This is a genomic window from Maribacter sp. Asnod2-G09 (genome assembly GCF_045063795.1).
GTDB lineage: Bacteria > Bacteroidota > Bacteroidia > Flavobacteriales > Flavobacteriaceae > Maribacter.
On record NZ_JBEFOA010000004.1, the window covers coordinates 346,029 to 403,699 of the forward strand.

Annotated in this window: 36 protein-coding genes and 1 tRNA gene (2 of these 37 cut by a window edge); 25 read left to right on the plus strand and 12 right to left on the minus strand. The window is 34.4% G+C overall.

The annotated features are described in order from the left end of the window. Both ACJJVT_RS08660 and ACJJVT_RS08665 read right to left on the minus strand, forming a co-directional pair. A protein-coding gene (locus ACJJVT_RS08660) for a polysaccharide biosynthesis protein (protein ID WP_405397961.1) crosses the window boundary here: on the minus strand, nt 1-1,391 show its 5' portion. The gene continues 547 nt to the left of window position 1, outside the view; the window shows 1,391 of its 1,938 coding nt (coding positions 1-1,391); its start codon is at nt 1,389-1,391; its stop codon lies beyond the left edge, outside the window. Beyond that, nucleotides 1,388-2,476 (minus strand): DegT/DnrJ/EryC1/StrS family aminotransferase, encoded by a 1,089-nt coding sequence (locus tag ACJJVT_RS08665; protein ID WP_405398952.1) that lies wholly within the window; start codon nt 2,474-2,476, stop codon nt 1,388-1,390. Before ACJJVT_RS08665 ends, ACJJVT_RS08660 begins: the two co-directional genes overlap by 4 nt. A 288-nt stretch (nt 2,477-2,764) precedes the next feature. On the opposite strand from ACJJVT_RS08665, the gene ACJJVT_RS08670 reads away from it, so the two are divergent. The 21 genes from ACJJVT_RS08670 (at nt 2,765) to ACJJVT_RS08770 (ending at nt 29,081) form a co-directional block, all read left to right on the plus strand. Continuing rightward, entirely contained in the window at nt 2,765-4,162 is a 1,398-nt protein-coding gene (locus ACJJVT_RS08670; RefSeq protein WP_405397963.1) for a nucleotide sugar dehydrogenase, read from the plus strand. After that, the gene (locus ACJJVT_RS08675) at nt 4,159-5,178 is read left to right on the plus strand and encodes an NAD-dependent epimerase/dehydratase family protein (protein WP_405397965.1); all 1,020 of its coding nucleotides are present in this window, start codon (nt 4,159-4,161) and stop codon (nt 5,176-5,178) included. Before ACJJVT_RS08670 ends, ACJJVT_RS08675 begins: the two co-directional genes overlap by 4 nt. 77 nt (nt 5,179-5,255) lie before the next feature. Next, entirely contained in the window at nt 5,256-6,530 is a 1,275-nt protein-coding gene (locus ACJJVT_RS08680) for a nucleotide sugar dehydrogenase (RefSeq protein ID WP_405397967.1), read from the plus strand. A gap of 1,111 nt (nt 6,531-7,641) precedes the next feature. Further along, entirely contained in the window at nt 7,642-9,612 is a 1,971-nt protein-coding gene (locus tag ACJJVT_RS08685; protein WP_405397969.1) for a hypothetical protein, read from the plus strand. Nucleotides 9,613-9,951: 339 nt separating this feature from the next. Then, nucleotides 9,952-11,274, plus strand: coding sequence for a flippase (locus ACJJVT_RS08690; protein ID WP_405397970.1), 1,323 nt, complete (start codon nt 9,952-9,954; stop codon nt 11,272-11,274). Nucleotides 11,275-11,294: 20 nt separating this feature from the next. After that, nucleotides 11,295-12,662 (plus strand): hypothetical protein, encoded by a 1,368-nt coding sequence (locus tag ACJJVT_RS08695; RefSeq protein ID WP_405397972.1) that lies wholly within the window; start codon nt 11,295-11,297, stop codon nt 12,660-12,662. 118 nt (nt 12,663-12,780) lie between these two features. Then, entirely contained in the window at nt 12,781-13,827 is a 1,047-nt protein-coding gene (locus ACJJVT_RS08700) for a glycosyltransferase (RefSeq protein WP_405397974.1), read from the plus strand. Between the two features lie 3 nt (nt 13,828-13,830). Continuing rightward, the gene (locus ACJJVT_RS08705) at nt 13,831-15,099 is read left to right on the plus strand and encodes a glycosyltransferase family 4 protein (RefSeq protein WP_405397976.1); all 1,269 of its coding nucleotides are present in this window, start codon (nt 13,831-13,833) and stop codon (nt 15,097-15,099) included. Nucleotides 15,100-15,138: 39 nt separating this feature from the next. Continuing rightward, complete coding sequence (locus ACJJVT_RS08710) at nt 15,139-15,813, plus strand: acyltransferase (RefSeq protein ID WP_405397977.1); 675 nt, start codon at nt 15,139-15,141, stop codon at nt 15,811-15,813. Nucleotides 15,814-15,846: 33 nt separating this feature from the next. Continuing rightward, entirely contained in the window at nt 15,847-17,049 is a 1,203-nt protein-coding gene (locus ACJJVT_RS08715; RefSeq protein WP_405397978.1) for an O-antigen ligase family protein, read from the plus strand. A gap of 166 nt (nt 17,050-17,215) precedes the next feature. Further along, nucleotides 17,216-18,331 carry a GDP-mannose 4,6-dehydratase gene (gene gmd, locus ACJJVT_RS08720; protein ID WP_405397979.1) on the plus strand — a complete coding sequence of 372 codons (1,116 nt, stop codon included), beginning with the start codon at nt 17,216-17,218 and terminating at the stop codon, nt 18,329-18,331. A gap of 498 nt (nt 18,332-18,829) precedes the next feature. Continuing rightward, the gene (locus ACJJVT_RS08725; protein ID WP_405397980.1) at nt 18,830-19,702 is read left to right on the plus strand and encodes a glycosyltransferase family 2 protein; all 873 of its coding nucleotides are present in this window, start codon (nt 18,830-18,832) and stop codon (nt 19,700-19,702) included. A 176-nt stretch (nt 19,703-19,878) separates the two neighbouring features. Then, nucleotides 19,879-20,949, plus strand: a complete 1,071-nt coding sequence (locus ACJJVT_RS08730) for a hypothetical protein (protein WP_405397981.1) — start codon at nt 19,879-19,881, stop codon at nt 20,947-20,949. 3 nt (nt 20,950-20,952) lie between these two features. Beyond that, nucleotides 20,953-21,957, plus strand: coding sequence for a polysaccharide biosynthesis protein (locus tag ACJJVT_RS08735; protein ID WP_405397984.1), 1,005 nt, complete (start codon nt 20,953-20,955; stop codon nt 21,955-21,957). After that, nucleotides 21,958-22,389: a hypothetical protein gene (locus ACJJVT_RS08740; RefSeq protein WP_405397985.1), complete on the plus strand. Its 432-nt coding sequence runs from the start codon at nt 21,958-21,960 to the stop codon at nt 22,387-22,389. Between the two features lie 32 nt (nt 22,390-22,421). Next, a complete protein-coding gene (locus tag ACJJVT_RS08745; protein ID WP_405397986.1) occupies nt 22,422-23,558 on the plus strand; it encodes an NAD-dependent epimerase/dehydratase family protein in 1,137 nt (378 codons plus the stop codon). A gap of 27 nt (nt 23,559-23,585) precedes the next feature. Beyond that, a complete protein-coding gene (wecB, locus tag ACJJVT_RS08750) occupies nt 23,586-24,719 on the plus strand; it encodes a non-hydrolyzing UDP-N-acetylglucosamine 2-epimerase (protein ID WP_405397987.1) in 1,134 nt (377 codons plus the stop codon). 11 nt (nt 24,720-24,730) lie between these two features. Continuing rightward, the gene (locus ACJJVT_RS08755) at nt 24,731-25,933 is read left to right on the plus strand and encodes a glycosyltransferase family 4 protein (RefSeq protein ID WP_405397990.1); all 1,203 of its coding nucleotides are present in this window, start codon (nt 24,731-24,733) and stop codon (nt 25,931-25,933) included. A gap of 103 nt (nt 25,934-26,036) precedes the next feature. After that, nucleotides 26,037-27,173, plus strand: coding sequence for a glycosyltransferase family 4 protein (locus ACJJVT_RS08760; protein ID WP_405397992.1), 1,137 nt, complete (start codon nt 26,037-26,039; stop codon nt 27,171-27,173). 135 nt (nt 27,174-27,308) lie between these two features. Continuing rightward, nucleotides 27,309-28,382, plus strand: a complete 1,074-nt coding sequence (locus ACJJVT_RS08765; RefSeq protein WP_405397993.1) for a hypothetical protein — start codon at nt 27,309-27,311, stop codon at nt 28,380-28,382. A 48-nt stretch (nt 28,383-28,430) separates the two neighbouring features. Beyond that, nucleotides 28,431-29,081 carry a sugar transferase gene (locus ACJJVT_RS08770; protein WP_341777686.1) on the plus strand — a complete coding sequence of 217 codons (651 nt, stop codon included), beginning with the start codon at nt 28,431-28,433 and terminating at the stop codon, nt 29,079-29,081. A gap of 185 nt (nt 29,082-29,266) precedes the next feature. On the opposite strand, the gene ACJJVT_RS08775 is transcribed toward ACJJVT_RS08770, so the two are convergent. The 3 genes from ACJJVT_RS08775 to ACJJVT_RS08785 all read right to left on the minus strand — a co-directional run bounded on the left by ACJJVT_RS08775 (nt 29,267) and on the right by ACJJVT_RS08785 (nt 42,915). Next, complete coding sequence (locus ACJJVT_RS08775) at nt 29,267-30,370, minus strand: GNAT family N-acetyltransferase (RefSeq protein WP_405397994.1); 1,104 nt, start codon at nt 30,368-30,370, stop codon at nt 29,267-29,269. A gap of 178 nt (nt 30,371-30,548) precedes the next feature. Beyond that, nucleotides 30,549-35,300 (minus strand): PQQ-dependent sugar dehydrogenase, encoded by a 4,752-nt coding sequence (locus ACJJVT_RS08780; RefSeq protein ID WP_405397996.1) that lies wholly within the window; start codon nt 35,298-35,300, stop codon nt 30,549-30,551. Between the two features lie 664 nt (nt 35,301-35,964). Continuing rightward, complete coding sequence (locus ACJJVT_RS08785; protein WP_405397998.1) at nt 35,965-42,915, minus strand: PKD domain-containing protein; 6,951 nt, start codon at nt 42,913-42,915, stop codon at nt 35,965-35,967. Nucleotides 42,916-43,130: 215 nt separating this feature from the next. Between ACJJVT_RS08785 and ACJJVT_RS08790 the strand changes: the two genes are divergently transcribed. From ACJJVT_RS08790 to ACJJVT_RS08805, 4 genes are all read left to right on the plus strand, one after another. Continuing rightward, a tRNA-OTHER gene (locus tag ACJJVT_RS08790) sits at nt 43,131-43,220 on the plus strand. A 167-nt stretch (nt 43,221-43,387) separates the two neighbouring features. Beyond that, nucleotides 43,388-44,926: an FAD/NAD(P)-binding protein gene (locus ACJJVT_RS08795; protein WP_405398000.1), complete on the plus strand. Its 1,539-nt coding sequence runs from the start codon at nt 43,388-43,390 to the stop codon at nt 44,924-44,926. 124 nt (nt 44,927-45,050) lie between these two features. Beyond that, the gene (locus ACJJVT_RS08800; protein WP_405398002.1) at nt 45,051-48,539 is read left to right on the plus strand and encodes a PQQ-dependent sugar dehydrogenase; all 3,489 of its coding nucleotides are present in this window, start codon (nt 45,051-45,053) and stop codon (nt 48,537-48,539) included. Continuing rightward, nucleotides 48,536-49,213 (plus strand): hypothetical protein, encoded by a 678-nt coding sequence (locus tag ACJJVT_RS08805; protein ID WP_405398004.1) that lies wholly within the window; start codon nt 48,536-48,538, stop codon nt 49,211-49,213. Before ACJJVT_RS08800 ends, ACJJVT_RS08805 begins: the two co-directional genes overlap by 4 nt. 93 nt (nt 49,214-49,306) lie before the next feature. On the opposite strand, the gene ACJJVT_RS08810 is transcribed toward ACJJVT_RS08805, so the two are convergent. From ACJJVT_RS08810 to ACJJVT_RS08840, 7 genes are all read right to left on the minus strand, one after another. Next, nucleotides 49,307-50,488 carry an OmpA family protein gene (locus tag ACJJVT_RS08810; RefSeq protein WP_405398006.1) on the minus strand — a complete coding sequence of 394 codons (1,182 nt, stop codon included), beginning with the start codon at nt 50,486-50,488 and terminating at the stop codon, nt 49,307-49,309. Between the two features lie 120 nt (nt 50,489-50,608). Next, a complete protein-coding gene (locus ACJJVT_RS08815) occupies nt 50,609-50,953 on the minus strand; it encodes a hypothetical protein (RefSeq protein ID WP_405398008.1) in 345 nt (114 codons plus the stop codon). Between the two features lie 94 nt (nt 50,954-51,047). Then, complete coding sequence (gene bshA / locus ACJJVT_RS08820; RefSeq protein WP_405398010.1) at nt 51,048-52,187, minus strand: N-acetyl-alpha-D-glucosaminyl L-malate synthase BshA; 1,140 nt, start codon at nt 52,185-52,187, stop codon at nt 51,048-51,050. Between the two features lie 19 nt (nt 52,188-52,206). Then, nucleotides 52,207-55,116, minus strand: a complete 2,910-nt coding sequence (locus ACJJVT_RS08825) for a glycoside hydrolase family 3 N-terminal domain-containing protein (protein WP_405398012.1) — start codon at nt 55,114-55,116, stop codon at nt 52,207-52,209. Nucleotides 55,117-55,210: 94 nt separating this feature from the next. Next, entirely contained in the window at nt 55,211-55,693 is a 483-nt protein-coding gene (locus tag ACJJVT_RS08830; protein ID WP_405398013.1) for an ABC transporter ATPase, read from the minus strand. Between the two features lie 18 nt (nt 55,694-55,711). After that, nucleotides 55,712-56,503: a (Fe-S)-binding protein gene (locus ACJJVT_RS08835; RefSeq protein WP_303599642.1), complete on the minus strand. Its 792-nt coding sequence runs from the start codon at nt 56,501-56,503 to the stop codon at nt 55,712-55,714. 8 nt (nt 56,504-56,511) lie between these two features. Next, nucleotides 56,512-57,671, minus strand: partial view of a 4Fe-4S dicluster domain-containing protein gene (locus tag ACJJVT_RS08840; RefSeq protein WP_405398016.1) — the 3' portion only. Its footprint extends 166 nt past the window's final position; only the last 1,160 of its 1,326 coding nucleotides appear in the window; the start codon falls outside the window, past its right edge; the stop codon is at nt 56,512-56,514.

Below are 57,671 nucleotides of genomic sequence, written 5' to 3' on the forward strand. Positions count from 1 at the left end.
ACCGAACCATTCGACCCAAGTACATTACCGAATCTGGTGGTTATAAACTTAGTTTTGTTTTCTTTTTGCATACAACTAATATATAGTTCTGCTATACGCTTAGTTGCCCCCATGACATTGGTTGGGTTTACCGCTTTATCGGTAGATACGAAAACAAATTTTTCAACACCATGTATAATAGATAAATCTGCTACATTCTTAGTACCGCCAATATTAATTTTGATAGCTTCGTAAGAGTTGTACTCCATTAGGGGCACATGCTTATATGCTGCAGCATGAAAAACAACATTTGGTCTGTGTTCTCCAAATAACGCATTCATTCTATTTTTATCTCTAATATCTGTTACAATCGGAATAAAGTTATGAAATCCGTTTTGCTTTAATTCTTGTTGCAGATCATACAAGGCAGATTCTGCCGAATCAATAACTATTAAAGATTTATACCCGTAATTACATATTTGTCGAACAATCTCGCTACCAATAGAACCAGCTCCACCAGTAACCATAACGGTCTTGTTCATTAACTCCATCGAAATTTTACTATTCTTAATAGTTATCGGTGCACGATCTAATAAATCTTCTATTTGCACCTGTTTTATTTGCGAAACTTTTAGTTCTCCATTGATCCAATCTTCAATGGGCGGTACAATTTTCACAACTATCGGCAAATCAACAAGCCCCTCTACCGTTTTTCTCAACTTAAGTGAATCAATATTTTGTATTGAAAAAATAATTTCAGAAATATTATTTTTTACAATGAAAGCCTCTGTTAAAGTTTTTCTCGCAAATACTGGCACACCATTAATATTCTTTCCTATTTTTTTAACATCTCTATCAATATATCCTATTACCTTATACCTACTTTTACTATTATTACCAATAGCGCCATGAGTCAAAACTCCCGAATCTCCGGCACCGTAAATCAAAATATTTTTAGTAACTTTTATACTGCTGTTCATTTTGTTATAAAAAGATTTAAAAACAAAACGAGAGGCAACTAAACCTACAAAGGTGATTAAACTATTGATTATAATAATAGATAATGGTATGGTGAATTGACTCAACACATCTAATTGTCTATTCACCAAAACAACAAAAATAACCAGTATACTAAAGAAGCATACGGCATTAAAAATGTTATACACATCTCTAACTCCTGTATGTCGTACTACACCTTTATAAGAACCTACAATCATAAAGGCTAACAAAGCAGCTACTGCTACTAAAGGTATTTGAACCAAAAAGTTATGGACATCGAAATTTAAGGTTAAATTAAATCGAATAAGATAAGATAGTACAAACGAGAAAACTACCGTTAGTAGGTCAATGCCCAACACAAGCCACTTAGAGGCATAGCGCTGTGCACTGTAATTCAGGTATTTCTGTATCATGATAAAACGTTTTTGATGGTTATTACAACACGCTCTAATTCTTCATTAGATAAGTTAGACCCACTTGGTAAACAAAGACCTCTATCAAATAATGATTCTGAGGTTCCATCTACAAAATGCTTAGTATCACTAAATATCGGTTGTAAGTGTAAGGGTTTCCATAAGGGTCTAGACTCAATATTCTGATCTAGAAGTGCCAACCGAAGCTTTTCTCTTATCTCAAAAGATGGCGTTAAGATACAACTTAACCATCTATTGGAAAAATATCCGTTAGGCTCCTTTAAAAATTCAATTTCTTCAAATTGATCTAATGACTCTTTGTAGTATTGATGATTAGCTCTACGTGCGTTAACTCGGTCTTTTAAAACTTCCATTTGACCACGCCCAATACCTGCCAAAACATTACTCATTCTGTAATTGTATCCAATATTAGAATGTTGATAATGAGGCGCATCATCTCTTGCTTGTGTTGCTAAAAACACCGCTCTTTCAGCATAGGCTTTATTTTTAGAAACTAAAGCACCACCGCCTGAGGTCGTAATAATTTTATTTCCATTAAATGACAAAATCCCTATATCGCCAAAAGTTCCACATGGTATTTGATTATAAGAACTACCCAATGCTTCTGCACTATCTTCTAAAACGGGAATTTGAAATTCATCGGCTATAGCTCTTATTTCGGAAATCTTATAAGGCATACCGTATAAATGTACTACAATAATTGCCTTAGGTTTCTTACCCTCTTCGATTCCACTTTCTATTGCCTTTCTTAATAAACCAGGCGACATATTCCATGTATCTAACTCACTATCTACAAAAACAGGGTGAGCACCTAAATAAGCAATAGGATTGGCAGACGCAGAAAAAGTAAAACTTTGACACAGTACATCATCACCTTTTCCTACACCTAGTAACTCCAAACCTAAATGAATGGCAGCTGAACCAGAACTTAAGGCAGCCACATGCACGGAATTACCTAGTTCAACTTTAATAGCCTGCTCAAAAGCATTTACGTTAGGCCCCAGCGGAGCGATCCAATTTGTATCAAAGGCTTCGTTAACATAGTTTTGCTCTGTGCCTCCCATATGCGGAGACGAAAGCCAAATTTTAGTAGGTGTTGAAACGGTTTTCAATAGTTGTCAATTTAGGGTTACAAATATAAGATTCAAAATTAACTATACATTTAACCAATACACTGAATTAATATTATAATTCGTTTAATACGTGGAAATTATCGGTTAAAGGAAATGGTATATACCATTTATCGTATGTAAAAGCTTTTGAACCCTGTAAATAACGACTTCACCTAAAATATATTTCCTAATCGAGCTTTATTTTTTAATCTTTGCCTTTTTAATCCCAATATTCCATTAATGAAAAAGATTACAAAAATATGTTGTATCGGCGCTGGCTATGTTGGCGGACCTACAATGTCAGTTATAGCGAAGCAATGTCCAGAAATACAAGTAACGGTTGTAGATATCAATCAAGACCGTATTGATCAGTGGAACACTATTGATTTAGATCAACTACCTATCTATGAACCAGGATTAAAAGAAATTGTAGGAGAGAGACGTGGGAAAAATCTTTTTTTCTCTACAGAAGTTGATAAAGCTATCGACGAAGCTCAAATGATATTTATCTCTGTAAACACCCCTACCAAAACCTATGGCAAAGGTAAAGGGCAAGCGGCAGATTTAAAATTCATAGAACTTTGTGCACGTAATATTGCAAAAGTTGCCAAAGACGACAAGATTGTTGTTGAAAAATCAACACTTCCTGTAAGAACCGCTCAAGCAATTCAAAACATTTTAGATAATACGGGTAATTCTGTAAAATTTGAAATTTTATCGAATCCCGAGTTTTTAGCCGAGGGTACCGCTATTGAAGATTTAATACATGCAGATCGTGTTTTAATTGGCGGTAACGACACACCAAGCGGTCAAGCTGCAAAAGATGCCCTTAGTGCAGTATATGAGCATTGGCTCCCGAAAGAACGCATATTGCAAACGAACGTATGGTCTTCAGAGTTATCAAAACTAGTTGCCAATGCCTTTTTGGCGCAACGTGTTTCGTCCATCAATACAATATCGGCGCTGTGCGAAAAAACAGATGCCAATATTCAAGAAATTTCTAGAGCCATTGGCTTTGATAGTAGAATAGGTTCAAAATTCTTAAATGCATCCGTTGGTTTTGGAGGATCTTGCTTTCAGAAAGACATCTTAAATTTAGTATATATCGCAAGGTCTTATGGTTTAAATGAAGTTGCCGATTATTGGGAACAGGTTATTATTGCCAACGATTATCAAAAAAGTCGCTTTGCCGAAAACATTATAGCTAACCTTTACAATACCATTTCAGGTAAAAAAATTATCATATATGGCTGGGCTTTTAAGAAAGATACAAATGACACGCGCGAATCTGCCGCAATTGCAGTTGCAGATGCTTTGTTAGAAGAACGTGCCGAAATCATCGTATATGATCCAAAGGTTTCTGAAGAACGTATTTATGCTGATTTAGATTATCTAAATACGAGATCACCAGAAGAGAATAGAAGATTATTAAAGGTGACCAACAACCCTATAGAAGTGGCGAAAGACGCACACGCCATTGCTATTTTGACGGAATGGGACGAATTTAAAACTTATGATTGGCAAACAATTTACAAGCAAATGCTTAAACCTGCTTTTGTGTTTGACGGTAGACGTTTATTAGATACTGACACTATGAAAGGTATTGGCTTTAACTATTACAAAATAGGGCAATCATGAAAATTTTAGTAACCGGCGCAGCTGGTTTTATTGGTTTTTTTGTTTCAAAAAGTTTAATAGAGAAAGGTCATGAGGTTGTCGGTTTAGATAATATCAACGATTACTATGATGTTAATCTTAAATATGCCAGACTACACGAACTAGGTATACAACGAGATGATGCTGAACAATTTAATGTTTTATCAGAAAGCACTACAAAATCTACTTTTTCATTTGTAAGACTTGCACTAGAAGACCGCGAAAACCTTCCAAAGTTATTTAAAGCTCAACATTTTGATGTGGTTTGTAATTTAGCCGCTCAAGCAGGTGTTCGGTATAGCCTAGAAAATCCAGAAGCGTACGTTGATAGTAATTTAGTCGGTTTTTTAAATATTTTAGAATGCTGCCGTAATTATAAGATAAAACACTTGGTGTATGCTAGTAGCTCTAGTGTATATGGATTAAATGACAAGGTACCTTTTAAAACAACCGACCCAGTAGACCACCCAGTTAGTCTCTATGCCGCTACTAAAAAAAGTAATGAATTAATGGCACACACCTACAGCCATCTTTATAAATTTCAATGCACTGGCTTACGCTTTTTTACGGTATATGGCCCGTGGGGTCGACCAGATATGGCCTATTTTTCATTTACAGAAAATATTTTAGCGAACAAGCCTATTAATGTTTACAACAATGGAGAATTGGCAAGAGACTTTACATATATAGAGGACATAGTTGATGGTATTACTTTGATTTTGGAAAAAGGATTCATAGCCAATTCAAACTCGAAGAGCAATGCGGCTATATATAATATTGGCAGAGGAAAATCAGTAAAACTGATGGATTTCATAAAAACTATAGAAACAAATTTAAAAAAAGATGCCGAATTGATAATGATGCCAATGCAAGCTGGCGACGTTTTTAAAACATGGGCAGACACCGTAGAACTTAAAGAAAATTACGGTTACTCCCCCACAATAGATTTAGAAATTGGTGTGAAAAATTTTATTACGTGGTATCAATCTTATAAATAATATTCTATAATTTTTCAAAAGCTTTTTGCTCAAAAAAATTGCAATTTTAACGTTAAAGAAATTAAATAATTAAATAAATGAAAATAGGAATTATAGGTTTAGGATATGTAGGGCTACCCCTAGCAGCACTATTTGCTAAAAAATATCATGTTATTGGTTTCGATATTAACCAAAAAAGGGTCGATGAAATTAATACTGGAAAAGATACAACATTAGAATTGAGCGACCTGGACCTAGAAAGTGTCCTTACTATCAAAAATGAAACTAAGGAGAATGGACTGGTTTGCACAACAAACATTAATGACCTAAAAGATTGCAACTGTTATATTATCACGGTACCTACCCCTGTAGATGATACCAAAAGACCAATTTTCACACCTCTTATCAAAGCCAGTGAAACTGTTGGCAAGGTGTTAAAGAAAGAAGATATCGTCATATATGAATCAACCGTATATCCCGGTGCTACAGAAGAAATATGCATTCCTGAGCTTGAGAAATCTAGTGGTTTAATTTTTAATACTGACTTTTATGTAGGATACTCCCCTGAGCGTATTAACCCAGGAGACAAAATGCATACGGTAGAAAAAATATTAAAAGTCACTTCAGGTTCTACCCCAGAAGCAGCAAAAACAGTAGACAACTTATATGCTTCGGTTATTACGGCTGGCACACACTTAGCCCCAACTATAAAAGTTGCTGAAGCTTCAAAAGTCATAGAGAATACACAGCGTGATATTAATATTGCCTTCATGAATGAATTGGCTAAAATATTTCATTTGCTGGGCATAGACACTAAAGATGTACTCGAAGCAGCAGGCACTAAATGGAACTTCTTACCATTTAGGCCCGGTTTAGTAGGCGGACATTGCATTGGCGTTGACCCTTATTATTTAGCGCAAAAAGCGCAAGAAAATGGCTATAATCCAGATTTAATATTAGCAGCAAGGCGTATAAATGATGGAATGGGCGAATATATCAGCCTGCAAATTATAAAGTTGATGTTAAAACATGACTTAGTTGTAAAAGGCGCAAAAGTTTTGATTATGGGCATTACCTTTAAAGAAGATTGTCCAGATATACGCAATACTAAAGTTGTAGATATGGTTAAGAATCTTAACGAATATAGAGTCGAAACTACGGTTTATGACCCATGGGCCAATCCAGAAGAAGTGTTTCATGAATATGGTATAGTTACCACAAACACAAAACCTAATGAGCAGTTTGATATTTTAATTATGGCTGTAGCCCATAAAGAATTTATTGATGCAGACCTTAGTCAGTTTAAACATGAAAAAACTTTAGTTTACGATGTCAAAGGGAAGCTTAAAGATGGCTATACCGCAAGATTGTAATATATAAGTTGCCATGTTTTATTCTAAATAGAATATAAAAAAACAATCCCCGAGGTAAAACTTAAGGGGATTGTTTTTTTTAAATAATTACCATATAAAGCTTCACACTCCTCCTCCACTTTTCACGTATTCAGCAATCATATTTTAATTAAATTGTCAATTGCCTTAGTGGAAATAAAATCTACCTTCAAAAAAATATTCTAATACTACTCTTTGGTTTTAGCAGCGCTATAAAATATCTTACGGGCTATAAGATTCTCACCCCTGTCCCTTAAATTTCTGTCGACCTATTTATAGAATATTAACTATAATGAATAAGATTTTTGCTGTAAATATTACCAAAAAAAATTCATTCCTGTTCTGAATACCCTAACAGGTCACACACAAAATATTTTTAAATTCATAGGTTAACCGAAATCAGAAATACTTGTTTAAACGAATAATGTAATATTATAATTATGATACGTTGTGTATCTTATGTATATAGATGCGTTAAACTTTAAACATTCTTAATGTATTTTAGAGAGAGTTACTCCTATATTTATTCCTATTAATTAATAATTCAGAAGCTTTATAACTAAAAAGCTAAAATTAAATAGTTTTAAGAAAACTATTTTCCATAAATAATATAGACAACCAACTTATTTCAAAAAATTAATTTATGGTTGAAATAGTAAGTTTATAAAACAATCAAAAAGAATTATAAGCACTATACATTTGTTTCTAAATGTAAATAAGAGTACTCCATTTTAATAACATTTTTAAAATATAATTATCAACTATATCAACTAACAAACTGTACCTCTAAAACTAAAATATTTAGCTCAATTGTTAATTAAATATGTAGTTCATCGAATTATTGCAAAAAATTGTGCATTTCATCGAATTAAAACATCCAATGAACGATTTATCTCCGTAAGCATGATGTTATTATATCAACCATAGTCAATATAAAGCTATTTAAATATAAATCTATTGATATTGTTTCGAAAATAATTTTTAAAAATCTACGTTGAAGTACATCCTTCCCCATATCAAAATCATGTATTTCATCGAAAAAACAAGTTATTTCATCGAGCAACTAAATTATTAAAGTATAATTGTAACCCAAATGACAAAGTTTTTAAATCTAAAAGAAAATCACCTACTTATGCAAAATGTCCAGAATCAATTCATAAAATTGACCTTATCAATTTTTGCCACTTTTTTACTTTTTTCCTGCAGTAAAGATGCCGATTTATTATCTGAGTATGTAATTAGCACAGATGACGCTCAATTAGAAAAATCATTATTGATTAATGATAGTTTTTTTATAGAAGCTGGTCAATCAACTATAGTAATGGATGTATTAAACAATGATAATTTTAACGCCGACGCCGAAATACGTATAATACAAACATCAGAACCATTTAACGGTATAGTTACCATAAATGATGATAACACGTTAACTTATAAAGTTAATACAGAAAGTACCTCAGAAACAAATACATCTGAGGAAACAACTCCTGAGGAAACAACTCCTGAGGAAACAACTCCTGAGGAAACAACTCCTGAGGAAACAACTCCTGAGGAAACAACTCCTGAGGAAACAACTCCTGAGGAAACAACTCCTGAAGAGACAACTCAAGAAGAGACAACTCAAGAAGAACCTGTAACCGATTCTTTTACATATACCACAGAAGAAACAGATGAAGCGGGTAATGTAAATACACAAGAAGCTACTGTAACGGTAAATATTGCACAAAATAATATCGCTACTTCAGGCGCTAATGTTTATTATGTAACCACTTCAGGAAATGGAGGAAATAACGGTAAAAGCGAATCGGCCCCATGGAGCTTAGCTCACGCATTCAGCTCAGCTAAAGCCGGAGATATTATTCATATAAAAGCAGGTAACTATGGTTCTGCTGAATTTGTCATATCAAATTCCGGTATTAACGGAAATCCAATTAAATTTTTAGGTTATAAAAGCATACCAGGTGATGTAGTTGCAACTAATGGATCTACATTTAATTATGGTGAAAATTTAGATGCTACAAAAATGCCTTTAATTAAGGGAAATAGTACACTTACTGGTATTGGACTTACGATACAAGGCAAACACGTTCAAATTAATAATATACAAATTTCCGATTATGTTCATGGTGTCATTTCTACGGGTGATTTTGCTGTCCTAAATAATATTATTATTAATAGGAATGGAGAACAAAACAATAATACATCGCAGACTGGAAGGGGCTTCCATATTTATGGTGACAATACAATTTTAGAAAATTGCTTTAGCCTTAATGCAAATGCTGAAGCGATAAACCTGAAAGGAGCTAATAACTGTATAGTTCGAAATACTAAGGTCTATTCCGACAACCTTCCTAATCCAGGTGGTTATTACATAGGTATTACCGGAGGAGGGAGCGGAAATACTATTGATAATTGCTTAATATACAGGGATAAAAATGCAGATTTACATCAGGGACATGGATATGTTTTAAAAGACAAAGCAACCAATAATATAATCAAAAACTCCAAAGCAATTAACACTGGTATTGAAGCTAATTTCTCTGGTGTTCATAATAATACGTTTGAAAATATAGAATTAATTGGAGTTTATTCTCAAGACAATAGTGAATACTCCACTGGAATAAGACTTATCAATGGAGCACATGATAATTTGTTTAAGAATATTTATATCGAAGACAGTAATATAGCTATCCACTTTAGAGATTTTAATGATGGGTTCGCAAACACCGATGGTGATAGAGATGAAGCTCAAGGGGGTAACAATAATGTTTTTGAAAATATCGTATCAAATAAAAGTAAAATCATAATAGCATTAACAACTGCTGACACCCCTTTGGGCCAAAGTACAAGTAGTGGAAATAAATTTTACAATTGCAACTTCTCTAATGTAACTTCTGTGCCTGTTAGTTCATACCATAAAGTAACTGGATTCGAGTTCTACAATTGTAAATTTGAAAATATAAGTGGATATACAATGGCAGAAACAAATGGAGGAATAGGTACTTGGAACGCAAAATACGATTCTTGTCAATTTATTAATGTAAGTTTTCCTGTGCCACAATAAAAATATTTCATCATTAATCATGTAAATAGTTTAGTAGCTCATCAAAACTATTGAAATCATATTTGATTAATATATTTACACTGTAACAATTTAAATTTTTATTTTTTGATGTAATTAAACCCAATAATTCGAGATTTTAAAGGCCCTATAAAAAATATTTATAGGGCCTTTGAATTGAAAATAGAATTATTAGAAACAATTATTTTCCTTTTTTAAATTAATAAAATTCATTTCCAAGGAATAATAACTAACGTAATTCAATATAATCTAAAGTTTAGATAGCATCCCACACGATTTTATAAATTTCTACGTTTATAACTTGATATTTCAAAATCAATAATGCTACAAAAAATTAAAAACTTAACAAAGGATTCAGGTTTCCTACGATATTTTGCAAATACCTCATGGGTCTTTGGTGGTAAAGTGCTTCAAATGGTTTCTGCACTTTTTATTGGAGTATGGGTAGCTAGATATTTAGGACCCGAAAAACTAGGGATTTTAAGTTATGCCCAAAGTTTTACTGCTTTATTTCTAGCGCTTTCAACTTTAGGTCTAAATGGTATTCTAGTACGTGAGTTAGTTAAAAACCCAAAAGACACTAATACTCTGCTGGGTACTTCATTTATTCTTCAATCAATTGGGTCCGCAATATTAATGCTTATCCTAATCTTAATCACATATTATACCGAACAAGATGACTTAACTAGTAAAATCATCCTTATACTTGGATCAGTAACATTTTTGGATAGCTTTGCTATAATTGGCATTTATTTTCAAAGTATTGTCCGTAGTAAATTTGTTGTATTCATTGGGATTTTTGTTTTGTTAATTTCTTCGATTGCCAAAATAACATTTATACTTATTGATTTTCCGTTAATAGCATTTGTTTACTTAATATTAGCAGAATCCGTTTTAACAACCTGCGGTTTAATATACTTTTATATTAAAAATAATGGTTCACTCTTAGGGTGGAATTTTTCCATAACCATGGGAAAACAATTACTTAAAGATTGTTGGCCGCTAATTCTAAGTGGTATCATCGTATCCATTTATATGAAAATAGATCAAGTGATGATAAAAGAAATGAAAGATGCCGCTGCCGTTGGTCAATATTCTGCTGCTGTACGCTTAAGCGAAGCTTGGTATTTTATTCCAACTGTTATAAGTGGTTCACTATTTCCTGCTATTATAAATGCTAAACAACGCAATGAAGCTCTTTATTATGAACGTCTTCAAAAACTTTATGATTTAATGGTAATATTATCTATAACAATAGCATTACCAATGACTTTTTTAAGTGATTGGTTAATTCTAATTTTATATGGGAAAGAATACTATATGTCTGGAGGAGTACTTAGTCTTCATATTTGGGCAGGAGTATTTGTATTTTTAGGAGTGTCAAGGGAAGGATGGATTTTAAGTGAAAATTTACAGCGCTATACAATACTATATTTAGGTTTAGGAATGGCGTTCAACATCATTTTAAATTTTTTACTCATTCCTAACTACGGTATTTTTGGTGCTGCCGTAGCCACCTTAGTAGCACAAGCTATTTCAGTTCTATTTGCACCATTAATATTTAAAGAAACTAGAATATCTTTTAACATGATGATTAAAGCATTGACATTTTACTCTATTATTAATCGCTTTTTGAAAAGATAAATCAATTTATATTGAATTTTATGGCAATAAATAAATTAAAGCTATTTTTTAGAGAAGTAAAAATTTTTAAGAAATTTTATAATTATCTAAATTCATTAAGGACAAAGTTGATTAATCAAAAGGTATTGAATCAGCTGCGTGATCTTGAAAATAAATCTGAAGTAAATCTCTTTAACAAGCAACAAGCACTTCTAAATAATATGCTATCTTATGCTTATAAAAATACTGAATATTACAAACAACTTTTTAACTCCAATAATGTTAAAATAGAGAATGGCTATGATTTAAAAAAAATACCTTTTTTAACTAAGGAAATTATCAGGTCAAACACAAAAGAATTAATCAGTAATGAATATGGCATCCAGTCCTTAGGCAAACGCAACACTGGAGGAAGTACTGGCGAACCTTTGGAGTTCTACTGTAGTACAATGGCAGGGCTGTCTGATTTTGGGCATCATAATTATCTATACTCTTTGATGGGCTATAAAAGTAGTGATATCATTTTGAGTTGCGGTGGTATTGAAATTGATAAAGAACTTAGAGCCAAGAATATCTTTTGGACAAAAGGTAATAAAGGCGATTTATTTGGTGATTATAGATTTTCTGTACTTTATCTCACCGATCATAACATTCATATTTATGTTAATAAATTGATATTAATTAAACCGGCTATTCTAAGAGGTTATCCATCTTTTTTTTATAGCCTTGCTAGATATATCTTAGAACATAATATTATAATAGGCTTCAAAATTAAAGGTATAAATCTTACTGCCGAAATGTGCTCTCCGGAACAGAGAATAATTATAGAAAAAGCATTTTCATCAATGGTTTTTTTTGAATATGGACACAGTGAAGTAAGTCTATATTGCTATACGAAAGACAAGACATATATTTATGAATCTTCTCCTATTTACGGCTATATTGAAGTACTAAATGAGGATGGAACAGAAACTAAAATTGGTGAAGTAGGCAACATTATTACAACTGGATTTATAAATTATGGTATGCCATTTATTCGCTATAAAACTGGAGATTTAGGAAAATTAGTTTATAGAAATGGAGGTATTGTTCATTTTAGTGAAATTTATGGTAGAACTCAAGATTATATCATTTCCAAAGAAAATCAAAAAGTTTATCTAACAGCCTTAATCTTTGGTCAGCATCTAAAAGCATTTGCAAAAATTAAAAAATGGCAAATTCGCCAAAATACTATTGGTGAAATAAATTTTCATATAGTCAAGGACATAAATTATAGCAAAAGTGATGAACTGGATATACTTGAAAAGATTAATAGTGTAACTAATGTTGAAATCAGTTTCAAATATGTAGATTCAATTCAAACAACTAAGTCAGGTAAACATTTGTTCCTTTTGCAAGAAATTAAATAAATTTTATATTTCGGTATTTAAAAAAACAGATTTAAAAATAATGATTAATAATAATAATAATAATATATGTTGCATTTTTAATTTAGCGCCACATTACAGAGCCCCAATTTTTAAGTTGATGGATAGTCAACTAAAGTGCGATTTTTATTTTGGTGATTTTGTTGGAACACCCATTAAAAAAATAGATTATAATGAACTAACAGGCTTCAAAAAAGAATTAAAAAATATATATATTCCGCATACTGGTTTTGAGTGGCAAAAAGGTGCTTGGCAACTAATATTTAAACCATACAAACATTATATTATTACAGGAACACCAGGATCATTATCTAATTGGGTATTACTTTTATTTGCTAAACTTTTGAATAAAAAAATTTATGCTTGGAGCCATGGAATGAAAGGTAATAACACACCTGCTGGAAGAATAATAGAAGTCAACTTTTATCGACTTTGTTATAAAGTACTATTATACGGAGATTATGCTAAAAATATAATGGAGAATGCCGGTTTCTCCGAAAATAAATTAATACCTATCTACAACTCTTTAGATTATAATAATCAAGTATCGATACGTAAAAATCTAAAACCAAATAATATTTATTTAAATCATTTTGGTAATTCAAATCCTGTTTTAATATATATCGGAAGAATTCAAAAAAGAAAAAAGTTAGAACTTTTAATTAGTGCAGTCAATGATCTGAATAAAGAAAAAAAACCATGCAATTTAGTAATCGTAGGACCAGACGAAGAAAATAATGATATACCAAAACTAATAGAAAATTTAAATTTAAATGATAAAGTTTGGATGTATGGCCCATGTTATGATGAAACCAAGAGTGCAGAACTTCTATTTAACGCACATGCTTGCGTTACCCCTGGTCCAGTAGGTCTTACAGCACTTCACGCGCTAACTTATGGTTGCCCGGTAATTTCGAACAATGATTTTGATACCCAAATGCCAGAATATGAATCTGTAACCCCAAAAGAAACAGGAAGTTTTTTTGAATTAGACAACTTAGAAAGTTTAAAGGAGCATATAAATTATTGGATTTCAAAAGATTTGTCACAAAGAATTGACGTGCGTAAATACGCTTATAAAATAATAGATGAGAAATACAATCCACATTATCAAATTAATATTTTAAAAAACTTAATGCAAAAGTAGATTATGAAAATTCTTTGGATTTCTTACATGATATTTCCAGACCTTGCCAAAAAGCTAGGCGAAACTGTACCTATAGGTGGTGGATGGATGTATGGCCTTGCGAAAGATTTAACCAATAGTGGAATTGAATTAACCGTAGCAACCGTACGCCCTAAAATGAAAGAATTTATAGGCACCATTAATGGTATTGAATATTGCCTTTTAGAAGGTAAAGAGTCTATACTACACTATGATTCTAGTTTGGAAGAAAAATGGAAGAAGGTAATAGAAACAACTAAACCAGATGTAGTACATATTCATGGAACAGAATATGCTCCAGGCCTATCTCTAGTAAAAGCTTGCCCTAATACAAAGTTTGTTGTTTCGATACAGGGTATAATTGGTGTAATAGCTAGATATTATAATGGTCAGATACCATTAACAGAGATTATAAAAAATATTACTTTTCGCGATATTGTTCGACTTAATTCTATTTGGCATGCCAAAAGAAAATTTAAAAAACGCGGAAATAAAATAGAACATAAATTTCTTACTTTATGCAATAATTTTATTGGACGTACACAATGGGATCATGATCATGTAATCACTGTAAATCCAAAGGCTCAGTACCATTTTTGCAATGAATCATTAAGAGATTATTTTTATATAGCTCCAAAATGGAACTTGAACCAAGCAAAAAAACAAACAATTTTTATAAGCCAAGCACTATACCCAATAAAAGGCTTACACAAGGTTTTAGAGGCCTTAGATATAGTAAAGCGTGAATATCCTAATATTAAACTTAGAGTGGCTGGAATGGACATCACCAAAACGAGTACTTTTAAGGAAAAAATAAGATTGGATGGTTATGGTAAATATATAAAGTCGTTGCTTAAAAAGTTAAACTTACAGAAGCAAGTAATTTTTACAGGTCCTTTAAATGAAGAAGGTATGGCAAAAGAATACTTGAATGCTCGTATGTTTATATCACCTTCTAGTATAGAAAACAGCCCTAATTCTCTGGGGGAAGCACAATTATTAGGCGTACCATGCATTGCTTCTTACGTTGGCGGTGTTCCAGATATGGTAAATAATAAAAAAACAGGATTATTATATCGATTTGAGGAAGTAGAGATGTTAGCACAAAATATTATTAGCTTACTCCGCAATGATTCTTTAGCTAATTCGCTTTCTAATGGCGGTATGCATGTTGCAACTGAAAGGCATGACAGAAATAATAATTGTAAAAAAACTATAGAAATTTATAAGAACATTATCAGTAGCAAGTCTTAATTTAAATTTTTTTAAAAATATTGTATAAAATTTATAATAATGAATAATGAAATCAAAATATTTATTAAAAATAACAAAATTTTACATTCAATATCAAGAAGATTATTAAGACTTAAAAATAAATATAGAAAAAGTATAACAGGCAAAAAAAATGTAATCAAAAATAAAGGTGTCTGTTTAAATGTTAAATATGACATTATTGGGAATAATAATACGGTTGAAATTTTAAATGGAACCATATTGGCAGATTTAACTATATATATGAGGGGAGATAATCATAAGTTAAAAATTGGAGAATTTTGTAATTTCAAAGGTGGAGAATTTTGGTTTGAGGATAATAACTGTACAATATCTATTGGAAACTCCACTACTATTGAATCGTCTCACTTAGCTGTGACCGAACCGTTTAGTTCAATATTCATTGAAGATGACTGTATGTTTGCTAATTATATTGAAGTAAGAACAGGTGATTCACACAGTATTATTGATCTAAGTACCCAAAAAAGAATTAATAAAGCAAAAAACGTGATAATTGGAAACCATGTTTGGGTAGGTGCGCATTCAAAAATTTTAAAAGGTGTTAGTATTGGCGATAATAGCATTATCGGGACTAATTCAATTGTTACCAATAATATTCCAAATAATACCATTGCAGCTGGCATTCCTGCTAAAGTAATTAAGCAAAATATAGATTGGCTACGAGAGCGAATATAATATATTTAGTATCGTTTATAAAAATAGTTATCCATGAAACTAATTCATCTGAATTTTAATCTTTATTCAATAACAATTATCTTTCTCCTATCGATTTATTTAATAAATCCTTTAAATTTCGGATACTTAGCAGGTTATTTAATTGCAGCATTAATTCTTGTTAATGGCAGTTTCGTACTAAAAAATTTAGATATGGATTTGTTGTTATTGTTACTATATTCAACAATATATGCTCTTTTCTATTCCTTTGATTTTGAGAGCCAAGGTAAACAGTTTATCGCCATATACGCAATAACGCCACCTGTGTTCTATTTAGCTGGTAAATTCTTAGTAAAAGACAAGCCTAGTTCCAATATTATATATTATATACTTTTTGGCATATCCATTCTATATTCTATTAGCGCTTTAATTTCTGTCTTCTTAAATTTTTATGAGGGTGGCTTCGTACAATTGCAACGGAGTATCCCTTTTTTCTGGGGTGGTCAGCCGGTTTCAGCAACGGTGATGGGTTCGTTTTTTACATTAAATATGTGTATACCTGCCCTACTTATTCTTAGTAAGGGAAAAAAAGGGCTGATTTTTAATGTAATAGCAATAGTCACCTTTGTGATTTCTTTAATTTGTGTTTTAAGACTGGGTAGTCGTACACAATTAGGTATATTCTTAATCATGACCATTTTTGCATTTTTATATATGTTGCCCAAACAATCTATAAAACAAAATGTAATACTAATCGGTTTAGTATGCCTAGTTATATATTATATCTCTACCAAGGTATCCTTTAATATGAATGCGGATTGGTTAACCACATTTTCAGACCGTATGGATAGTAGCGGTGGAAATATAGCAAGTGGAGGTGGTAGAACTGAACGTTGGGTAAAGTCTTTTGAATACCTATTCAAATACCCTTTAGGTTGGGATTTGAAAGAATTTGGTTATTCTCACAACCTGTGGTTAGATGTTTTAAGAGCTGTAGGAATAATTCCCTTTTTTATCCTTATCATTTACAGCATTCGATCTGTTAAGCAAATTTACAAAACAACCAAGCTAAATAGAAAGGCCACTGACTTTAACGGACAGGTAATGGTTTATTTTTTAGCATTTTTTGCTTTATTTATGGTAGAGCCGATTATGGAAGGTATATTTGGTTCTTTTGCTCTTTTTTGCCTGTTCAAAGGTGTTATTAATAAATATTATACCAACGAATTAGAAATTAGCACCATAAAAAAGCAATAGTTATCATTCATTTTCTTCTTCTTCCCTTGTCATTACAATAAACGTATTTTTTTGAAGTTTACACAATAGGATTGTCTTAATTGAATTTAAGTATAGGTTCTAATGAAATACTTAAAAGAAGGCAACTTTACAACCGAACAAACTAAAAAATTAAGAGTACAACATTATGAGTAAAATAGCATTGATTACTGGTGTTACTGGACAAGACGGCGCTTATCTAAGCGAATTTTTATTAAAAAAAGGCTACATAGTACACGGATTAAAAAGACGTTCTTCTTTGTTTAACACTGACCGTATAGATCACTTATATCAAGATCCGCATATAGAGCAACGTAATTTTATATTGCATTACGGGGACATGACAGACAGCACTAACCTTATTCGGCTTATTCAAGAAATTCAACCCGATGAAATTTACAACTTGGCAGCAATGAGTCATGTACAAGTATCTTTTGAGGTACCAGAATATACCGGCAACGCAGATGGTCTAGGTACGCTAAGAATACTTGATGCGGTACGTCTTTTAGGACTATCAAATAAGACACGTATTTACCAAGCTTCAACTTCTGAACTCTATGGAAAAGTACAGGAAGTACCACAGTCAGAAACCACACCTTTTTATCCAAGAAGCCCATATGCAGTAGCTAAAATGTATGCCTATTGGATAACAGTAAATTACAGAGAAGCGTATGGCATGTACGCCTGTAACGGGATTTTATTTAATCATGAATCTCCAATTCGTGGCGAAACTTTTGTTACCCGTAAGATTACAAGGGCAACAGCACGTATCGCACTTGGAATGCAAGACAAATTCTATTTAGGTAATTTAGATGCGCAACGAGATTGGGGCCATGCAAAGGACTATGTACGAATGATGTGGATGATTTTACAAGCCGACAAAGCAGAAGATTGGGTAATTGCCACTGGAAAAACAACTCATGTTCGCGATTTTGTAAAGTTTGCCTTTGCAGAAGTAGGTATAACATTAGAATTTAAAGGTGAAGGTGTTAATGAAAAAGCATTTGTAAAATCGTGCAGTAAACCCGAGTTTGCAGTAGAAATTGGAAAAGAAGTTTTAGCGGTAGACCCTAAATATTTTAGACCTACAGAGGTAGATTTATTGATAGGTGATCCTACGAAAGCCAACACAAAATTAGGTTGGACGCCTGAACATGATTTACAAAGTCTTATCAAAGATATGATGCAAAGTGACGTGAAATTAATGCAAAAAGAACGTTATCTAAAAGACGGCGGCTACCGTACAATGAATTATTTTGAATAAGTAATGTTGCCCTACATTCTTAAAGAACCATATTTAATAGAAAAAATAATTCTAAATAAAATAGTCTATCTAAGAATAAAAAGTGCACAGATAAAAATGCAATAAAATATCTTACTCGTTACAGAGTACTAGTAGATACTACAATTAAGCCGTTGACTATATATTAATTATGGAAAAACTTAATATTACGTTTCAGATAACCAATGTTCACATTGGTTATCTGAAATACAAAATACGCTTATAAGTAGAGACCAATAAAATTATAAAACATCTGATCATATAGATTTAGTAAAAAATAGGCATTTAAAATAAATTATTATACGATAGCGCAATAGCTGGTGATTCATTGAAAAAACTTACAAATGTGGGCAGGCTATATAACCTCATATGGCAGCACAATGTTGAGCAAAAAAACGTGATTGATATGTGTACAATTAGTACAATTCAATTTTGAATTAGAATGAATTTATAAAATGCCTAGAAATAAAAAATTGAGTAATGTATAAAATAGCAGTATTGTTAACATGCTTTAATAGAAAGCAAAAAACATTAGATTCTTTAAAGCACCTTTACCTTTCCCTAGAAGTAGTAAAGGATGATATTAGTCTCGACATCTATTTAACTGATGATGGTTCTACAGATGGCACAGCTGTAGCTGTTGCTGAAAATTATCCAAATATTAACATATTACAAGGAACTGGAAGTCTTTATTGGGCAGGTGGAATGCGTAATTCTTGGAATGAAGCAATTAAAACAGAGTATGATGCATTTCTGTTATTAAACGATGATACCAACGTTTACGACACCATGTTTACAGAACTTATTGAAACTCACGCATACTCGCAAAAAAAATATGGTAAGGGTGGTATTTATTGTGGTCCTACTATGGATAAGGACAGTAAGGAATACACATATGGCGGTCATAACTTCACTAACAAATTTCTTGCTCATTTTACAAAAGTTCTGCCAAATGGAAAAAGTCCACAACCTTGTGAACTCGGTAATGCTAATATTATGTGGGTAAGTAAAAATGTGGTTGATGAGATAGGTATTCTATCTAAAAATTATATTCATGGACTAGCCGATTACGATTACACATTAATGGCAGTAAAAAAAGAATTACCCGTACTAGTTACGTCAAATTATTTAGGAAATTGTTCAGACGACCATACGAATCCATACAAAACTTTTGCAAAACTATCGTTTAAGAAAAGAGTAGAACTCTTAAATAATCCATTGGGATTAGATTTCAAATCTAACCTGGAATACAATAAAAGGAATTTTCCTATTCGTCTACCAATAGTTTACATAATGGGCTGGGCAAAAGTGTTTTTCCCTAATCTCTATGTAAAAAGACATCAAAACATTTAGTCAGTTAAATATTACTTAGGCATCATAGGTTACTTAGAGCTTCAAACAATAAATTAATAAATGGCAAAGTATTACACCTTTCATATATTAATAAATATTTTGAATTTTGAATTCAAAATAGCAATTAGCCTAATTTTCAACGGACTCGAAGTAACCAACAATTATCCAGTACTAAAATGAAATTAGCTCTTCTTTTACCGAATACTGAATCATCAGCACCCTATCTCAGCTATTATTTAGATATTATTGAGAAAAACAATCTAGAATACGAATTATTTACTTGGGACAGAGAACCAAAAACCAAAGTTAACTCCAATAGTTATAAATCTAAAAACAAGGGTACTAACCCTTTAACTACTACCATTGAATATTATCGCTTTGGTAGGTTTTTAAAAGAAAAAATAAAAAAAGGTAAATTTGATAGGTTAATTGTATTCACTCCTCAACTTGGTATTTTTTTAGGAACTTTTCTAACGAAAGAATACTCAGGTAAATATATTTTAGACATTAGAGACTACAGTCCAGTTATCGATTATTTTAAAAAAAGATTTTCGATGTTAATACAGCATTCAAAAATAACCTCTATCTCATCTAAAGGCTTTTTGAATTGGTTACCTAAAAACAGAAGCTATATAATTTCACATAATATAAGTACACTACTTATTCAAGAACACTTACAAGGCAATTTTAAAAAAACTTTATTTTTTTCCAATGATAAAATAAGAGTAGATACTATAGGCGCAATTAGAGATTTTGAAGCAAACTCATCTTTATTAAATAGTTTAATGAATAAAGATAATTTTGAAATGTCATTTATAGGTAGAGGGCCCGCTATCCCCTTATTAGAATCGATGGCTAAAAAAAATAAAATAAAAAATGTAAAGTTTTTAGGCTCTTACGATAAAAACCAAGAAACCAAACTTCTAAAACTAACTGATTTTATCAATATCATACTAGATGATAACATGGCTAGCTCTTACATTACAACAAATCGATTGTACTTATCAGCCTTATTAAAAATACCTTGCATCACTCGAAATGACACTGAACAAAGCAAAATTATTACAAAATACAATCTGGGTCTCAGTATCAATAATTTTTCTGAAGTTTCGAATGAAATAGTGAGCTATAAAGAGAACTTTAACAAAGAACAATTTATTGACAACTGTACCGTTTTCTTACAAGACGTGAAGAAAGACCAAGACCAATTTGAAATGGTGGTACAAACATTCATAACCGAAATCTAAATTATGTTTAAAAACAAAACACTACTTATTACAGGAGGTACAGGATCCTTTGGAAACGCCGTACTAAATCGCTTTCTGGAAACCGATATTAAAGAAATCCGTATTTTTTCTAGAGACGAGAAAAAACAAGATGACATGCGTAACCACCTAAAAAATGAAAAAGTAAAATTCTACATTGGTGATGTACGTGATTATAATAGCATTGATAAAGCAATGAGAGGGGTTGATTATGTATTTCATGCTGCAGCCTTAAAACAAGTGCCTTCTTGTGAATTTTTTCCTATAGAAGCTGCTAAAACTAATGTTTTTGGAACTCAAAATACTATAGATGCTGCTGTTGCCAACGGTGTAAAACGCGTTATTTGCTTAAGTACAGATAAGGCTGCCTACCCGATTAATGCAATGGGAATTAGTAAAGCCTTAATGGAAAAAGTAGCGGTCGCAGCTTCTAGAAACATTCATGAAGACAAAACCATTGTTTGTCTTACCCGTTATGGTAATGTAATGGCATCAAGAGGTTCGGTAATACCCTTATTCGTAAATCAAATTGAACAAAAATTACCTTTAACGGTAACCGATCCAAAAATGACCCGTTTTTTAATGTCATTGGAAGACGCTGTAGATTTGGTACTGTTCGCTTTTGAACATGGAAACCAAGGAGATTTATTCGTTAACAAAGCCCCTGCTAGTACCATAGGTGATTTAGCGGCTGCCGTAAAAGATATCTTCAATGCCGATAACGAGATTAAAGTTATAGGTACGCGACATGGAGAAAAATTATACGAAACCTTATGTACTAGAGAAGAAATGCAAAAGGCAGAAGATATGGGAGAGTTTTATCGTATACCTGCAGATAATAGAGACCTAAACTATAGTCGATATTTCTCTGAAGGAGAAACTAACACGAGTGAAATAGAAGATTATCACTCTCATAACACAATACAGCTTTCGAACAAAGAATTGAAGGAAACTTTATTAAACTTAGAATACATTAAAGACTTGTTATAAATGGCTTCGTATACCCTTATTACCGGCAACATCCATACCGATGAGAGAGGTGCAGTATCATTTTTAAATTCTTTTAATCTTACCGAGATTATTAGAATGTATGAAATAGCACCTAGTAACCAAACAATGATAAGGGCGTGGCAAGGTCATGAAAATGAGAAAAAGTGGTTTTACTGTACTCAGGGTAGTTTTATTATAAACTTGGTTAAGATACCTAGTTTTAAACAACCGTCGCAAGATTTAAAAACAGATAAAATTGTTCTCTCAGCAGCTAACCCAAATATTTTAGCAATTACTGGCGGCTATGCAACAGGCATTAAAGCTATTGAACCTAATTCAAAACTTTTGGTTTTTTCTAATTTTACAGTAGAACAATCTAAAAATGATGACTTTAGGTTTGAGCCAAACTATTGGAAAGCGCAATGGGAATAGCAAATATTGACACATTTTAAAAAATTGATGCAATGAAATTTAGAGTAGGAATTACTGGTCAGGCAGGTTTTGTCGGATATCATTTATATAGCACATTAGCTTTAAAGGAACAAATTGAACTTGTTCCATTTAAGCGTTCATTTTTTTCTGACGATAAAGCCCTAGCTACTTTTGTTAAAAGCTGTGATGTGATTGTACACTTAGCCGCCATGAATAGACATGAAGATGCTAATGTAATTTATGAAACGAATATAGCACTCGTAAATACCCTGATCAGCGCTTGCGATAAAGAAAAAGTTAATCCTCATATTATTTTTTCATCTTCTTCTCAGGAGGTCAATGATAATTTATATGGAAAGTCTAAAAAAGAGGGTAAACACCTTTTTATGGACTGGGCGAACAAAGGTAACGGTAAGGTAACATCGTTAACGATACCAAATGTTTTTGGTCCTTTTGGTAAGCCAAATTACAATTCTGTTGTGGCTACATTTTGCCATAAAATTGCCCATGATGAAGAACCAGCCATCATCAATGATAGCGAAGTAGGTCTTATTTATATCAACGATCTTGTTTCACAATTTATTAAAGTTATAGAAGATGAAATTGAAACAAAGAATATAGGAAAAAATAGCTATGAACTACTCATAGCACCAGAAACACATATTAAAGTTTCTAAAATTCTTTCGCTACTAAAACAATATAAATCTGATTACATGGGAAAAGGAATTTTTCCAAGTCTAGAAGATTCTTTTGAAAAAGCACTTTTTAATACCTTTAGATGTTATGTACCTGAAGACCACTACCCTGTTAAATACACTAAGCACACAGATGCAAGAGGTAGTTTTGTTGAAATAGCGAGAACGGAGACGAGTGGTCAGTTTTCTTTTTCTACAACAGTACCTGGTATTACAAGAGGTAACCATTACCATACTAGAAAAGCAGAACGTTTTGCAGTAATAAGTGGAAAAGCCTTAATACAGCTAAGAAAAATTGGAACTGATGACGTTATAGATTATTATTTGGATGGCACCGAACCTGCCTATGTAGACATGCCAATATGGTATACCCACAATATCAAGAATATAGGAGATGAAGAATTGATTACATTATTTTGGATAAATGAACCTTATAATGAGAAAGACGCCGACACCTATTTCGAAAATGTATAAACCAACTACGAACTAAAAGCACAAATTTTGAAAAAACTTAAAGTACTTACCGTCGTCGGAACACGACCAGAAATTATTCGATTGGCTTGTGTATTAAACGCTTTGGATGCTAATAAATCTATTGAACACACCTTAGTACACACCGGGCAAAATTACGATTATGAACTTAACGGAATCTTTTTTGAAGATTTAGAAATAAGAAAACCTGATATATTTCTAAATGCAGCTGGTAAAAATGCTGCAGAAACCATAGGTAATATTCTTATTAAAATTGATCCTGTTTTGGAGAATATCAATCCAGATGCTTTTTTAGTATTAGGAGATACCAATTCATGCCTATGTGCTATTCCAGCAAAAAAGAGGAAAATACCTGTATTTCATATGGAAGCGGGAAACCGTTGTTTTGATCAACGTGTGCCAGAAGAAACCAATAGAAAAATTGTGGACCATGTGTCTGACATTAACCTAACCTATAGCGATATTGCTCGTGAATATCTTTTAAGAGAAGGTCTTTCGCCAGAAAGGGTTATTAAAACTGGAAGCCCTATGTTTGAGGTATTGCACAAATTTAAGGCTAAGATAGAGGCTTCAGATGTGCTTAATAAGCTGAAACTTGAAGAAGGCAAGTTTTTTGTGGTCTCATCGCACAGGGAAGAAAATATAAGTAATCCTAAAAATTTTGAGGGTCTTATTACTTCTTTGAACTTAATTGCAGAAAAATATGATTACCCTGTTATCGTATCGACACATCCAAGAACACGAAATATGTTGGATGCCAAAAAGATAAAGGCACATAAAAACATCAGGTTTTTAAAACCACTTGGTTTTTCTGATTATAACGCGCTACAATACCATTCTTTTGCCGTATTATCAGACAGTGGAACTATTTCTGAAGAATCTAGTATTTTAAATTTTAGGGCATTAAATATTAGGGAAGCTCACGAACGACCAGAAGCCATGGAAGAAGCTTCTGTTATGATGGTTGGCTTAAACCCTGAACGAATATTACAAGCTTTAGATGTTTTAGAAGGGCAAAAGCGAAATCCTGAACGAAATTTCAGACCGGTTGCAGATTATTCTATTCCCAATGTAAGTGATAAGGTAGTACGAATAATTTTGTCTTACGTAGATTATGTAAACCGTGTTGTATGGTCGAAATAAAAAATGTAAAAATGAAGAAAATACTTTTCTTGGGCTTGACCTTTCCTGATGTAAAAAAGAATACTCATCTCTATACAGATTTGATACATGAATTTCATAATCAAGGACATGATGTATTGGTAATAGCACCAGACGAGGAAGGTCGTAAATCATCAGAACTGGTTATAGAAAGCGGAATACAAATTTTGAGAGTCCCTACCCTAGCCCTTTTTGGAGGTAACAAAATCGTAAAGGGGCTTTCTAATATTCTACTTTCTCATCAATATAAACGAGCTTTTATAAAACATAAAATTGCCGTAGATTTTGACTTGATATTAATACCAACACCACCTATTACACTAATTGATTTTGCAGCATGGATAAAAAAGAAATCCAAAGCAAAATTATACTTAATTCTAAGAGATATATTTCCCCAAAATGCCGTGGATCTGAAAATGATGTCTAAAGGTGGGTTTATATACAATTACTTCAGAAAAAAGGAAATAAAACTTTACAAGCAATCCGATAGAATTGGCTGTATGTCTCCTGCAAATATTGATTTTGTTACAAAACATAATCCTGAAGTAGATACATCAAAATTACATTTGCTGCCCAATTGGGAAAAGATTCATGAATTACCAAAAGATTTGAATGAATTGGCCATGAGAGAAAAATATGGTCTTACCAATAAAATGATTGCCATATTTGGAGGTAATATAGGATTACCACAGCGTGTAGAAAATATTATTCAACTTGCACAAGCATCTCAAGAATTAGAAGATTTAGTCTTTTTTATAGTTGGCAGAGGTACTGAACGCGAACGAATAAAAATTATGGCCGAAGAAATGGGTCTTAAGAACGTAATCTTAAAGGGAAACCTTCCTAGACAAGATTATAATGACGTTTTGGCTATTGCAGACATTGGGCTTATTTCATTAAACCAAGATTTTAGCATCCCTAATTTTCCTTCAAAAGTTAATGCTTACTATTGCTTTAAAAAACCTGTATTGGCATCTGTAGACGTAAATACAGATTTCGGAATCATACAAGAACAAATACAGAGTGGTTTTTATTCAAATGCCGGAGATATAGAAAGTTTTAAAAGTAATCTTCTAAAACTATACAACAGTAAAGATTTAAGGACAACATTAGGTCAAAATGGTTATATGTATATGAAGAATAATTTATCTCCTGAACAAGCCTATACTACAATAATAAACAGTTTCACTGCATAAGTATCAGTTAGTAATGACGCGTATACTATTTGAGTAAAAAACGACAAATTACTAAACACATCAACCTTAGGGTAACAAAATTGAATTTGTCTAAAAAAATAATATGAAGATACTTTTTATTGCAATGCGTTTCAGAAGGGATGGCTTTGCTACAAATGTTTTAGATCTAACACAGGGTCTTGTGGAACGAGGACATGAAATACATTTGATTACAAGCGGCTTTCTAAAATCTGATGACCAAGGAGAAGATACGTATTTTAAAAAATTACAACAAGATTTAAAAGATTGGGGTGTAAAAGTTTACTACTTTAAAGAACCTAAGGGTAATGTTTTAAAAAAAGGGATTCTTTCAATTACAGAAACCTTAAAAGTACTTTCTTACATACTTAAAATAAACGCCGATATTATTCATGCCCAATCACCAAATACCACTTTATTTCCGTGGCTATTAGGAAAAAAATATATTTCTACGGTACATACCGATACTATACGTCCAAATTTTTCATACAAACACCCAGACCTCCTAATATCTGTCAGTTCAGGCTCCAAAGATTTTACTGAAAAAATTATGGGTACTGATCCAAAAACCGTTCGAATAGTACACCACGGAATTTCAAAACGATTTGCCGATCGAATTTCAAAAGAGGAAATAAACCGATTAAAACAACAAAACAAGATTCCTACTGATAAAATTATTGTAGGATTTGTAGGCAGATTAATTAAAGCAAAAGGGTTAGATGTTTTAATAAATGCTGTAGCCCACCATCTGCCCAAAGAAGTGCTTGATAAGATTCATTTGGTTTTAGTTGGTCATTTTGACGATGCTGCAGGTGAAAAATGGCTTATGGACCTTGTTGAACAAGAACATCTAGAGAAAAAAGTGAGTATTTTGCCCTTTCAAGACCCAAAACCGGTATACCAAATGTTCGATATTTTTACACTACCATCGAGGATAGACACCTTTGGATTGGTAGCAGTTGAAGCAATGATGAGTGGTTGTTGCACGATAAGAGCCAACTCATATGGAGCAACTGATCAAATAGATCACGGCAAAAGCGGTTTTATTTATGACATGGAAGACGCCAAACAATTAGGTAATTTACTCAATCAAGTTGTCAATGACGATGGGTTAAGAAATAAATTAGCCTTAGCTGGAAAAGAGAAGGCATTGATTCAATTTACTAAAGACAGTATGGTAGAAAAGACTTTGGCCGTATACGAAGAACTTATGCTACTGTAGCTTTCGATAAATCTGCTAAAAATTCAAGCATCAATAAAGTTCTAATTATAAAATACTAAACATCAGTTTATCTAAAAAATATTAACTTCTTCGATATACATTTATGTATCAACTATTTTTTGGTTTCTTTGTATTATGAATAAAACTATAATTGGATACGGCTCTTTTTTTCATAAAACAGATATCGATCAAATTTCTGAAACAGATCACTCTTTTTTAGGGGAACATCATCTTTTTTATGCTGGACGATATGCAATGCGCTTCATTTTTGAGGCAGTACTAAAAGAACGAGAAATTAAAACAATCTGGTTACCAAACTACTATTGCCCATTTGTAAAAGACTGGTTAGAAAACACATTTTCACAAATAGCATACTACGATATAGACCCATTTGATGCAGAGGCTAAAGTAAATTTTTTGGAATTCGAAACAACAGATATGGTTTTAGTTAATAACTTTTGGGGGCTAAAGTCAAATACAATACCTCAATGCGATCGACCTATTATTATAGAAGACCATTCTCATGGGTGGTTAACTGATGGATGCATTGAAAGCGAGGCAGATTTCTGCATCGCCTCTTTGAGAAAAACATTACCTGTACCCCTTGGAGGTATTGCATGGAAACCTAAGAAAAGCAGTAGCACAATTGCTTTTCCTGCTTTACAAAAAAACAACAATATAGATACGGTTAACTCTATGACGACCTCTTGGGACGCTATGTCATTGGCAATGCAACTAAAAGATAGTTGCGAACGTGAGCAAGATAAAAATGTTTTTCTATCGACTTACAATCAAGGAGAGAACATTCTGCGTGACATTCAAGAAATAATTCCGTTACACAACGAACATGAAAAAGTTATAAGGAATGCGTTATTTAGAGATTTTAATTATTTCAAATCAAAAAATAGTGCTTACGTAAAAACAAAAATTAGCCAAAATAATAACTTTAAAGTACTTGATGCTAAAAACAAAGTACCCTTTGGACTATTATTAATTTTTAAGGATAGAGAATCTTTAATACAGCTAAAGCAGTTTTTAGTATCAAATGCTATTTACCCCGCAGAATTATGGCCTCAGAATAATATTAAGTATACATATCAATTTTTATTGAACGTCCATATTGATTTTAGATATGATACGCAAGATTTAGATCATATAGCCGATGTTATAAATAGGTATCGACCTAGTGTTTTAAAACATGAAGCTTAGTATTAAAATTAAAGAAGCACTTAATCCTCAATTAACCATTACTTAATTATGATATATAAAACCTATTTTAAAAGACCTTTAGATTTCATTCTGGCCCTTTGTGGTCTTTTAATTCTCTCCCCCATTATTTTAATAACAATTGTTATTTTGACCATAAGTTTTAAAGAAAGTCCTTTTTTCACACAAAAAAGACCAGGTAAAAATGAAAAAATCTTCTCTGTTCTAAAATTAAAGACAATGAACAGTAGAAAGGATGCCAATGGAAACCTTCTACCTGACTCGGAAAGGCTTACACCTATGGGCATCTTTATAAGAAAAACATCGATTGATGAACTACCGCAATTAATTAATGTACTTACTGGAGATATGAGTCTTATTGGTCCAAGACCATTACTTATAAGATATTTACCATATTATACAACAGAAGAAAAGAAGCGTTTTTTAATTCGACCAGGCATTACTGGCTTAGCACAAATATCTGGAAGAAATTTCATGAGTTGGGAAGATAAATTTATAAAGGACATTGAGTACATGAATCAAATGAGCTTTAAAAACGATATTATAATTATCTTCAAAACAATTGAAAAGATTTTCAACCCAGGTGAAATTGATGTAGATCCAAATTCTAACCCAATTATGTTAGCTATGGATTTACAAAGGCAAGATTGGGATGAATTTAAACACTTAAAGAAAGGCTGATCTTGAACAATAAATTTTGATATCTAAAGAAGATACATCTAATTTAGAATTTGCAATCTGGATTGAAAATATAATAGGTTTAAAAGAATAATTTATTCTTTTAAACCTATTATTATACTATTAAATAGCATCTACTAATTCTAATTAAATATTAGCAATTCTAAAATTAATTTTTTTAATATACCTTAACGTTTTACATCCCGATATTTAGGAAAGTATCCAGTTTCAAGATCTACGAGAACATTATTATTCACATCCTTATATCCTGCTTTACTTAAAAGTTCTAAGTAAACCTTAGGTAATATAATTTTTCTACCCGTGTAAAAATCGATATCATTATCTAACGGAAAATACTTTTTCTTGTATTGATATAATTTATCATCTAAACCATTAGATAAACCACCCCCAATCATATAATAATCCATTCCCTCTTTATTACCCCATTGAATGGCGTTTATTTTTAAAAACTCATTAGGTCTCAACTTAAAATAATCAGAATCGGTACCGCCTAAAAATGAAAAAATAGTATTATCAGAAATTAGAAAAAGTTCAGCCGAAATAGGAATTCCGTTATAATACACCAAACCAACAGCACATTTTTTAATGTTTTCTTGCCAAAAATTAATAAAATAATCTAACGGATGATAAAATGAATCGATAGCATCACGTCGGTTCATTGTATTTATGTATACTTTGTAAAAATCTTTAATTTTTATTTCAGAAAAATCTCCATAACACATTTGAAAATCTAAACCAAGCTTTTCTGCCTTACGAAACTGATTTCTTGTATTAGATTTTAAATTGGACCAAAAAATATCCCAATCAGTTATATTACCCTTTACATTCAAAAGCGTGTGTAACGCAGTACCTGAATAATTTGCTTGGTTACCAAAGAAATTAAATCTCAAAAACTCGGAAACAACTTTATTTTCAGTATACCAAGAATCTACCGACATCCAAAAATCACTCACAACATCTTCTGATAGTCCCTTCAAAAAGAAAGGTCCATTATACCCCCAAGGACTACTTACATCCTTAAATCCGGTATCCGAGTCATTAATAATGATATTTCTAAGTACAAAAGGCATAACAACCTTAACAGAACCATCTTCAGTTCTGTAATCAAAAAAATGCAATTGTTCTAGTTTATTTTCTCCACTAATCAACAATTCAAAACAATAATAGGCACTATCACAACCCACATCGATAAGTGCTTTTTTGTAGATTTTTATAGCTTCTGAATTTATTAAAGAGTAACAATTCAATGTTAGAGCCTGGGTAGACATCATAATTTTTATATTTGTAGAATAAAACGCAAAGCAATTAAAAGAATTGCCTAATAAACTATAAAAATAAATGTTTTCGCCTTAGTATTCCTATTTTCAGTTGAGCTACCTTTTTATAAACTATTATCAAAGTAAAAAGAATATAATACAACTCTTAATAGCCCAACTTGTATTACACATACTATTTAATAATTATTTTTTGCGTTTTAACAATACTATCCCCTACTCTTACATTAATTATATAAACACCTATAGCTATATTATTATCTATCACAAATTCTAAAACATTCGTATTAGTTACTTGATATTCTCGTTGTTTAATCTTGCTCCCAAATATATTGTATAACTCAAGTACTATTGGCTTATCATTCAAGGCACTTTTCAAATTTATAAATAGTGTTTCTCCCGAATTAACCGGATTTGGATAAATTAATATGTCTTTTATTTCAGATGTATCATCGATAATTTTAGTTTTCAATTGTAAGCCAGAATTTTTTACTGAAATAATCTCGATTGCGTTCACAATAGGATTCTCCGTACCATGAAGGAAACCTAGCTGTAAGGATCCGTCGGACACAGTAACAGGATAGCTCAGCATACCGCCAGAGCGGTGCCCGAACTCCGTGATAAGGTCAAGCCCATTGCGAACTACATTGCCCTCGACCGTTATGCCGAACACCCGTTCGCCAACTTCGTCCGTACACGAACAGAAGTTACCAACATATATGTTCACCCTATAATCGCCATTGGGAAGCGGAACGGAATATTGCATTTCAGGGGCGCCGGGACCGTCCCACCTTTCGTGCGAAAACAAAGAACCGTAGGTCGTTTGATCTATATAGGAAGGTATAGACGGGTCACGGTCAACATAGAGCATACCCGTGGCCGGCGCGGAAACACCGGTATTCACACTATACCCCGTACCGCTGTGCGCTCCACTGGGAGCTCCGCCGAGCCAATCGGGACCTCCGTCGGTAGACGGCACCGTTGGACCAGCGGACTTGATTCGGAAAACCACATCGCTATCCAACGGGGGAACTACGATTCCGGTCGTAACCTGCCATTCGAAATCTTCCACAGCGGATTCGGTGCCGCGCGTTACGGTAATACCTACAGCATAAAGTCCGTCAGCGGCGGGTCCGCCCAAGGCGGTACCCGTCGAAAGTATACCCGAAACAACACCCGTAGTGCCAGATATGGAAATGCCGGCGGGAAGACCCGTCGCAGAGAATGAAATCGGTTGTAATGGATCACCCCCCTGCGTATTCACTGTGAAAGTAGATTCCTCCCCTTCTACACTGATGCGGTTTGAAATAGAAGATACCGTAAGTGCATCATGAATGTGTGGCCCTGTGGTTCCCATAATCTCGATTGCGTTCACAATAGGATTCTCCGTACCATGAAGGAAACCTATCTGTAAGGATCCGTCGGACACAGTAACAGGATAGCTCAGCATACCGCCAGAGCGGTGCCCGAACTCCGTGATAAGGTCAAGCCCATTGCGAACTACATTGCCCTCGACCGTTATGCCGAACACCCGTTCGCCAACTTCGTCCGTACACGAACAGAAGTTACCAACATATATGTTCACCCTATAATCGCCATTGGGAAGCGGAACGGAATATTGCATTTCAGGGGCGCCGGGACCGTCCCACCTTTCGTGCGAAAACAAAGAACCGTAGGTCGTTTGATCTATATAGGAAGGTATAGACGGGTCACGGTCAACATAGAGCATACCCGTGGCCGGCGCGGAAACACCGGTATTCACACTATACCCCGTACCGCTGTGCGCTCCACTGGGAGCTCCGCCGAGCCAATCGGGACCTCCGTCGGTAGACGGCACCGTTGGACCAGCGGACTTGATTCGGAAAACCACATCGCTATCCAACGGGGGAACTACGATTCCGGTCGTAACCTGCCATTCGAAATCTTCCACAGCGGATTCGGTGCCGCGCGTTACGGTAATACCTACAGCATAAAGTCCGTCAGCGGCGGGTCCGCCCAAGGCGGTACCCGTCGAAAGTATACCCGAAACAACACCCGTAGTGCCAGATATGGAAATGCCGGCGGGAAGACCCGTCGCGGAGAATGAAATCGGTTGTAATGGATCACCCCCATGCGTATTCACTGTGTAAGCAGATTCCTCCCCTTCTACACTGATGCGGTTTGAAATAGAAGATACCGTAAGGGTAGTTTGTGCATCCAAACTCACAAATTCCCATTCGACTATATTATCTCCGCTATCAGGTAATACAGCTACATTATTATTTGGCTGAACTCCTAGATAGTGTCCACTGAGTTTACTAACTATATGAAATGCCCCATCACCGGTACTTCGTAATTCCCACAATTGAGCATCAGAGCTATTTCCTGTGTATTGCCATACATTTGTATTTGGAGCTATACTCGCCCAAGCCACATCTAAATATAATCCACTATTTAAATTCTTAAATTGGAAATAACCATTATCAACTAATTCGAGCTCGAATTGTTGATTTGGCAAATCTTGATACCACCCTACCATTATATTACTTTGGTTGATTAGTTCTGCATCAGAAACTTGTAATGTCAACCCAGAATTTCTGTTAACAATTTGATAATTATTTAACTGTGGAGTATTCACCGGTACTTCCATTTGATTAATCCATGTTTCTATAAGTGCTACACCTTTTAAATCTGATTGTTCTTTTGCCAAAGGAGGCATCATTATAGACATATTTGTACTTGCAGTTCTATGAAATAATTGTGATTTTGAGGCATCTCCTGGATACACAATTCTTTGATTTGATGGTAAACCATTCAATGTTTCATTCATTCCAGCAGTTAAAAGACCTGTTTGAGACAATGAATTAAATAAACGTAAATCAAAATTAGCCCTGTTTGCTGTAGCCGGTTGATGACAGTATGCACAATTCAAATCTAAATAAGATCTTGCTTTATCTTCAATACTGCCATTGACATCATCGATGGATGTATGAGTTAAAAAGCTAGGAGCATCTGCATCTGTAATTGTTTCATTTAATATACCTAAATGGCTTAATGTCACTAATTGATTTGCCACAACACCACCAGAAGAATGATTAGCATAATCATAATCCCTGTTCAAATAACGAGTTCTTGGTCCCAAGGTTCCTTTAGAAGTAACATTATGACAACTTATACACTCGCTATTGGATGGAAAGTGCCAAGTTTCTTGTCTAATTCCACCGTCAACCGTAGCGACCTGAATAGTCTCATCTAAACCAATTTCTTGTAAAACCGCATCTGTTTGAGAATTGTTCCAATTGTATGTAAAAAAATAAAACTTACCATCATCACCTTTTACGGAGAAACGAGTTTCCATTTTTTTAGTAGCATTAGGATTAGTGTCATCTATTGGGTAATCAAAATGTTTTATCAATACCGCACCAGTTGGAAAATCCCAAACCCCATTCTCTGAAAAAACTATCTGTTCTTCTAACGTATTATGGGTACCATCATTTGGAATGGCCATCCATCGTTTTTTGTTTGCTCCATCTGACCAAAAAGAATCAATCATATCGTAGGGGATAATACCACTATTTACAGTTAGGCTCTGCAAGTTTGAAAAAGCGCCTGTTTGAGATAATAACTGGGGCGCATTAATATTGCTTATCCCTGTTGCTGCCAATTTATATAAATTGACATTAGAGCCATATTTAAGTAAGTACAACTCTCCTTGATAATCCTGACCAAAGGAAATTATATTCTCAGGCCCAAAATTACCCAAAAGCTCATATTGACCGGTGCTAGTATTCACCGCCCAAATTTCATCTCCAATACCATAATCCGCACAAATATATTTCCCCTCTAACTCGGGAATTTCAGTTCCTCGATAAACATACCCCCCAATGATTGAATTAGCATCTGATCTAGGAAATTCTGTCAAAGGACCTTGGTGTAGCATATTATTATATAACTCGGAAATACAACTATTTAAAAAAATGTCTTTTCCTTCATAAAGTGGCCAACCATAATTTTTACCAGCTGCAAGCACATTTATTTCCTCATGGGTATTTTCCCCTACCTCTCCTATATAAAAAGTTCCGGTAGCCCTATCTTTTGTCAAACGATGGGGGTTTCTATGCCCCAAAGAATAATATTCTTCAAATACGCTACCATTCGAATTATTGAAAGGATTGTCGTTAGGTATAAAATAACCTTTACCAGAAACTTCATCTTCTTCACCTGCGCCTGATGATGACATTGTTCTAATTGGAGCGTGACTCAAAGAGCCTCCTACCATGTCTACATCAATCCTGAGAACACCTCCATCCAAGTTTTCTGAAATACTTTGCGCATTTATATAAGCAGCTTGATCTCCTGTAGAAAGATATAAAAATTGATCATCACCAAATTCCATACCTCCTCCCCGATGTGATGTATTATACATGCGTCTTTTAAGCATAGTGAAACGAGAACCAGAGACGTATGATAAGTTGATGGGATTAACCTCAAAACGTTCCAAGACAAGATAATTTCCATGAAAACGCTCTATACCACAGGAAAAACCTAATGGAGAATTTAATGTAGTATCAGGAGACTTAGTAGAATAATAAATATAAAAAAAATTCTTTCCTGAGGTTCCAAAAGATGGATGAATTGAAAGTCCTAAAAATCCTCCATCCCAAACAACTCCAACTTCATTCGATAGATTTATCAATAAGTTCTTTACTGTAGCATCTTCATTATCATCGAACCAATAAACTTTTCCATCTCTTTGACCTACTACAATACGCAGTTGATTTGGTACGGTTGTAAAATTTAAGGGTGAATCAAATCTTAAGTTGGGATATGCAGGTACATATGGTTGATCATTACTTGCTAAGCCTTGAAAATTTCCATTTAAGAATTTACCGATTGGTTCGACATCGCTAATGCCAGGTCCAAACAACATTGGACTAAAGCTCGTCAAAAATACAAGTAAGAAGATAATTAAAAATTGAACCCGTTGATAATTTTTCATAGATATAAAATTTCTATTTCGGGAACATTATAAAAATAGCCTGCAGTTTTAAAAAACTTAAACATTATTGCCTTTATTCGATTAAAGTCTAATTTATTCGATAAAATAAGCACTTAGTCAGAATAAACACATAACAACCTTATGATCAATGAAATATGTTATAGAATTAAGAATTAGTATATGAACCTATGAAAGCTATCGTAAAAGGGCAACAAAAATTGAGAAGTATTTCTAAACCTTTAGGTTATAATAATATAATAAATCAATTCAAGTAATTTATTTATTACCCATGACTCTTTTTAAAATTATACAATCACTTTTTTTTAAAGCTAGTAGATACTTAAAATTGCTTTGAGAATTAGGTAGTGAAAGCTGAAGAATGTAAAAACCATTGTCTATTTAATTTTTTACGAATAACATTTTGTAGAACATTCTTGCTATGCTTTTTCATGATTACAAATATTATAGAAGTTAATTATAGGTATCGCCAACTGGCTATAATCAATAATAGCTAAATCTTATAATTCACTTCGTACACCATTAGATTTATGCATAAAAAAAAGTGGTTCTATGTAAATCATAGAACCACTTTATATTCTTATTTGTAATAACGTTAATTATTTATAATCAAACGTTTTGAAACGGGTTCGTTGTTATTAAACAGTACTGTTATTACATATATCTCATTTCTGTAGATATCGGTAGGTATTATCATACTATTTTGCACAAACTCCTCTCCGGTAAATTGTCGTATTAATCTACCTGATACATCATGTATCGTAACACCTAAAATATCTTTCGCGTCAAAATTGTCGTTCATCAAAACTTGAACAGCGTTTGTTGACGGGTTAGGAGTCAGAATAAACTCAAAAGAAGGTTTTTCTAAAGGAGCATTTTCTGGTAAAACTTCTAAAGTCAAACTCGTTTCACCGATTAAGCCCTCTTCATCAGAGATAACGAGTGTTATTATATAATTACCTGGTTCATTAAACACATGAATTGGATTAGCTTCTGTCGAAGTAACACCATCTCCAAAATCCCAAGCGTAAGAAACAACCCCTACATCATCACTAGACTGATCACCTGTGAAAATAATTTCAACTAAAGCCTCCCCTATTTCAACACTTGAAGAAATTACAGCAATTGGCGCTAAATTAACACCACCCGTTACAGTGATTTCTACAGTAGATGTACCGGTTAACCCTTCGCTATCGGTAACAATTAACGTTGCAATGAATGTACCTGGCGTATTATAAATATACGTTGGATTTGCATCTGTTGATGTTTCACCATCACCAAAGTCCCATGCATATGAAACAATATCATTAACACCTGTAGATTGATTTCCAATAAACGACACTACTAACGGAGCTTCTCCACTAGTAACATCAGCTGAAGCAACAGCTGTAGGATATTCTACTGCAACACCACCAACGGTAATCTCAATAGTAGATGTTCCGGTTAACCCTTCACTATCCGTAACTATTAAAGTTGCATTGTACGTACCCGGAATATTATAAGTATATGTTGGGTTCGCCTCTGTTGATGTTTCTCCATCACCAAAATTCCAAGCGTATGAAACAATATCATTTACACCTGTTGATTGATCTCCTGTAAACTGAACATCTAAGGGCGCATTTCCACTAGTAACATCAGCTGAAGCCACAGCTGTAGGATTATCTCCAACTACACCATTAACAGTAATCTCAATAGTAGATGTTCCGATTAACCCTTCACTATCCGTAACTATTAATGTTGCATCAAAAGTACCCGGAGTATTATAAGTATATGTTGGGTTTGCCTCTGTCGATATATCACCATTGCCAAAATCCCAAGCATATGAAACAATATCATTAACACCTGCAGATTGATCACCAGTAAACTGAACCCCTAAAGGCGCATCACCTTGTGTCACGCTAGCTGAGGCAACGGCAACAGGAGTTTGATCTGCTGTTACTATAATTTCAACAGTCGTAGCATCTTCTAAATCACCAGCATCAGTTACTACCATAGTAACTATATAAGTACCTTCTGTAGTAAATGTATACGTTGGGTTAGCCTCTATTGATGTTTCTCCCAATTCAAATGTCCACAAATAAGATACTACACCTACATCATCAGTTGACTGATCACCAGTAAATTGAACTTCTAAAGGTGCATCACCTGTCATTACATTAGAAGAGGCAACAGCAACTGGAGCTTGATTGTCCGCTGTTACGGTAATATCAATTGTTGTTGTGCTCTCTAGTCCTTCTATATCGGTAACTGTTAATTCTACTGTATAGACACCTATATCATTAAAGGTATGAGTTGGATTAGCCTCTGCGGAAGTTTCACCTGGCTCGAACGTCCATAAATATGTTTCAACCCCTACATCATCAGTAGACTGATCTCCCGTAAATTCAACTTCAAGAGGAACAATACCACCCGTAACATTTGAAGATGCAACTGCAACCGGAGCTTGATTAGGCGCGGTTATCGTTATTTCTAATGTTGCTGTGTCTTCTAAACCACCAGCATCGGTTACTGTTAACGTAACATTGTAAACTCCTGCAGTAGTAAATGTATAAACTGGGTTCTCAAGTGCAGATGTTTCCCCTGGCTCGAATGTCCATAAATAAGACACTACGCCTACGTCATCTGTAGACAAATCACCAGTAAATGAAATATCAATAGTAGCTTCACCACCATTCAAATCAGAAGATGCCTCAGCAACAGGTGCTCCATTAACATCAATGATAATAGTATCGGCAACATCTGTATAACCGTCACCATCTTCAATTGTTAAAATAACATTATATGAACCACCATCTTCAAATGTGTATACTGGATTAGCTTCATTTGAAGTATCACCATTGCCAAAATCCCATAGATAAGACACTATATCATTTTTGTCATCGGTAGAACCAGCACTAGAAAATTGTACCGTAAGGTCTTCATTACCTGCTAGGACATCTGCAGTTGCATTTGCAACAGGAGCAAAACCTGTTCCCAAAAATTGCCACTTAAAGAAATCGGTGGTGTCATCTGTCGCAATGCTTACATTACCTTCAGTACCCGAAGCATCCTCTGCCCTCAAATACGTGTTATTGGTAAAGTTGGCATTTGCAATGGCACTGATAATATAGTAGCTACCGTCGCCAGCCTCCACAATATCCCATAGTTGGGCAAAATTAGGATCTGGACTTAAGGATGGATAGGACCAAATATTGGTATTAAGGCTTGATGGACCTCCCTGCTTATCCAAGTATAAATCACCCCTTGTTGGATCAGGAACCACTAATTTCAATCTGTAAAGACCGTTTATAGCAGCTATCAACTCAAAATGTTGATACTCTTCGTTAAGATAGTCCCCTGTTACCATATTAGTCTGCCAAACGTTCGCCCCAGCAATTGGCATTAAATTCTCCCCATTCCCTGAATTACGCAGTTGGTAGATTCCAGGCCTTGGTGCTCCATTATCGCCACCATCGTTGTCATAGTTAAAACCTGATATGGTAGTTCCAACACCTGCGATGTATGTTGCATCGTTGAATGGAGCAACTACAACTGCCTCGATTTCAAATTCCTGCACGCCATCGGCGTCCAAATCATCCAATCCAGTTACAGTAACCGTTTGAGGTGTATCCCAATTTGTGGTCGTAAATACAAGTTGCGTAATATCCAAATTAATTTCATCGGCATTCATTAAAACATTGATTCCAATATTCACATTCCCCGTAGGAGCGCTACTTAAGACTACATCAAAAGAATCTGTATCACCATCTTCATCTGTATAGACCAATTCTGGAGTAATGTTCACACCCGCATTGCTCAACTGGCTGATATCCTCAAAACGCCATTTATAGCGGTCGCTACCATCATTTATGTTTACATATACATTATTAGTTCCGGTCGAGACACCTAAATAGTGACCTCCCCGCTCACTTATAATAGAAAATTGACCTGTACCATCACCGACAATACGCCATAATTGCGCCAAATTATTGGTGTTTTCAGCATAATCATACTGCCAAACATTCGTATTTGGCGTAGTTACACCTCCCTGTACATCTATTGCCAAACCACTATTCTGAGCCACTAGAGCGTAAAGACCGTCACCTCTAAAAATAAGCTCAAACTGCTCATGTGAAGCGCCTTCGTATAGTCCCGTCTCTATATTATCTCGCCACGCCAACCCTGCTGCAGCGACCTCCATAGATTGATTGTTGCCAACATTTATTAAACGATAAATACCGGACGTAGGTGGACATGCCAAACTACCTTCATCGTCTTCATTATAGCCTTCTAGACTTTTAGAAAAACCAGCGTAATTTGCATCACTAAGAGCAGAATTTACAACTACACCAATACCAAAATATTGAACGCAATCATCATCAGCATCGTCTTGCCCTGTAACTGTAACCACTTGAGGTGTTGCCCAATTGGTTGCAGTAAATATCAATGTTGCAGGTGCTACAACGAATTCATCAACTTCACCTATTTGCGTAAGGTCAATTTCTACATCAGTTACCGGTGCGGCACTTAGCGAGACATTAAAAGTGTCCGCTAAACCACCTTCGTTAGTAACAACTACCGTTTTGCTCAATTCTAACCCAAATGTCAAAGGCGTTGCACTCGGCGTTTCAAATTGCCATCTAAAACGGTCTATATTGTTAAGGTCATACGTTAAAATGGCAACGTTTCCATTAGATTCTAATGTGAGGTAATCACCATTTACACGGCTGATTATAAAATAGGTCTGAATACCATCAACGATATCATCTGGAATTATCTCCCATTGCTGTGCGAAAGTATTAGGATCATTATTCCATATCCAAACATTTTCTTGAAAGTCTGCATCAGCAGGTCTTCCATTAACGTCGAGATAACGTGCACTAAACACTGGAGTAAACCTGTAAAAATTAGTAGTACTTGCATTCTCCAACACCCAATGTTGATAATCCAACCCTTGATACCCTTGCTCTACCGCATTCGCACCAAGCTGATTCTCCCCGTCGGCTACTCCCAAGGTACCCTTGGTCTCAAAATTCACCAAGCGATAAGTACCTAAAGCAGGCACATCAGCAGGTTCTTGCAGCCCATTTATCCAAAGTTGAAGTAAAGCTACGCCCTCGGCATCTATAATGCCCTTGGATACAGGAGGCATTTTCACACCTGCCGTTAAGCTGTTGGCCCTGTGGTATAATTGTGAATTGGCTGCGTCTCCAGGAACCACAATGCGATTAATCGTAGGTTCTCCAGGAATATTATTACCTATAGCCGTAAGCATCGCTGTCTGAGCTAAGGTATTGATTAGTCGCAAATCTATTTCTGAACCATTACCTGTAGCAGGTTGATGACAGTAAGCACAATTATTGTCTAAGTAAGAACGCGCCTTTTCGTCGGTAGAACCATTTAAATCGTCGATTGCAATATGGGTCAAATATCCTGGCGTATCGTTATCCGTAATGTTAACATTTAAAATACCCATTTCACTAAGAGTAACTAATTGGTTACCAACTTCCCCGTTGGGGTCATGCGTAGAATAATCATAATCACTATTCAAATTTCGAGTACGCAAACCTAACGTACCACCCAATGCAGAACTGTGGCATTGGATGCATTGTGCATTGGAAGGGTATAACCAATCTACAGTATCTGGAGCACCGCCACGAGTTACGTTGATTGTAGCCGTGTCGCCAATTCTCATATCTACCAATTCGGCATCTGATTCATCTGCCCTCCATTTGTAAGTCAAAAAGTAAAATTCACCATTATCTGCTTTAATTGAAAAACGTGTCTCAATTTTGCGTGTGGTAGGCGTTGCAGCCTCATCAATAGGAAAATCAAAATGCTTTATAATTACAGAGCCATCAGGGAAGTTCCAAATACCATTCTCGGTCCATTCTACTTGTTCGGCCGGTGTGTTGTGCGTACCATCGTTTGGTACTCCAATCCATCTTCTTTTCAAAGCACCATCAGACCAAAAGGATTCAATCATCTCGTAAGGTACAAAACCGGAGGTCGTGCTTAATTCTTGAATATCTGAGAAATCATTTAATGCACCCGTATTAAATACACCCGTATCTGATAATAATGCAGGAGCAGGTAATGTGCTTGATTCTGTTAAACGAAAAATTCCGCTATCCCCACCAGCACCTAAAGTAAGCATGTAAAGTTCCCCACTGGTGTCCTGACCAAAAGAAATAACTTGTCCAGGACCTACGCCCAAACTTTCTTTACTACCCCCTTGGGTGTTAATAGCAAAAAGCTGATTCGTCAAATAATCAGCGGCGATATAACGCCCCTGATATTGTGCAATACTACCATTGTATACATAACCACCTATGATCGAACCTGCCTGATCACGAACAAAATCAGTTAAAGGACCTTCATGAGGTGCATTGTTGTATAATTGGGTAAGACCACAATTTCGTGTATGCGGAGCATTTCCCTCCCATAGAGGCCAACCATAATTATTACCTGCAGTTTCAGGAACATTACGCAATACATTGATTTCTTCATGCGTAGACTCCCCAACTTCACCAATATATAAATCTCCAGTAGCGGTGTCCATAGTTAAACGATGCGGACTTCTGTGCCCAATAGTATAGTATTCTTCAAATACAGGACTGGTAACATCGGTTAATGGAACATTAAAAGGATTGTCATTTGGGATAAAATAAAATTCGCCGGAAGTTTCTAAACCTTCACTAGCAAGAAAGCCTGGAGTACCCGTATTCGTATTACCAACACCTGGATCTTGTAAAAATCTCTTAGGAGCATGACTTATTGTACCTCCAATCATATCAACATCCAAGCGCAACACACCTCCGTCCAAGTTATTTGCAATGTCCTGTGCAGGAGAATAGCTTGCTTGATCACCTGTAGTAAGATATAAATAATTGTCCGGTCCAAAAGTCATGCCTCCACCACGGTGGGTAGTATTATATAATTCCCGACGTATCATGATTTCACGACTACCCGCAACAAGCAACATAGTAGCTGGGTCTACTCTAAATCGCTCCAACAACAAATAGTTACCACTAAAATCTTCTTTACCACAAGAAAACCCTTGTGAATTACCCAAAGCATTGTTGGCAGCATTGGTGGTGTAGTACACAAAAAAGAAATTTTTGTTAGTATCCACTCCAAAATCCGGATGTATTGCCAATCCCAAAAATCCACCGTCCCAAACGGCTCCTTCGTTAATGTCGCCAATTTCATCAGACCAATTGACTATTAGATTTTCCTGTGCGGCGTTATTATTATCATCTATCCAATAAATTTCACCGTTCAATTGCCCAACAACGATTTTGTTATCATTGGGTACAGGATTAAACGTGATTGGCGAATCGAACTGTAGATTTGGAAAAGCGGGCGTAAAAGCAGGTGCTCCTACACCACTTACCGGAAAATTAGTATTAACCTCAATATCAAATGACTCTACGTCCACTATACTAAGACCAGGTCCCATAAACATAGGACCAAAACTCAGAGCCATAAAAACAAAACCAGTTATACCAATAACTAGAGCAGATTGTTTTATTGTATTTAAGTTCAATGGGTAATTTCTTTTCATCTTTAATATTTTATAACTGAACAAATTCAATTTTACTTTACAAAAAAAACCTATAATAACTTAGCAACAGATTAATATCGTTCAACTTCATATATATACGTTTAATTTACAGGGTGCAAATTTACCTTAACCTTGCGACAAAATAAATTCGATTTGGTTAAATTACTTACTAACCCACAATATTATCAAATAGTGCACGTTTTCTATAAAGAATTGGAGGAATGGCAGAGTGGTCTATTGTAGATAATAATGTATTTTATTATTGAGGTTAACGCCTCCGAGGGTTCGAATCCCTTCTTCCTCCGCTATAAAAGCCCGTTAACTACGGGCTTTTTTTTATACCAAGAAAGCAAAGTTAATTACTAAATTTGAGCATATAATCGATGATATAGTCGAATTGAACAAATTTAAAATACATGCCTTTGAAATTCAATAATATTTAGTCAATTTTAAATAATATATTTTTTAAAAAATGTCAGAAAAAATCGCATTTATTGGAGCTGGGATAGCGACAAGTTATACCTTAATTCCTTTGTTAGATAATATTGAAAAGGAAGAACACATCAATGAAATAGAAATTTTCATTATAGATAAGAGTAATGATTTCTTTAAAGGTATGCCTTATGGTAATCGTTCTGGAAAATCAGTTCTTTTAATACAGGATCTAAAGAACTTCATTACAGAACCACATAGAACACATTTTAAGAATTGGCTAGATGCCAACCTTAATCAACTTGTAGAGGAATTTATCGAAAATGGTGGAATGTATGCTACAAAGTGGGCAGAAATAAACAGCCCCCTATTTAAAAAAGGAGAATGGGATGATTTATATATTCCTAGATTTTTCTTCGGCAAGTATATTAACCAAGAGGTATTGGGACGAATAGATAAGTTAGAAGGCGAAAAAAAACTAAAAATAACTTACATTCAAAAAGAAACAAGTAACATCACCAAAAAAGCAGATAATTTTCAAATTAATTTTATAGACAATACTTTTATTTCTTCAAATAAAATAGTGCTTTCTATAGGTTCATTACCCTATAAAAAATTATTTAACGGCGAAATAAAGAATCATAATAATAGCCTCTACATAAAAGAACCATATGGTTTAGGAATGGAGAAAAATATGGAACAAATTTCAAGTTTCATAAATCGTCGTAAATCAAAAAAACTAAAAACAAAAATTGCAGTTTTAGGCGCAAATGCAAGTGGTTTAGAAATGATTTACAAAATCTGTGATAAGTTAAATATTGATGAATATGATACGTCATTTAAAACCCTCTCATCACATGGTGTAATGCCTGACGGAACATTTGATTCAATTAAGGCAAAACAATTTAAGGCAAAACATTTAGAATTACTTGCCGAAAAAAATAATTTGACCGCCAAAACTATTGCAGAAGCAGCTCACAAAGATATTGATGAAGCTGAAAAACAAGGTTTAGGTGCAGCTACAACCGTTGGTATTATTTCTAAAGGTTTTGGTATTTTACTCCCAAGTTTGAGCAATGAAGAGTTATTAAATTTTGCATGTTTTCATGGTAATCAAATCGGTAGACGACAGCGTTGCGCTGGCAATCACTATCTATCTGTAGTCGAAGAACTGTCAAATCGTGAAAGATTTGAACATATTAAAGGTCGTTTTCAAAGTCTTTACGAAAGTTCAGATGGTTTGACCATGACTTATAGTAACAGCAAGGCTAAAGAGACTATCGAAGATTCTGAAACTTTTAATATTGTTATTAATTGTCTTGGGAGCGTAGACTTAAATTCCAATGATTTATCCCCATTCTTTAAAAATCTTATTAATACCGGTCTATGTGAGCCAAATTTATCTAAAATAGGGTTCAAAGTGGATGCAAACATGCAAGCTTCAGAAAACCTGTTTATCGCTGGGCCACTTTTAGCTGGCAACCAAATTGAGGATAAAATCTTTTGGCATTTGGAACATTGTGCTAGAATTATTTGGAGTAGTGACATTTTAGCCAATAAAATCTTCGAAAACATTTAACAAGTATCCAAATCATTTAAATTAATATAATTTCATTTACAATTAATTTAAGATTTAATTGAGCTAAAATCTGGCTTGACATTATCTATCTTTGGCGCGTAATGTTAACACGCGCCATCTATAAATGAACATCAATCCTAAATTAAATTTTTGGGTCTTTTTATTTGTTATTTTTTTTAATAACCCAATATTCGCACAGGTTTCTTATCAAGAAGCCTTCCCAAATCTTTCATTCAATTTCCCTACCGAAATACAACCTAGTATAGACGGTACTAATCGCATGTTTGTCGTAGAGCAACCTGGGATAATAAAAGTATTTCCGAATAAAGAAAATGTTACTGCACAAGAACAAAGTACATTCTTAGATATTTCTTCAACAGTTTCTTATAGTGCTGGTCAAGAAATCGGACTTTTAGGTCTTGCTTTTCACCCTAACTACAGTACTAATGGTTACATTTTTGTTTATTATATAGACCAACCTAGTAATTATAGAATTAATATTGCTCGTTATACTGTTAACAGCACTAACCCTAACTTGATTGACGCTGATTCAAGAACAATTATTGCGCAATTCACTAAAAACCAATCAGATTCGAACCATAACGGTGGTAAAATTGCTTTTGGTCCAGATGGTTATCTGTACATCTCTATTGGTGATGGCGGCGGCGGCGGAGATCCACAAGGAAATGGACAAAATTTAAATACCGTTTTTGGAAGTTTACTTAGAATCGACATTGATCTTGATGATAATAATCCGGTAGAAACAAACACAGAACTTCCAAATGGCAATTATGAAATACCTTCGGATAATCCAAGAGTGGGTCAATCAGGATTAGATGAGCTGTATGCCTGGGGTATTAGAAATACCTGGAAATTCTCTTTTGACCCCACTGGTAACCTTTGGGGATCAGATGTAGGTCAAAATTCATACGAAGAAATAAATATAATTACCAGAGGTGGTAACTATGGTTGGAACAGGTTTGAGGCAAATACAGAACCAAGTTATGGAAGCGAAACAGCACTCTCTTCATCACCCGATAGTAAACCCATATTCTTTTATGACCACAGTGCATCCGATGTTTCAATTACAGGAGGCTATACCTACAGAGGATCGTTAACTAGTAATAGTTTAAAGAATAAATATATTTATGGTGACTATGTTTCTGGTCGTGTATGGGCTTTAACATATAATGCAGCCAACGGAAGTACAACCAACGAACTACTCTTTAAAACCAACGGAGAATTCATTTCCTCATTTGGTGAAGATGAAGCTGGTGAATTATATTTTTCTGATTATGGGGCGAATGCTAAACTATTTAAATTAACAGAAACGATAACAGGTCCTGTAACAACTCCTGTAAACGGAATAGGAGAATGGAAATCACTATCCTCAGGTACAGATGGTATTGTTCAATCTATTACATCATCTACTAATGGCACTAGTTATATTGCTGGATCCTTTAATTCTGCCGGCGGTATTAGTGCATCAGACCTAGCAACTTTAAGTATTACAGAAGTGTGGGTATCACTTGGTAGTGGCATAGAAGGTTCTGTTCTAGCAACAGCTTTATCTCCCGACGGAACTCTTTACATTGCAGGTGATTTTACTATAGTAAACGGCATTGAAGCTAATAATATCGCGAAGTGGAACGGCACTACTTGGTCAGCCTTGAGTTCTGGTACAAACGGACCAATCTCAACCATGGCTTTTAATGAAAACGGGACTTTATTTGTAGGTGGGGTATTTACAACTGCCGGTGGCTTGAATGCCAATAATATCGCTACATGGGAGAATGAATCTTGGAGCTTACTTACCGATGCTACGACGAATATTTCAGGTACCAACAATGAGGTACGATCTATACATATAGATGGTAATAACAGTGTCTATATTGGTGGAAATTTTGATACTGCCGGCGGAATAGCAGCAACAAGAATTGCCTTATGGAACGGCTCTAATTGGTCTTCTCTCGGTTCTGGCACTAGTGGATTTGTACAAGCCATGGATACTGCAGGTGACTATTTATATGTAGGAGGTAATTTCGCCATTGCCGGAGATAAAACTGTAAATAGAATAGCCCGGTACCATAAAAACAATAACACTTGGGAAGCTTTAGGAACTGGAGTAAGTGGAAATGTAAACGCAGTTACCAGCAGTGGAACTTATATATATGTTGGTGGTACATTTGATACGGCAAGTGATAACGGTACAGTTGACAAAGTAGTGAATAATATTGCTCGCTGGAGTAAGGAAAATGGCTGGCAAGCTTTAGGCACAACTACAAATGTCGGGGTAAATACTAGAGTTAATGCTTTACAGTTTATCAAGAATGAGACCGAACTTTTGGTGGGTGGCAATTTTACTACCGCAGGAAATATCAATGCCAATAATATTGCCAAATGGGGAATGGTTTTTTGTACTGACGAAAGTGTAATACCTGAATATTTGATTGATGGTACTTGGGATAGTAGCAGCGATAACTTAACTATTACTGAAGGAGATGCCATAACCTTAAGCATTTTACCTAATGACATTTCTTTTACCATCACTTTACCTGGAGGTTCTGTCGTAAACAATGATTATGTGATAGAGAATGCAAACACTTCACAATCTGGTACATATACTTTTACAACGTCAGAAGGCTGCACTACAGATTTTATATTGACAATAGCTAGCGCAAGTAATGATGGAGATGATGATGGCGATGGAGTAATTAACACCAATGATTTATGTCCGAATACCGCAGCGGGCGCAACTATAGACACCAATGGCTGTTCTAGTTCACAATTAAATAATGATGGAGATGATGATGGCGACGGTGTATTAAATATAACTGATATTTGCCCAAATACCCCTAATGGTGAAATTGTAGATGAAAATGGGTGTACGGTAACGTCATATCCTGCTAATCAGTTTAAAATTACTTCAACGGGTGGTTCTTGTATTGGTTCAGATAACGGATCTATATTCATTGAATCTTTAAGCGATGAAGAATTTAATGCTATTATTACCGGCGAAGGTGAAAATAGAACTATTGACTTTATTAAAACATTAACTATTGCCGACTTGGCCAAAGGGGAATATAATTTATGTATATCTTCTAGCACCTCTACCAATTATCAAAATTGTTCTAAAATAATTATTACCGAACCTTTACCCTTAAGTGTACTTTTAGACTTCGATGCTTTGACCAACAGCGTCAACTTAAAAATGAGTGGTGCCGATGAATACAACGTTGAAATAAACGGTAAAAATTTTCAAACTAGAAAAGAAAAAATCAACTTACCGTTGTTAGATGAAATTAATACAATAAGTGTTCATACAAATCAACTTTGTCAAGGGGAATTTGAAGAAACGATATACTTGGGAACGACTCCAATAATTTATCCGAATCCGGTTGGTAATAGTCTATCAATAGATTTAAAAACTCTTACAATAGATAAGATTGAAATAGCTATTTTTACAGAAGCAGGAGTTTTAGTACATTCAGACAACTATAAAGTTGAACAATCAACCATTGAAATTAATACTAGCTTATTAAGCTCAGGTATTTATTTTTTAAGATTGAAGAATGATGACTTCAATAAATCCTTCAAACTTTTAAAACAGTGAAAAAAAGCGGATTTTTAGTTTTCCTATTATTAATACTTCAATCGTGCGGTGTAGATTCAGATGTTTTGGAATACGCCAAAGATCAAATAAACATCACCCTTATCTTCCCTGAAGATGACTCTGAATGTACCGAAGGAATCATCGTTTCCGATACACAAAGCGAGCTAGTCTTTGAGTGGTCAGATGAAAATGATAATAGTCCGTATATCGTACATTTAACGAATGTTGTAAGTGCACAGACAGAATTAATAGAAAGTGATGATACTGACGTTGCCATTACCCTAGATCGCGGCGTAGCCTATTCATGGTTCGTAACAGGAAAGATTAATAGTACTAGCGAAATCTGGAATTTCTATAATGAAGGACCAGGTTTAGAGTCTGCAGTACCCTATCCTGCTACAGCTATCTCCCCTGTTTCAGGAGCTTCAATATCGCAAACTAGCACATCGGTTAACCTAATTTGGAATTCAGAAGATCCTGATGACGACATTATTTCTTATGATTTATTTTTTGGTGAAGCAAAAGACCCTCAACTTTATGGAACAGATCTCACAGAAACTAGATTTAATGATATACCGGTGGAAGCAGATAAAACCTATTATTGGAAAATTATAACCAAAGATAGCATCGGTAATGAATCTACCTCTGAGGTCTTTACCTTTTCTGTAGGTTAATGTATTTTATAAACTGTATTAGATTTCTCAGTTAGTTATAAAAAAAGCCCCTTTAGTAATTACTAAAGGGGCTTTATATATGATGTATTCTTATTAGAATTCTAGTATCACAAACTCAGAACGTCTGTTAACTGCATGCTTTTCTTCAGGACAATAAGTATTGTCATCACACTCGTTTAATAGTTGAGTTTCACCGTAAGCCTCTGTTGTCAACTTATCGGCTGATACTCCTTTAGACAGTAAATAGTCTTTAGTTTTATCGACCCTGCGCTGCGATAGCCAGTCATTATATTTCGAGGTTCCTCGGGAATCGGTATGAGAGGTTATTTTCAAAGTTAATGTTGGTATTTCTTCTAAAACCTGAACTAAAGAATCTAACACCTTTTTAGATGAAGAATTAACTACCGAAGAATTTAATCCGAAATAAACATTTCCTAGATTCTCAATTCTAGACTTAATTTCTGTCTTACGCTTATTAATTGCATCAACTTTAGCTTTCTCAGCTGCAGCCAATGCATCTTCTTCTTGTTGTTTTTTGAGTCTCTCTGCCAATAACAGTTCGTCCTTTAAACGGTTAACTTCATTGATGGAATCTCTTTGACGTTGTTTCTCTTTCTCGATAGCTGCTAGAAGCTCAAGTTTTTCCTCGCCTCGTTTAGAAAGTCCTTTCTCTATACCGAATTGATAAACAACTCCAGCTGCATGTTGTATATGGTTGGTAGCGCCTTCACCTTGGCTCATAGCCCATTTACCAGTAGAGTTAAAATCTAACCCCCAACGATCCGAAAACCATGTTCTAAAACCAACAACTGCATTATAAGTACCTCTCCCTTTATTATTTGCATCTGTATACCCAGCACCGATACCTACATAGGGATCAAACCAACCTGTCTGACCAATAATCTTATTAATATCATAAGTTACTCTACCATCAATACCAAAATAACTGATATTTTCAGAAATAACTTCTGCATCAATAATTTTACCTTCTTTATATTGGTTATAGGTACCAACAGCTTCTAAACCTAAACCACTTTTAAAATACCTTCCAATACTTACTCTAGAAGGAAATGGTACGATATTCCATTCATCACTAACATTAAAAATACCGTTAAAAACATTACCTGAATCATCTACAGCGTTTAAGCCGACACCGAAAATCCAAGAGCTCTGTACAATACTATCCTTTGCCGTTATTTGAAGCTCATCTTGGGCGAAAGTGACAGATGAGAACATAAGCAGTACTAAAAAACTAAAAACAGTTGTAGTTTTCATAAATGATAATTTGGGGTTATAAAATGTAAAATTAGTTGTAGGTGAGCTGCTTAGCAAATAATTACTTTATACAGCAATAAAAATCGTTTGATAGTTGAATGTAGAATAATTATCGACTAATTACTTTTGAATTTTTAGAGTTTTTGTACTTAAAGGCAACTTGTAGATGCTGAAAGGACTCACAATAAAAGTATTTTCTTCTTTAGATGCTATAGTTTTCATCTTATGAATCTGCAAATAATCAGCCTTCTCACTCAGCTCTAAATCAGCATAGTTAGACGCTGTACTATCACCACACCAAATGAGAATCATTTCGGTGTTAAAATCTATTGAAGGCGGAGTCAATCCAGGTTTTCTGGTCCGGTTTATTTTACCGTAAAAAGCGTTCAATTCTTTTTGATTCTTTATTAAAAGATACTCCTCTTGCTCAAAGCCGCTGTAATTCTCATTTAAAATAAGTTCCATACCCGTATCATTAGATTCTTGCAAACTACTTTGAGCAGTGCTCTTACAAGAATTCAGCTGAATTATAGCTAAGAGAAAAAAACAAGTAAAATATTTAAACATTTTTGAATCTTCCTTTATAAGCCCTTTCATATACTTCTTCGTAAAGCGGAACCACTTTTTGAATATCAAAACGCTGTGCTTCTTTTAAGGCATTAAGTTTAAATCTTTCTAAAACGCTATCATTCTTTAAAATGGTAACGGCCTTAGCTGCCATATCATTAATATCACCTACGTCACTTAAAAATCCGCTAACGCCTTCTGTATTTACTTCTGGTATACCACCAGCATTACTAGAAATCACCGGGACTTTATTTATCATCGCCTCAAGAGCTGCTAGTCCGAAACTTTCTGATTCTGATGGTAATAGAAATAAATCTGAAAAGCATAGAATCTTATCAATCTCATTACTATTCCCTAAAAATATAACCTTATCTGCTATACCTAATTCTTCACATAAACGTTCGGCACCTTCTTTCTCAGGTCCTTCACCGACCATAATAAGTTTTGAAGGAATTTGAAGTTGAATTTTACTGAATATTTTAATTACATCAGGTATACGCTTTACTTTTCTAAAGTTACTTATATGCGTCACTATGCGCTCACCTTCGGTTGCCATGTTAGACCTTTGGCAATCGGTAAAAGATGTACTATATTTTTTAGCATCGATAAAATTAGGGATGACTTCTATATCGCCTTTAATGTCAAAAGTATCTAAAGTACCTTGTTTTAAACTTTCAGAAACCGAAGTAACCACATCAGACTGATTAATACTAAAAGTAACTGCAGGTTTATAAAAAGGGTGTTTACCTACTAAAGTAATATCGGTACCATGCAATGTTGTAATCATAGGTACGTAAATACCCTCTTCTTCTAGCATTTTCTTCGCCATATACCCAGCATATGCATGTGGTATAGCATAGTGTACATGTAGTAAATCTATTTTATGAAGCTTAATGGTATCAACTAACTTACTAGATAATGCAAGTTCATAAGGCTGATAATGAAACAGTGGATATTCGGGCACATGAACTTCATGAAAGAATATTTTATTACTCAACAACTCTAAACGAACAGGTTGTTTATAAGTAATAAAATGAATTTCATGACCTCTATTTGCCAATGCAATTCCTAATTCTGTTGCGACAACACCACTACCACCAAAGGTAGGGTAACATACTATTGCTATTTTCATTACAACAAAACTACCTTTTTTAATTCAGAATTGAATCGTAAATAGCCTGTTGAATTCTAGTTCTTAACCCAGATTTAACTAAAAGTGTGTTAGATGCAGATGGATATGTTCTGTTCGATAAAAATACGTAGACAATTTCTTCTTCTGGATCTGCCCAGGTATACGTACCTGTAAAACCACTGTGACCGAAACTTTTTCTTGAAACACAACCACAAGTAGGACCACTGTGCTGAAGCTGTGGTTTATCAAAACCTACTCCCCTACGCACATTGTTATCGCAAAAGTAACAGGTATTGAATTTCTTAACCGTTCTAGAATCAAAGAATTTAGTACCTCCATAATAGCCATCTTGAAGATACATCTGCATAATCTTGGCAATGTCATTAGAGTTGCTAAAGAGTCCGGCATGACCACCCACGCCTGCTTGCATTGCTGCACCCATATCATGAACGTAACCTTGTACGGTACCATATCTATAATAATTATCCTCCTCAGAAGGTACAATCATATTTTTATCAAACTTCTCTAAAGGGTTATATGAAGTATGGTTTGCCCCTATTCTATTATAAAGAAATTTATTTGTTAGTCCATCTAACCTTTGATTGTAGCTTTCCTCAACAACCTTTTTCATTACATAATAAGGTACGTCGCTGTAACGGTATCTATTAGACTTTAAATCTTGCCTGCCTATTCTATTGTAAATAGAATCTTTATAGGCATCTGCTAAATACAGATTATCATACACTTTCGTTGAAAAACCAGGTAATGGGGAGTTTCTATAAAATTCACCTGAGGGCTTTTTGTTTTCATCTAATGTATTGATGTAAAAAGGAATCCATGCTGGTAAGCGACCATAATGAGAAAGTGCTTTTAAAACAGTTACATTTTTAATTTCGGTGTTTGAATAATTCGGCACCAATTCTTCAAAAGTATTGTTTAAACCTATTCTGCCCTCTTCCTCCATTTTCATTACCATTGGCAAGGTTGCCAATATTTTGGTTAAAGAGGCTAAATCATAAATGTAGTCATTGGTTATTTTTTCTTTGCTATCGTATGTTGGCCTACCAAAACTTTTCTGGTAGATAACTTTTCCTTTTCTGGCTACTAAAACTTGAGCACCTGGAAACATTAAGCTATCTAGCCCATGGCTCATTAATTCATCTATTTCCCTAAGTCCTTTAGAGCTCATACCCACACGTTCTGGAATACTATACCCCAATCTACTTAGAGATTTTACCTGTACACCTGTATTCACAGGGAATTCTTGATGTGCACTAACAGGCAATTTACCGGTAGCACTTACCGCTCCGAATAATACTTCAGCTGTTTTCTCTTGTGCTATATCACTATTTTGATAAGACATTACCACAGCATCGATTGTATCATATGATTTAATATCTGATAACACATATGGTTTGGCAAAAACACAAAGTATAAGATTAGAAGTACGTTCGCTGCCAATTGCTTGCAACCAGTTTAATTCTTTAGTAGAAAACTTATATGATTTCCACGGACTTTCATTACTCTTATGATGACCTACAATAATTAAATTGAAATCTTTAAGTTTAGCTTTCAAGGTATTTATATCATTCGCCTCTACCACCGTAACATCGGCATAATTCTTCAATCCTTTTATGAAAGCCCCGTTATCAGAATCGCCCATTTTCACATAAGCAATCTTCTTATTGTCTAAATTCTTAATAGATAATATATCTAGCTTATTCTTTACAACCGTAATCGCATTCTCAATAGCTTGTTCGTAAATAATATCATCTTCAAGACTATTTAAATCTTCATACAAATTGTTTAAAGAAATAGGTGAGTACTTGTTTAAACCAGCCTTATATTTTGCCTGTAATATTTTTTTAACAGAATAAGCCAAACGCTCTTCAGTCAACTTACCCTTTTCGTAAGCTTTGGTTAATTTTTCTTTTGCGCTTACAATATTCTCTGGCATTAATAACATATCGTTACCTGCCATAAAAGCATCAAGTTCCACACTACCATCTTTACCTTTTGTAGAAACCCCTTTCATATTCAGGGCATCGGTAAATATTAATCCTTCATAGCCTAATTCTTCTTTTAAAATTCCGGATATGATTTGTTCGGATAAAGAAGAAGGCATTCCTTTTTTCATTTCAAGTGCAGGCACCTCTAAGTGGGCTACCATTATACTACTTAAACCTGAACTGATTAATTTCTTAAATGGATAAAGCTCTAAACTATCTAATCGCTTTCTTGAGAACGGAATTACCGGTAAATTGTGATGAGAATCTACTTCTGTATCACCATGACCAGGAAAATGCTTCCCATTTGCCAATACCCCAGCACTCTCCATACCTCTTGCAAAAGCGGTTCCTTTCGCAACTACATTACCTCTATTCTCACCAAAAGAACGATTGCCTATAATCGGATTTTTCGGATTCGTATTAATATCTAAATCTGGAGCAAAATTTATTTGTACTCCTAAACGTTTAGCATGCTTACCAATTTGATACCCTACTTTTTCTACAATCGAATTATCTTGAATGGCACCCAAAGTCATATTCCAAGGGAATGCGTAGGTAGAATCTAATCTCATAGAAAGTCCCCACTCAGCATCCATTCCAATTAATAATGGAACTTTTGAAGCAGCTTGATAATCATTTGTAAGTTTTGCTTGTCGAACAGGTCCGCCTTTAGAAAAGATAACGCCACCCAAATGCTCTTGAAGTATCAAATTCTTAATTTGATCAGTAGCTTGCTTACTTTGATTAGAAGCAACACTTACCATAAATAGCTGACCAAGTTTTTGATCTAAGCTCATTTCAGCATACTGCGCATCTACCCATCTCTGTTGAGCAGTGCTGTCTTTGGTAACTAAGGGGTTTTGAGCCAGTAAACTTGAACCACAAAACAATCCACAAATAAGAATAAAAATATAGCGCATAAAAATATATGTACTGAGATAACTATTATGGATTGAAATTATTGCATTTCATCGATATAACCCAATAAAATCTGATACTTAAGAAGAAATTATGTTAAAGGAAACGAGCATGCCAACTCTCAGAAGCAGGTACTTCCCAATGCTCAAGATACTCTCCTTTATTGGCAACCAGATTGTTGAATACAATCGTATTTTTAGAAATCGCCTTTTGCTTCGCCATAGCCTTAAAATCAATTAAGCTTTTATAAGCTACAAACTCACCTTGTTTGTACGAAACGTTCATTTTATCTAATAGAAGAACATCATATTTCTTTTCTAAAGCCTGTATAAAATGTACAGAAGCATCAATAGAGCAACCAGTAGCCCCTTGTGTGCTTTGATCAAGAGCTATTACAATAAAACGTCTATACTTTATCTCGTAACCTGCATTTAAGTCATTACCGTGAGCGGTCCATGAAGTTAAAAAAGTATCTAAGTCCGATCCAATTTCCGCTATTTCCTTTTCAGAAAATGAACGGTTACATTGATATATCCAAACTCTTGCAGTTTCTGGTAATGTGTTAAATTCTACTAGCAAATTTTAATTTTTTAACTATTATAAGTCTTCGGCCGTTGCAATCATCTCAGCAATATCCATTACCTGAACATCACCTTCTTTTTCTTTATTCTTAACACCATCTGTCATCATCGTGTTACAGAAAGGACAACCTGCCGCAATAATTTCAGGTTTTGTTTCTAATGCTTGCTCTGTACGTTCAATATTCACATCCTTATCACCCTTTTCAGGTTCTTTGAACATTTGAGCACCACCAGCACCACAACAAAGACCTCTTTGCTTGCAGCTTTTCATCTCGATAAGCTCAGCATCTAATTTTCTAATTAAATCTCTTGGTGCCTCGTATACTCCGTTTGCTCTCCCTAAATAACAAGGATCGTGAAATGTTATACGCTTCCCCTTAAAGTTACCGCCTTCCATAGAAATTCTACCATCGTTCAGTAAATCTTTAAGAAACTGTGTATGGTGTACAACTTCATAATTACCACCTAAGCCAGGGTATTCGTTTTTTATCGTATTAAAACAATGCGGACACGCTGTTACTATCTTCTTAATTTCATAAGCGTTCAGCACCTCTATATTAGTTACTGCTTGCATCTGAAACAAAAACTCATTACCAGCACGTTTTGCAGGATCACCAGTACAACTTTCTTCTGTACCAAGTACTGCAAAAGATACATTAGCCTTATTCAAAATCTTTACGAAGGCTTTCGTTATTTTCTTTGCTCTATCATCAAAACTACCAGCACAACCTACCCAAAACAAAACTTCAGGTACAGTTCCCGACGCAAAAAATTCTGCCATTGTAGGCACTTTTAATTCACTTGCCATATCTATCTTTAAGATTCTTTACTCCAATTTAAACGGTCCATTTGGTTAAATGGCCAAGGTGCTCCATTATTCTCAATATTACCCATCATGTTATTCAAATCTGTAGGAGCTGCAGATTGTTCCATAACCAAATACTGTCTCATATCCATAATAATAGAAAGAGGATCAATACTTATTGGGCAAGCCTCTACACAAGCATTACATGATGTACACGCCCATAACTCTTCGGGAGTAATAAAATCGTTTAATAATTGCTTACCATCGTCTTTAAACTCACCATTATTAGCATCTATATTCTTACCCACTTCCTCTAAACGATCACGGGTATCCATCATAATCTTACGAGGAGATAATTTTTTTCCGGTCTGGTTTGCAGGGCATTCACTAGTGCAACGACCACATTCTGTACATGTGTATGCATTTAGCAATTGTACCCAACTTAAGTCTTGTACGTCTGATGCCCCAAATTTATCTGGAACAACAGCATCCTCAGCAGGTTCTGCGTAAGGATCAGCATCTGGGTCCATCATCATTTTAACTTCATCTGTAACAGACTGTAAATTTCTAAACTGTCCTTTTGGCGTCAACTTACCGTAATATGTATTTGGGAAAGCCAAAAGTATATGCAGGTGCTTTGAGTAGTATAAGTAGTTTAGGAAAAATAAAATTCCTGCAATATGTACCCACCAAGCGGTGCGTTCTATCAACACCAAAGTAGAAATAGACATACCTTCAAACATAGGAGCTATAAAACTACTTACTGGGAAAGACCCAGCAGCAGCATAATGTTCTGCGCCCATTTGTTGTAATTGGTAGTCTGCACCGTTCATGGTTAAAAATAAGACCATTAATACGAGCTCAATATAAAGAATAAGATTTCCGTCTTTTTTAGGCCACCCTTCCATTTCTGGTTTAAAGAATCGCTTCAATTTTATTACATTCCTTCTAATCCAGAAAACAACAACAGCTATGATAACCAATAAGGCTAACACCTCAAATGATCCAATTAAGAAATCATATACAGGTCCTAATACCGCAAACATTCTGTGTGTACCAAAAATACCATCTAAAATAATTTCTAGAACTTCAATATTTATAATAACAAAACCAACATAAACAATGATATGTAGTGCTCCTGCAATTGGGCGCACTACCATTTTAGATTGCC

Excerpts from the sequence above, each read along its gene's own strand:
- gmd (WP_405397979.1), top strand. The coding sequence starts at position 17,216 with ATGAGTAAAATAGCATTGATTACTGGTGTTACTGGACAAGACGGCGCT.
- ACJJVT_RS08675 (WP_405397965.1), top strand. The coding sequence starts at position 4,159 with ATGAAAATTTTAGTAACCGGCGCAGCTGGTTTTATTGGTTTTTTTGTT.
- ACJJVT_RS08725 (WP_405397980.1), top strand. The coding sequence starts at position 18,830 with ATGTATAAAATAGCAGTATTGTTAACATGCTTTAATAGAAAGCAAAAA.
- ACJJVT_RS08775 (WP_405397994.1), bottom strand. The coding sequence starts at position 30,370 with ATGATGTCTACCCAGGCTCTAACATTGAATTGTTACTCTTTAATAAAT.
- ACJJVT_RS08760 (WP_405397992.1), top strand. The coding sequence starts at position 26,037 with ATGAAGATACTTTTTATTGCAATGCGTTTCAGAAGGGATGGCTTTGCT.
- ACJJVT_RS08815 (WP_405398008.1), bottom strand. The coding sequence starts at position 50,953 with ATGGAACTTATTTTAAATGAGAATTACAGCGGCTTTGAGCAAGAGGAG.
- ACJJVT_RS08715 (WP_405397978.1), top strand. The coding sequence starts at position 15,847 with ATGAAACTAATTCATCTGAATTTTAATCTTTATTCAATAACAATTATC.
- ACJJVT_RS08785 (WP_405397998.1), bottom strand. The coding sequence starts at position 42,915 with ATGAAAAGAAATTACCCATTGAACTTAAATACAATAAAACAATCTGCT.
- ACJJVT_RS08705 (WP_405397976.1), top strand. The coding sequence starts at position 13,831 with ATGAAAATTCTTTGGATTTCTTACATGATATTTCCAGACCTTGCCAAA.
- ACJJVT_RS08685 (WP_405397969.1), top strand. The coding sequence starts at position 7,642 with ATGACAAAGTTTTTAAATCTAAAAGAAAATCACCTACTTATGCAAAAT.
- ACJJVT_RS08730 (WP_405397981.1), top strand. The coding sequence starts at position 19,879 with ATGAAATTAGCTCTTCTTTTACCGAATACTGAATCATCAGCACCCTAT.
- ACJJVT_RS08810 (WP_405398006.1), bottom strand. The coding sequence starts at position 50,488 with ATGAAAACTACAACTGTTTTTAGTTTTTTAGTACTGCTTATGTTCTCA.
- ACJJVT_RS08800 (WP_405398002.1), top strand. The coding sequence starts at position 45,051 with ATGAACATCAATCCTAAATTAAATTTTTGGGTCTTTTTATTTGTTATT.
- ACJJVT_RS08710 (WP_405397977.1), top strand. The coding sequence starts at position 15,139 with ATGAATAATGAAATCAAAATATTTATTAAAAATAACAAAATTTTACAT.
- ACJJVT_RS08795 (WP_405398000.1), top strand. The coding sequence starts at position 43,388 with ATGTCAGAAAAAATCGCATTTATTGGAGCTGGGATAGCGACAAGTTAT.
- ACJJVT_RS08745 (WP_405397986.1), top strand. The coding sequence starts at position 22,422 with ATGAAATTTAGAGTAGGAATTACTGGTCAGGCAGGTTTTGTCGGATAT.
- ACJJVT_RS08735 (WP_405397984.1), top strand. The coding sequence starts at position 20,953 with ATGTTTAAAAACAAAACACTACTTATTACAGGAGGTACAGGATCCTTT.
- ACJJVT_RS08680 (WP_405397967.1), top strand. The coding sequence starts at position 5,256 with ATGAAAATAGGAATTATAGGTTTAGGATATGTAGGGCTACCCCTAGCA.
- ACJJVT_RS08740 (WP_405397985.1), top strand. The coding sequence starts at position 21,958 with ATGGCTTCGTATACCCTTATTACCGGCAACATCCATACCGATGAGAGA.
- ACJJVT_RS08695 (WP_405397972.1), top strand. The coding sequence starts at position 11,295 with ATGGCAATAAATAAATTAAAGCTATTTTTTAGAGAAGTAAAAATTTTT.
- ACJJVT_RS08690 (WP_405397970.1), top strand. The coding sequence starts at position 9,952 with ATGCTACAAAAAATTAAAAACTTAACAAAGGATTCAGGTTTCCTACGA.
- ACJJVT_RS08670 (WP_405397963.1), top strand. The coding sequence starts at position 2,765 with ATGAAAAAGATTACAAAAATATGTTGTATCGGCGCTGGCTATGTTGGC.
- ACJJVT_RS08770 (WP_341777686.1), top strand. The coding sequence starts at position 28,431 with ATGATATATAAAACCTATTTTAAAAGACCTTTAGATTTCATTCTGGCC.
- ACJJVT_RS08755 (WP_405397990.1), top strand. The coding sequence starts at position 24,731 with ATGAAGAAAATACTTTTCTTGGGCTTGACCTTTCCTGATGTAAAAAAG.
- bshA (WP_405398010.1), bottom strand. The coding sequence starts at position 52,187 with ATGAAAATAGCAATAGTATGTTACCCTACCTTTGGTGGTAGTGGTGTT.
- ACJJVT_RS08825 (WP_405398012.1), bottom strand. The coding sequence starts at position 55,116 with ATGCGCTATATTTTTATTCTTATTTGTGGATTGTTTTGTGGTTCAAGT.
- ACJJVT_RS08835 (WP_303599642.1), bottom strand. The coding sequence starts at position 56,503 with ATGGCAAGTGAATTAAAAGTGCCTACAATGGCAGAATTTTTTGCGTCG.
- ACJJVT_RS08700 (WP_405397974.1), top strand. The coding sequence starts at position 12,781 with ATGGATAGTCAACTAAAGTGCGATTTTTATTTTGGTGATTTTGTTGGA.
- ACJJVT_RS08665 (WP_405398952.1), bottom strand. The coding sequence starts at position 2,476 with ATGGGAGGCACAGAGCAAAACTATGTTAACGAAGCCTTTGATACAAAT.
- ACJJVT_RS08765 (WP_405397993.1), top strand. The coding sequence starts at position 27,309 with ATGAATAAAACTATAATTGGATACGGCTCTTTTTTTCATAAAACAGAT.